At 36.4% G+C, this 57,671-nt stretch carries 48 protein-coding genes and 2 riboswitches (2 of these 50 cut by a window edge); of the genes, 18 read left to right on the top strand and 30 right to left on the bottom strand.

What is annotated here, in order from left to right:
- The 7 genes from ACFCT9_RS02665 to ACFCT9_RS02635 all read right to left on the bottom strand — a co-directional run.
- Positions 1 to 84: the beginning of a M20 metallopeptidase family protein gene (locus ACFCT9_RS02665; RefSeq protein WP_412520618.1), read on the bottom strand. The gene continues 1,080 nt to the left of window position 1, outside the view; 84 of the gene's 1,164 nt are visible here — the first part of the coding sequence; it begins with the start codon at positions 82 to 84; the stop codon falls past the left edge of the window.
- Positions 85 to 201: 117 nt separating this feature from the next.
- Positions 202 to 921 carry a 2,3,4,5-tetrahydropyridine-2,6-dicarboxylate N-acetyltransferase gene (dapD, locus tag ACFCT9_RS02660; RefSeq protein ID WP_412520617.1) on the bottom strand — a complete coding sequence of 240 codons (720 nt, stop codon included), beginning with the start codon at positions 919 to 921 and terminating at the stop codon, positions 202 to 204.
- A gap of 25 nt (positions 922 to 946) precedes the next feature.
- Positions 947 to 1,675, bottom strand: a complete 729-nt coding sequence (dapB, locus tag ACFCT9_RS02655) for a 4-hydroxy-tetrahydrodipicolinate reductase (RefSeq protein ID WP_412520615.1) — start codon at positions 1,673 to 1,675, stop codon at positions 947 to 949.
- Positions 1,675 to 2,559 carry a 4-hydroxy-tetrahydrodipicolinate synthase gene (gene dapA, locus ACFCT9_RS02650; RefSeq protein ID WP_412520613.1) on the bottom strand — a complete coding sequence of 295 codons (885 nt, stop codon included), beginning with the start codon at positions 2,557 to 2,559 and terminating at the stop codon, positions 1,675 to 1,677. The genes dapB and dapA overlap by 1 nt, the downstream gene beginning before the upstream one ends.
- 1 nt (position 2,560) lies before the next feature.
- On the bottom strand, positions 2,561 to 3,550 hold the full coding sequence (locus ACFCT9_RS02645; protein WP_412520611.1) for an aspartate-semialdehyde dehydrogenase: 990 nt from the start codon (positions 3,548 to 3,550) through the stop codon (positions 2,561 to 2,563).
- A gap of 76 nt (positions 3,551 to 3,626) precedes the next feature.
- Complete coding sequence (locus tag ACFCT9_RS02640; protein ID WP_412520609.1) at positions 3,627 to 4,829, bottom strand: aspartate kinase; 1,203 nt, start codon at positions 4,827 to 4,829, stop codon at positions 3,627 to 3,629.
- An 87-nt stretch (positions 4,830 to 4,916) separates the two neighbouring features.
- A riboswitch (Lysine riboswitch) is annotated at positions 4,917 to 5,093 on the bottom strand.
- 251 nt (positions 5,094 to 5,344) lie between these two features.
- Positions 5,345 to 6,946 (bottom strand): ABC-F family ATP-binding cassette domain-containing protein, encoded by a 1,602-nt coding sequence (locus tag ACFCT9_RS02635; RefSeq protein WP_412520607.1) that lies wholly within the window; start codon positions 6,944 to 6,946, stop codon positions 5,345 to 5,347.
- Between the two features lie 185 nt (positions 6,947 to 7,131).
- On the opposite strand from ACFCT9_RS02635, the gene cvfB reads away from it, so the two are divergent.
- From cvfB to phoU, 6 genes are all read left to right on the top strand, one after another.
- Positions 7,132 to 8,043, top strand: a complete 912-nt coding sequence (gene cvfB / locus ACFCT9_RS02630; RefSeq protein ID WP_412520605.1) for an RNA-binding virulence regulatory protein CvfB — start codon at positions 7,132 to 7,134, stop codon at positions 8,041 to 8,043.
- A 418-nt stretch (positions 8,044 to 8,461) separates the two neighbouring features.
- The gene (locus ACFCT9_RS02625; protein ID WP_412520603.1) at positions 8,462 to 9,406 is read left to right on the top strand and encodes a phosphate ABC transporter substrate-binding protein PstS family protein; all 945 of its coding nucleotides are present in this window, start codon (positions 8,462 to 8,464) and stop codon (positions 9,404 to 9,406) included.
- Between the two features lie 175 nt (positions 9,407 to 9,581).
- The gene (gene pstC, locus ACFCT9_RS02620) at positions 9,582 to 10,508 is read left to right on the top strand and encodes a phosphate ABC transporter permease subunit PstC (RefSeq protein ID WP_412520601.1); all 927 of its coding nucleotides are present in this window, start codon (positions 9,582 to 9,584) and stop codon (positions 10,506 to 10,508) included.
- Between the two features lies 1 nt (position 10,509).
- Positions 10,510 to 11,442 (top strand): phosphate ABC transporter permease PstA, encoded by a 933-nt coding sequence (gene pstA / locus ACFCT9_RS02615; RefSeq protein WP_412520600.1) that lies wholly within the window; start codon positions 10,510 to 10,512, stop codon positions 11,440 to 11,442.
- Positions 11,443 to 11,493: 51 nt separating this feature from the next.
- Positions 11,494 to 12,387 carry a phosphate ABC transporter ATP-binding protein PstB gene (pstB, locus tag ACFCT9_RS02610; protein WP_412520598.1) on the top strand — a complete coding sequence of 298 codons (894 nt, stop codon included), beginning with the start codon at positions 11,494 to 11,496 and terminating at the stop codon, positions 12,385 to 12,387.
- Complete coding sequence (gene phoU / locus ACFCT9_RS02605; protein ID WP_412520596.1) at positions 12,387 to 13,034, top strand: phosphate signaling complex protein PhoU; 648 nt, start codon at positions 12,387 to 12,389, stop codon at positions 13,032 to 13,034. Before pstB ends, phoU begins: the two co-directional genes overlap by 1 nt.
- 83 nt (positions 13,035 to 13,117) lie before the next feature.
- Here phoU and pepF read toward each other — a convergent pair whose 3' ends face one another.
- Positions 13,118 to 14,923 (bottom strand): oligoendopeptidase F, encoded by a 1,806-nt coding sequence (gene pepF / locus ACFCT9_RS02600; protein WP_412520594.1) that lies wholly within the window; start codon positions 14,921 to 14,923, stop codon positions 13,118 to 13,120.
- 172 nt (positions 14,924 to 15,095) lie between these two features.
- On the opposite strand from pepF, the gene ACFCT9_RS02595 reads away from it, so the two are divergent.
- The 8 genes from ACFCT9_RS02595 (at position 15,096) to ACFCT9_RS02560 (ending at position 22,791) form a co-directional block, all read left to right on the top strand.
- On the top strand, positions 15,096 to 15,443 hold the full coding sequence (locus tag ACFCT9_RS02595) for a hypothetical protein (protein WP_412520593.1): 348 nt from the start codon (positions 15,096 to 15,098) through the stop codon (positions 15,441 to 15,443).
- A gap of 201 nt (positions 15,444 to 15,644) precedes the next feature.
- Complete coding sequence (gene nikA / locus ACFCT9_RS02590; protein ID WP_412520591.1) at positions 15,645 to 17,126, top strand: nickel ABC transporter substrate-binding protein; 1,482 nt, start codon at positions 15,645 to 15,647, stop codon at positions 17,124 to 17,126.
- Complete coding sequence (gene nikB, locus ACFCT9_RS02585) at positions 17,126 to 18,109, top strand: nickel ABC transporter permease (RefSeq protein WP_412521607.1); 984 nt, start codon at positions 17,126 to 17,128, stop codon at positions 18,107 to 18,109. The genes nikA and nikB overlap by 1 nt, the downstream gene beginning before the upstream one ends.
- Positions 18,106 to 18,924 (top strand): nickel transporter permease, encoded by an 819-nt coding sequence (gene nikC / locus ACFCT9_RS02580; protein ID WP_412520589.1) that lies wholly within the window; start codon positions 18,106 to 18,108, stop codon positions 18,922 to 18,924. Before nikB ends, nikC begins: the two co-directional genes overlap by 4 nt.
- Positions 18,917 to 19,702, top strand: a complete 786-nt coding sequence (locus ACFCT9_RS02575; protein ID WP_412520587.1) for an ATP-binding cassette domain-containing protein — start codon at positions 18,917 to 18,919, stop codon at positions 19,700 to 19,702. Before nikC ends, ACFCT9_RS02575 begins: the two co-directional genes overlap by 8 nt.
- The gene (locus ACFCT9_RS02570) at positions 19,695 to 20,390 is read left to right on the top strand and encodes an ABC transporter ATP-binding protein (RefSeq protein WP_412520586.1); all 696 of its coding nucleotides are present in this window, start codon (positions 19,695 to 19,697) and stop codon (positions 20,388 to 20,390) included. The genes ACFCT9_RS02575 and ACFCT9_RS02570 overlap by 8 nt, the downstream gene beginning before the upstream one ends.
- A gap of 1,260 nt (positions 20,391 to 21,650) precedes the next feature.
- Positions 21,651 to 22,028: a hypothetical protein gene (locus tag ACFCT9_RS02565; RefSeq protein ID WP_412520584.1), complete on the top strand. Its 378-nt coding sequence runs from the start codon at positions 21,651 to 21,653 to the stop codon at positions 22,026 to 22,028.
- 241 nt (positions 22,029 to 22,269) lie between these two features.
- Positions 22,270 to 22,791 (top strand): HdeD family acid-resistance protein, encoded by a 522-nt coding sequence (locus ACFCT9_RS02560; protein WP_412520582.1) that lies wholly within the window; start codon positions 22,270 to 22,272, stop codon positions 22,789 to 22,791.
- An 86-nt stretch (positions 22,792 to 22,877) separates the two neighbouring features.
- Here the strand turns inward: ACFCT9_RS02560 and ACFCT9_RS02555 are convergent, their stop codons facing one another.
- The 10 genes from ACFCT9_RS02555 to ACFCT9_RS02510 all read right to left on the bottom strand — a co-directional run bounded on the left by ACFCT9_RS02555 (position 22,878) and on the right by ACFCT9_RS02510 (position 33,664).
- On the bottom strand, positions 22,878 to 24,137 hold the full coding sequence (locus tag ACFCT9_RS02555; protein ID WP_412520580.1) for an aminoacyltransferase: 1,260 nt from the start codon (positions 24,135 to 24,137) through the stop codon (positions 22,878 to 22,880).
- A 26-nt stretch (positions 24,138 to 24,163) separates the two neighbouring features.
- Complete coding sequence (locus tag ACFCT9_RS02550) at positions 24,164 to 25,420, bottom strand: aminoacyltransferase (protein WP_412520579.1); 1,257 nt, start codon at positions 25,418 to 25,420, stop codon at positions 24,164 to 24,166.
- Between the two features lie 312 nt (positions 25,421 to 25,732).
- Positions 25,733 to 26,479, bottom strand: coding sequence for a tryptophan synthase subunit alpha (gene trpA / locus ACFCT9_RS02545; protein ID WP_412520577.1), 747 nt, complete (start codon positions 26,477 to 26,479; stop codon positions 25,733 to 25,735).
- Positions 26,472 to 27,701, bottom strand: a complete 1,230-nt coding sequence (gene trpB, locus ACFCT9_RS02540; protein ID WP_412520576.1) for a tryptophan synthase subunit beta — start codon at positions 27,699 to 27,701, stop codon at positions 26,472 to 26,474. Before trpB ends, trpA begins: the two co-directional genes overlap by 8 nt.
- Entirely contained in the window at positions 27,698 to 28,324 is a 627-nt protein-coding gene (locus ACFCT9_RS02535; RefSeq protein ID WP_412520574.1) for a phosphoribosylanthranilate isomerase, read from the bottom strand. Before ACFCT9_RS02535 ends, trpB begins: the two co-directional genes overlap by 4 nt.
- 1 nt (position 28,325) lies before the next feature.
- Positions 28,326 to 29,105: an indole-3-glycerol phosphate synthase TrpC gene (trpC, locus tag ACFCT9_RS02530; RefSeq protein WP_412520572.1), complete on the bottom strand. Its 780-nt coding sequence runs from the start codon at positions 29,103 to 29,105 to the stop codon at positions 28,326 to 28,328.
- Positions 29,089 to 30,105 (bottom strand): anthranilate phosphoribosyltransferase, encoded by a 1,017-nt coding sequence (gene trpD, locus ACFCT9_RS02525; RefSeq protein WP_412520570.1) that lies wholly within the window; start codon positions 30,103 to 30,105, stop codon positions 29,089 to 29,091. The genes trpC and trpD overlap by 17 nt, the downstream gene beginning before the upstream one ends.
- A complete protein-coding gene (locus ACFCT9_RS02520) occupies positions 30,050 to 30,673 on the bottom strand; it encodes an anthranilate synthase component II (RefSeq protein ID WP_412520568.1) in 624 nt (207 codons plus the stop codon). Before ACFCT9_RS02520 ends, trpD begins: the two co-directional genes overlap by 56 nt.
- The gene (locus ACFCT9_RS02515) at positions 30,670 to 32,079 is read right to left on the bottom strand and encodes an anthranilate synthase component I (protein ID WP_412520567.1); all 1,410 of its coding nucleotides are present in this window, start codon (positions 32,077 to 32,079) and stop codon (positions 30,670 to 30,672) included. The genes ACFCT9_RS02520 and ACFCT9_RS02515 overlap by 4 nt, the downstream gene beginning before the upstream one ends.
- Positions 32,080 to 32,623: 544 nt before the next feature.
- Positions 32,624 to 33,664 (bottom strand): M42 family metallopeptidase, encoded by a 1,041-nt coding sequence (locus ACFCT9_RS02510; RefSeq protein WP_412520566.1) that lies wholly within the window; start codon positions 33,662 to 33,664, stop codon positions 32,624 to 32,626.
- 138 nt (positions 33,665 to 33,802) lie between these two features.
- Between ACFCT9_RS02510 and ACFCT9_RS02505 the strand changes: the two genes are divergently transcribed.
- Positions 33,803 to 34,897, top strand: a complete 1,095-nt coding sequence (locus ACFCT9_RS02505; protein ID WP_412520564.1) for a prephenate dehydrogenase — start codon at positions 33,803 to 33,805, stop codon at positions 34,895 to 34,897.
- Positions 34,898 to 34,947: 50 nt separating this feature from the next.
- Here ACFCT9_RS02505 and ACFCT9_RS02500 read toward each other — a convergent pair whose 3' ends face one another.
- Positions 34,948 to 36,210 carry a Y-family DNA polymerase gene (locus tag ACFCT9_RS02500; RefSeq protein WP_412520563.1) on the bottom strand — a complete coding sequence of 421 codons (1,263 nt, stop codon included), beginning with the start codon at positions 36,208 to 36,210 and terminating at the stop codon, positions 34,948 to 34,950.
- Between the two features lie 159 nt (positions 36,211 to 36,369).
- Here ACFCT9_RS02500 and ACFCT9_RS02495 point away from each other — a divergent pair, with 159 nt between their 5' ends.
- Positions 36,370 to 36,555, top strand: coding sequence for a 2-hydroxymuconate tautomerase (locus ACFCT9_RS02495; protein WP_412520562.1), 186 nt, complete (start codon positions 36,370 to 36,372; stop codon positions 36,553 to 36,555).
- Positions 36,556 to 36,870: 315 nt separating this feature from the next.
- Here ACFCT9_RS02495 and ACFCT9_RS02490 read toward each other — a convergent pair whose 3' ends face one another.
- Positions 36,871 to 37,875, bottom strand: coding sequence for an LCP family protein (locus ACFCT9_RS02490; protein WP_412520560.1), 1,005 nt, complete (start codon positions 37,873 to 37,875; stop codon positions 36,871 to 36,873).
- Positions 37,876 to 38,015: 140 nt separating this feature from the next.
- Between ACFCT9_RS02490 and msrA the strand changes: the two genes are divergently transcribed.
- A complete protein-coding gene (msrA, locus tag ACFCT9_RS02485) occupies positions 38,016 to 38,534 on the top strand; it encodes a peptide-methionine (S)-S-oxide reductase MsrA (RefSeq protein ID WP_412520559.1) in 519 nt (172 codons plus the stop codon).
- A gap of 104 nt (positions 38,535 to 38,638) precedes the next feature.
- Here msrA and ACFCT9_RS02480 read toward each other — a convergent pair whose 3' ends face one another.
- The 10 genes from ACFCT9_RS02480 to parE all read right to left on the bottom strand — a co-directional run bounded on the left by ACFCT9_RS02480 (position 38,639) and on the right by parE (position 56,880).
- Positions 38,639 to 39,538: a homoserine O-acetyltransferase/O-succinyltransferase family protein gene (locus tag ACFCT9_RS02480; protein ID WP_412520558.1), complete on the bottom strand. Its 900-nt coding sequence runs from the start codon at positions 39,536 to 39,538 to the stop codon at positions 38,639 to 38,641.
- Position 39,539: 1 nt separating this feature from the next.
- Positions 39,540 to 40,820 (bottom strand): O-acetylhomoserine aminocarboxypropyltransferase/cysteine synthase family protein, encoded by a 1,281-nt coding sequence (locus ACFCT9_RS02475; RefSeq protein WP_412520556.1) that lies wholly within the window; start codon positions 40,818 to 40,820, stop codon positions 39,540 to 39,542.
- Positions 40,821 to 40,880: 60 nt separating this feature from the next.
- A riboswitch (SAM riboswitch) is annotated at positions 40,881 to 40,978 on the bottom strand.
- Positions 40,979 to 41,185: 207 nt separating this feature from the next.
- Entirely contained in the window at positions 41,186 to 43,711 is a 2,526-nt protein-coding gene (mprF, locus tag ACFCT9_RS02470; RefSeq protein WP_412520555.1) for a bifunctional lysylphosphatidylglycerol flippase/synthetase MprF, read from the bottom strand.
- Between the two features lie 143 nt (positions 43,712 to 43,854).
- Complete coding sequence (locus ACFCT9_RS02465; RefSeq protein WP_412520554.1) at positions 43,855 to 45,081, bottom strand: AI-2E family transporter; 1,227 nt, start codon at positions 45,079 to 45,081, stop codon at positions 43,855 to 43,857.
- A gap of 161 nt (positions 45,082 to 45,242) precedes the next feature.
- Positions 45,243 to 47,321 carry a glucose-specific PTS transporter subunit IIBC gene (gene ptsG, locus ACFCT9_RS02460; protein WP_412520553.1) on the bottom strand — a complete coding sequence of 693 codons (2,079 nt, stop codon included), beginning with the start codon at positions 47,319 to 47,321 and terminating at the stop codon, positions 45,243 to 45,245.
- Positions 47,322 to 47,446: 125 nt separating this feature from the next.
- Positions 47,447 to 49,471, bottom strand: coding sequence for a glucose-specific PTS transporter subunit IIBC (ptsG, locus tag ACFCT9_RS02455; RefSeq protein WP_412520551.1), 2,025 nt, complete (start codon positions 49,469 to 49,471; stop codon positions 47,447 to 47,449).
- A 127-nt stretch (positions 49,472 to 49,598) separates the two neighbouring features.
- Positions 49,599 to 50,459, bottom strand: coding sequence for a glucose PTS transporter transcription antiterminator GlcT (gene glcT / locus ACFCT9_RS02450; protein ID WP_412520549.1), 861 nt, complete (start codon positions 50,457 to 50,459; stop codon positions 49,599 to 49,601).
- A 249-nt stretch (positions 50,460 to 50,708) separates the two neighbouring features.
- Entirely contained in the window at positions 50,709 to 52,172 is a 1,464-nt protein-coding gene (locus ACFCT9_RS02445) for an alanine/glycine:cation symporter family protein (protein WP_412520548.1), read from the bottom strand.
- A 287-nt stretch (positions 52,173 to 52,459) separates the two neighbouring features.
- Positions 52,460 to 54,883: a DNA topoisomerase IV subunit A gene (parC, locus tag ACFCT9_RS02440; protein WP_412520546.1), complete on the bottom strand. Its 2,424-nt coding sequence runs from the start codon at positions 54,881 to 54,883 to the stop codon at positions 52,460 to 52,462.
- Positions 54,880 to 56,880, bottom strand: a complete 2,001-nt coding sequence (gene parE, locus ACFCT9_RS02435) for a DNA topoisomerase IV subunit B (RefSeq protein WP_412520544.1) — start codon at positions 56,878 to 56,880, stop codon at positions 54,880 to 54,882. Before parE ends, parC begins: the two co-directional genes overlap by 4 nt.
- 290 nt (positions 56,881 to 57,170) lie before the next feature.
- Here parE and plsY point away from each other — a divergent pair, with 290 nt between their 5' ends.
- Positions 57,171 to 57,671 carry the 5' portion of a glycerol-3-phosphate 1-O-acyltransferase PlsY gene (plsY, locus tag ACFCT9_RS02430; RefSeq protein ID WP_412520543.1) on the top strand. It continues 108 nt past the right edge of the window, so the window shows 501 of its 609 coding nt (coding positions 1–501); its start codon is at positions 57,171 to 57,173; the stop codon falls past the right edge of the window.

Genomic DNA, 57,671 nt, shown 5'->3' with positions numbered 1-57,671 from the left:
TTCATATTCTTCTAAACTTAATTCTGGGTTTTGATGAAAGTGACGTCGATGTTCTGTTACAAATTCTAATTCAGTTTGTGTCATAATATCCTTCCTTTTTGCTTACTAAAATATGTATAAAAGGCGTATGTGAGGCTCTGCAAAACGCACACGATACGCCTTTTTCAATCTATTTAATAGTTGTTAACGTCTGTATTTTGATTAGTCATTTAATTTACGTAATGCAGCGACAATTTCGCGTTTTGAGTCTTCAACTTCAGAAGTTTGTTTGATGACTCTCGCTGGTGTACCTGCAACTACAGCACCGGCAGGAACATCTTGTGTTACAACTGCACCGGCAGCAACGATTGCACCTTCACCGACACGAACACCTTCAAGCACAACTGCATTCGCACCGATTAATACGTTGTCTTCAATCACAACAGGGGATGCACTTGGTGGTTCGATAACACCGGCTAATACTGCACCAGCACCTACATGTACGTTTTTACCTGTTGTTGCACGGCCGCCTAATGTTGCACCCATATCAATCATTGTACCTTCGCCGACTACCGCACCGATGTTGATTGTTGCGCCCATCATCACAACTGCACCATCTTCGATAATCGCTTGTTCACGAATGAATGAACCTGGTTCAATACGCGCATTAGTATGGCGTAAATCTTTTAATGGAATCGCAGAATTACGACGATCCATTTCAATTTCTACATCTTCAATGTAGTTTTGATATTCATCATAAAATTTATCCCAATCATCCGCTTCACAGAAAATCACTTTAGAATCTGATCCGCCGAATACTTTGAATGATTCAGGGAAAGTTACGTTTTTAAACGCACCATTAATATAAACTTTTAGTGGTGTTGATTTTTTCGCATCACTAATATATTGAATAATTTCCTCAGCTGTTAAATCTTTTGCCATTGTAAAAAACCTCTCCTTTGTTTAATTATTGATTTAAATTATCAAATGTATAATACCCATTTGGTTTGTTAACCAATCGCTCAGCAGCAGTAATAGCGCCATTCGCGAAGATATCTTTTGATTGCGCACGGTGTGTTAATTCAATCGTTTCATCTACACCTGCAAACAAGACTTCGTGTTCGCCGACAATCGTACCGCCGCGTACAGCACTAATACCGATATCTTCAGGTTTTCTTCTTTCAGTTGTTTGTGAGCGATCATAGACTGGATTCACTTCGTCCTTAATGTCTTTGATAACATCTAACAATTTAATTAATGTACCACTTGGCGCATCTACTTTTTTATTATGATGTGCTTCGATTAATTCAATATCATAACCTTGTAATAGCGGTACAGCGACTTCTAATAATTTTGTCATAACATGAATGCCATAACTCATATTTGCACTGAAGAAGACAGGCATGTCTGTACTCAATGATTGAAGTTTCTCTTGAATTTTTTCTTTTTCACCAGTTGTAGCAACGACAACTGGCAATGTGAAATCTTGATCGAGCAATGGTAATAATAAGTCAGGGTTAGAGAAATCAATCGCTACTTCAGCATCTTTTGCTTCACTAATTTGTGTGAAAGTAGGGTAGGGATAGTCATTTTCAGGATCTGGTACGATGACACCTACAATTTCATGACCTTTTTCTTCAGCTAAACGTGCAACACGTTTATTCATTGCGCCATATCCGATTAACAAAATTTTCATTAAAGTTCACCTGCTTTATATTTGGCATAAGTTGCTTCAAGTTGTTTTTGATCTGATGATTCTAATGTTACGAGTGGTAAACGGACTTCATAGTTACCGAACCCTTCAACTGCAGTTAACGCTTTAATTGGAATAGGGTTTACATCTACAGATAAAGCATTTAATAATCGACTGATAGGTTCGAAATCTTGATCGATAGATTCACCGCGTTTTGCTTTTTCATAAAGTGCTTGGAAATCACCAGGGATTACATTAGCAACAACTGAGATAACACCATGGCCGCCTTCAGCGTAGTAACGGACAACATTATCATCATTACCGCTGTATAACGCAAACTCAGACAAGTCTAAATGTTCTTTTAATGCACGGTGATGTTCAAAATCATTTGTCGCATCTTTCAATGCCACAATATATGGGTGTTTTGCTAGCTCTACCATTGTTTCTACATCAATTCTCATATTTGTTCTTGAAGGTACATCATATAGTACGACAGGTAGTTCAACGGCATCAGCCACTGTAGTGAAGTGGGCAATTAAGCCGCGTTGACTTGTTTTATTATAGTAAGGTGTGATCAACATCACTGCATCTGCGCCTAATTCTTTCGCACGTAATGATGCCTCTAATGATTTTTGTGTTGAGTTTGTACCTGTTCCAGCAATGATAGTCGCTCTGCCATCTACTTGTTTAACAACCGCTTCTAAAACGCGTTCTTTTTCCTCTTGGCTCAAAGTAGGGTTTTCAGCAGTTGTTCCATTAACAATAATCGCTTGAATATTGTTGTCTAATAAATAGTTGACGTGTTTCTCTAATGCTTGATAATCGACTTCATTATTTGTGAATGGGGTTGTAAGTGCTACCCCAACTCCTTCAAATAAATGACTCATATTAAGAAACTCCTTTCATTGATAAAACTTGTTCTAAAATTTGGACTGTATTCAATGCTGCACCTTTAAGTAAGTTATCTGAAGTTACCCAAATATGGAATGTATTATCTAATGAATCATCTTTACGAATACGACCGACAAAGACTTCATCTTTACCAGTAGAATTAACCGCTAATGGATATTCATTGTTTTCAGGATTATCAACCAAAACAACACGGTCATCATTTTCAAATAATTCTTGAATTTCTTTAACTGTTGCCGGTTTATCTAAAGTAACATCCATTTCAACACTGTGACTGTCTTGTACGGGTACACGTACACAAGTTGCTGTTACTTTTAAGTCTGGCAAGTTTAAGATTTTACGTGTTTCATCAATCATTTTTTGTTCTTCTTTTGTATAACCATTTTCTAAGAACACATCAATGTGAGGTAAGACGTTGTTATAGATTGGATGCGGATAAGTTTTAGGGGCTTCTCCTTTTTCTCCGTTTAATAAGTCTGCACGACCCGCATAACCTGAACCTGATACTGCTTGATATGTTGTATAAGCAACACGTTTTAAACCGTATTTATCTTGTAATGGTTTTAATGGGACTACAGATTGGATCGTTGAACAGTTAGGATTTGCGATAATACCTCTTGTAAATTTAGGTTCGTTAACTTCTGGAACGACTAAATCGATATCCTCATGCATTCTCCATTGACTTGAGTTGTCAATTACAATAGCACCTGCTTTTTCAAAAATAGGGGAGAAGTGTTCACTTGTAGCACCACCAGCACTCATTAATACATAATCAAAATGTTCGCTTGCAGCTTCTTCTGTTAATTCTTGAACTGTGTATGTTTTACCTTGAAACTCGATTTCTTTTCCTGCTGATCTTGCTGAAGAAAATAATACAAGCTCATCAAATGGAATATTCTTACGATCAACTGTTTCTAACATTTTACTTCCTACTAAACCTGTTGCACCTGCGATAGCTAATTTTGTCATATTCAATTCACTCCATATTATTATTTAAGAAAGTTGCTGCTTTCTTGAGTTTCTGATTCTTGCTGCTTTCAAACTTTTAAATATCAAATGTTTCGTAAAGTTCTTTGACTGCACGTTCACCGTTATCCTCATCTATGACATAAGAAATACTAATTTCAGATGTCGTAGTTTGATAGAACGGTATACCTGCATTAATTAAACTGATGAAAGCTTTTGATGCGACACCTGACATATCTCTCATACCTGAGCCGATGAGAGAAATCTTGGCGTAGGCATCATTTAAATTATAATCTAAAGCTTGATAATCTTCTGACAATTTATTAAAAATACCTTTGATCTGCGTCAAATCTGTATCTTTAATTGTAAATGAGAGTTGTAAGCCTTCAATATTGACAATTTGTGAAATCATATCAACATTGACTTGGCCTTCTTCAAGTAATGTAAATAAATCTGTTAAGAGTTGATTATCAGATAGGGGATAGCTGATTGTGACATGCATCATTTTGCGGTCTAACGCTACACCTGTAACTGCTTTTTTCTCTAATATTTCTGTTTGTGACATAATCCACGTTCCCTCCACATTTGATAAAGTTCTTCCTAAATACAATGGAATGTTATAGTTGTTCGCGAGTTCTACACTGCGTGTTTCCAATACGCCTGCTCCAAGTGCACTCATTTCCATCATTTCTTCATAAGAAACGACACTTAAACGTTTAGCATCTTTGTAGACACGAGGGTCAGTCGCATACACACCATCAACGTCTGTATAAATTTCACATGGTGTTTGGTTGGCTGCTGCTAAAGCAACGGCAGTCGTATCAGAACCGCCACGACCGAGCGTGGTCAATTCAAGTTCATCATTTATACCTTGGAACCCGGCTACAACAAGTACATCATGCGTTTCAAATGCTTTATCAAAAGTATCAGGATTAATTTCTGCAATCCTGCTTTTGAGATGATGTCCGACTGTTTTAATTCCGGCTTGATATCCTGTCATGGCTCTTGCTTGAACCCCAATATCATTGAGCACCATAGACAAGTAGGAAACGGTTTGCTGTTCACCAGTCGTTAGTAAGAGCGCAAGCTCTTGTTGTTTTGGTTCACTGGTCAGCGCAGCTACATTTTCCATTAATTGGTCAGTTGTTTTTCCCATTGCACTGACCACGACAATAAGTTGTTCGTCATTTTCTATTCTATTTTTCAGCATTTCAGCAATATTTCTAATTTTCGTAAAATCACTGACAGACGAACCGCCGAATTTTAAAACACTTCTTTTCATTTCTTAACATATCCTCCTCGATAGTAGGGGAGAATCACATATATAAAAAAAGCAAGTCCGGAATGCGAACTTGCTCGTAGATTTATATACAAGTGATGCACTCCATTATTTGATAATAATGACAGACCCTTAGCTCTTAACCTGAAAGTCCAACAATCATAACTCTGCATTTATGATTATTTCGGCATCTCACCCTTTCCTTACCAACTGCGACAGACAGTAGGCGTGGCAAGTACTGATGATTGATGCGCCTCATCAAAAAACTATTCAATTAATTAGTATGTATCACATTATACATAGTTACCATTGAGATGTAAACCAGAAATATATGATTTTTGGAAATTTACTGAAAAAAGCCTAAATTCCGAAATCATTTACTAATTAAGTGTAATTTATACATTGTTTTTTTCATCGTCTATTATCAATTTTTTAGCTATATACTCTATATAGACCAAGCAATGGGGGTTAAACATAAAAAAAGAGATTAGGAGTTAATTCCTAATCTCTGAAAGGATCTAGCTTAAAACGCCAGTTTCTTTTAGGTACTCTTCGTAACTGATTTCTTTAGAAAGGGCACCTTGCGGATTTAAGTCAATCACACGATTTGCGATGGTATTGATAAATTCAAAGTCATGTGATGTAAAGATGATTGAACCTTTAAATGATTTCAGACCATCATTGACTGCAGTGATACTTTCTAAGTCTAAGTGGTTAGTTGGTTCATCCATTAATAGAACGTTCGCACTTGAAAGCATCATCTTACTTAACATACAACGTACTTTCTCTCCACCTGATAGTACACTTGCTTTCTTCTTAACTTCTTCACCGCTGAATAACATACGGCCTAAGAAACCACGTAAGAAAGTTTCAGTTTGTTCATCTTCAGGTGCATATTGTCTTAACCAGTCGACTAACGTTAAGTTCACACCATCAAAGAATTCTGAGTTGTCTTTAGGGAAGTACGTACGTGATGTTGTTACACCCCATTTAACTGATCCTTCATCTGGTTCCATTTCACCTGCTAATATTTTAAGTAATGTTGTTTTCGCAATTTCACTATCCCCAACAAGTACTGCTTTATCATTAGGGAACATTGTGAATGAAATGTTGTCTAAAACTTTTTCACCATCAATTGTTTTTGATACGTTCTCTACGAATAATAAGTCATTACCGATTTCACGCTCTGGTGTGAATTTAACAAATGGATAGCGTCTTGATGATGGTTGAATATCATCTAACTCGATTTTTTCCAATTGTTTCTTACGACTTGTTGCTTGTTTAGATTTAGAAGCATTGGCAGAGAAGCGAGCAATGAAGTCTTGTAATTCTTTGATTTTTTCTTCTTTTTTCTTGTTTTGTTCTTGCGCCATTTTTTGAGCAAGTTGACTTGATTGATACCAGAAATCATAGTTTCCGACATATACTTTGATTTTACCGAAGTCTAAATCAGCGATATGTGTACATACATTATTTAAGAAGTGACGGTCATGGGAAACAACAATAACTGTATTCTCAAAGTTGATTAAGAAATCTTCTAACCAACTAATTGCTGGGATATCCAAACCGTTGGTAGGCTCATCGAGTAAAAGTACATCAGGTTCACCAAATAAACTTTGTGCTAATAATACTTTAACTTTTTGGTTGTTTTCTAATTCAGACATCTTTTTATCATGCAAATCAGCAGGGATGCCTAAGCCTGATAATAATGTTGCAGCATCTGCTTCAGCATTCCAACCATTCATTTCAGCAAATTCGCCTTCTAATTCAGCAGCACGAATACCATCTTCATCGCTGAAGTCAGGTTTCATATAAATTTCGTCTTTCTCTTTCATCACTTCAAATAAGCGTTCGTGTCCTTGAATCACAACATCTAAGACACGTTCATCCTCATAAGCGAAGTGATCTTGTTTTAAAATCGCAAGTCTTTCGTTTTTACCCATTGAAACATGGCCTGTTTGTGAATCTAATTCACCAGAAAGTATTTTTAAGAAAGTAGATTTACCTGCACCGTTTGCGCCAATCAAACCATAGCAATTACCTTCTGTAAATTTGATATTTACATCTTCAAACAATTTACGATCGCCAAATCGCAAACTTACATCAGTAACTTGTAACATGAATTTCCTCCATTAATTGATATTTCTAACGCATGAATTATACCACATGAAAGCACTTCTTTCGACATAATGCGGTTAAACTAATGTAAATCGCCTATATTATAGAAAGAATCAGTAGAAGTTCTGTCTTTGAAATTGTGAACCATGTTATAATATGCCTAATACAGAAAGTGGAAGGAGTTATTATGGCTTTAAAAGATAACGATATTATCGGTACAATTGAATTTCTCAAAGTAGCCGGTTTGAACGGTTCAACATACCAATTAGAAGGCCCAAATGGCGAAGAAGTGAAACTCAATCAATCAGAAGTTAATGAAGAAGATGACCTAGAAGTAGGGGAAGAATATAGTTTCTTCATTTATCCAAACCGATCTGGCGAATTATTTGCGACACAAAACATGCCAGATATCACAACAACCAAATATGACTATGTCAAAGTATTAAAAACAGACCGCGATGGTGCAAAAGTTGATGCAGGATTACCACGTGAAGTATTAATCCCATGGGAAGACCTCCCAAAAGTTAAATCCTTATGGCCGCAAAATGGTGACCAAGTGCTTGCAACATTAAGAATCGACAGCGAAAAACAAATGTTTGCACGTTTAGCTTCAGAAACGATTGTAAGTCAAATGTACACACCTGTACACGATGATTCACTTCAAAATCATATTATCGAAGCACGCGCATACCGTGTATTAAAGATAGGAAGTTTCTTGCTTGCTAAAGATGGATATAAAATCTTTGTACATGAAAGCGAAAGAAAGTCTGAACCTAGATTAGGTGAAGCTGTTAATGTAAGAATTATTGGCCATAACGATAAGGGCGAATTAAATGGATCTTTCTTACCATTAGCACATGAACGTTTAGATGATGACGGACAAGTGATTTTCGATCTACTTGTTGAATATGACGGTGAACTGCCGTTTTGGGATAAATCAAGCCCAGAAGCAATCAAAGAAGTATTCAATATGAGTAAAGGATCTTTTAAACGTGCTATTGGTCATCTTTATAAGAAGAAAATCATTGATATTAAAACAGGTAAAATCAGCTTAACCAAAAAAGGGGAAGCGATTGCTGAATCAGAAAACCAATCATAATATGAAATCTATTGAAACTAGGGTGGTATCCATCCTAGTTTTTTCTATCTTTTTGTAACCTTACTGTAAAATAAGACGTTAAAAGTACGTTTTTTACTTCTAAAATCAAAGCCTCGCAACTTATTTCTCATTTTTTCTAATTTTTTTACAGAAATTTTCTATCAATTTTCCATTGAGCAATTATGAAGGTAATATTAACGCAATATTAAAACCTTGATTTCATGCGGTTTACAGATTAATTGTAAACTTTGTAAAGATTGTAAATTTAATCTGATTTCTCGTTCACCGTATATTTACAATTCCTCTATTTGTAATTAACAATCCGTCTGTAATATAGGTGTTGAAAGTAATTACATACAGCTTGAGCAAACAAAAAAATCTTAACGCTCAAATGTTTATTTTAGGAGGATTTCTTATCATGAAAAAATGGCAAGTTTTAGGAACTACAGTAATTGGAGCTTCATTATTATTAGGCGCATGTGGTAACAGTGGCGGTGGAAATAGCGACAGCGGAGATAGCAAGGATAAAGACGTCAAAGGCGAAGTTAAAGGTGACGGTTCTTCAACTGTAGGACCAATTATTGAAATTTTAAATGAGAAATTTGCTCAAAAATATCCGAACGTTACGGTTTCATCTGGTACTTCTGGTACAGGTGGCGGTTTTGAAAAATTCATCAATAACGAAACTGACTTCTCAAACGCTTCTCGTCCAATCAAAGATGAAGAGAAAAAGAAATTGGAAGAAAAAGGCATCAAATATTCTGAATGGAAAATTGCTAAAGACGGCGTAACAATCGCAGTTAACAAAGACAACGATTTCGTTAAAGAATTAACAATTGATGAGTTGAAAAAAATCTACTCTGGCCAAGCTAAAACTTGGAAAGATGTTAACCCTAAATTCCCAGCTAAAGAAATCAAAGCATTCTCACCTGACCAATCACATGGTACTTATGATTTCTTCAGTGAAGAAGTTATGAACAAAGAAGATATCAAAGCTGAGAAAAACGCTGATACAAACGTTATCGTACAATCAGTTAAAAACAACAAAAACGGTGTAGGTTACTTCGGTTACAACTTCTACGAACAAAATAAAGATTCATTAAAAGAAGTTAAAATCAAAGGTAAAGACGGTAAAGCTGTAGAACCAACTAAAAAATCTATCCAAGATGGATCTTACGCATTAAGCCGTGACTTATTCGTATACACTAACGACAAAAAACTTAAAGACAACAAAGGTCTTAACACATTCATCAAATTTGTCTTAGAAGATCAAGGTAAATCAGCAGAAAAAGCTGGCTATGTAGCATTACCTGAAAAAGACTACAAAGACCAACTTAAAAAATTAGAAGACGCAACTAAATAATCACAGCAATACTCAAGTTAAACTTCCATTAGCAGCGAAACTTTCAACTTAGTTTCGCATCTCATAAGCACTTGTCCACCCGAGCTGTGTCTCGGGTGTGCTTGTTTTAAGACAATATGACACAATCAAATCGTTTAACACTTATTATTTTTCCAAGGGAAGGAAGAAGGGAATTATGAAATCTCAACACAATGTTAGAGAAATGATTGCTCATAACCAAAGAAACAAAAAAGGTATCAGTGATAAACTTGTTCCTATTGTTTTAGCGGTTATCGCAGTGATATCGATCCTAACAACACTCGGTATCTTATTTACTCTATTAACAGAAACTATTACATTCTTCACACGAGTATCAATTACAGAATTCTTGTTTACAAGAGAGTGGAATCCATTCTCTAGCACCCCGAAATATGGGATTTGGGCATTAATATTTGGTACGTTGAAAGTCACAATCATTGCAACACTCTTTGCAGTACCTATTGGTTTAGGCGCAGCGATTTACTTGAGTGAATATGCATCAGACAGAATGCGTAAAATTATCAAACCTGTGCTTGAAATTTTAGCAGGGATCCCAACAATTGTGTTTGGTTTCTTCGCTTTAACTTTCGTAACGCCAATGTTACGTAGTATCTTCCCAGAATTAGGAAGCTTCAACTCAATTTCACCAGGTTTAGTGGTAGGGGTTATGATTATCCCTTTAATCACTAGTTTAAGTGAGGATGCAATGGCATCTGTACCGAACAAAATTCGCGAAGGTGCATTAGGCCTCGGCGCAACTAAATTCGAAGTTGCAACAAAAGTTGTTTTACCAGCAGCCATTTCAGGGATTGTCGCTTCAATTGTTTTAGCAATCTCAAGAGCTATCGGTGAAACAATGATCGTATCTTTAGCGGCAGGTAGTACACCAGATTCATCATTTAATTTAACTGGCTCAATTCAAACAATGACAGGTTATATCGTACAAGTTGCAACAGGTGATGCTACATTCGGTTCTGATACGTACTACAGTATCTACGCTGTAGGGTTTACTCTTTTCATTTTCACACTTGTAATGAATTTAATCTCTCAATGGATTGCAAAACGTTTCAGAGAGGAGTATTAAGATGGCGACTACAACGACTACAAATCAAAACGGCGGCAGCAGAGCACTTGTTAACCAACAACAAGTTGAAAAGAAATTATCGTCTCGTTTAACTAAAAACAAAGTACTTAAATGGGCATTCTTTGCATGTACATTAATCGGTCTAATTGTTTTAGCAGCATTATTAATCGATACATTAGTAAAAGGGATTCCTTATTTAAAACCATCGTTCTTTACAAACTTCTCATCTTCTATGCCATCTATGGCAGGGATTAAAGGTGCTTTAGTCGGAACGTTATGGTTAATGATTACAATCATTCCTATCTCAATTATTTTGGGTGTAGGTACAGCGATCTATCTAGAAGAATACGCAAAAGATAATGCGTTCACTAGCTTCGTTAAAATCAGTATTTCAAACTTAGCAGGTGTACCTTCAGTCGTATTCGGTTTATTAGGTCTTACAATTTTCGTTCGTGGTATGGGCATTGAATCATTATCACTAGGTAAATCAATCATTGCAGCAGCCTTAACGATGTCGTTACTGATTCTTCCAGTTATCATCGTTTCAAGCCAAGAGGCAATTCGTGCAGTACCTAAATCAGTACGAGAAGCAAGTTATGGCTTAGGCGGCAACAAATGGCAAACAATCTACAAAATTGTTTTACCAGCAGCATTACCTGGTATCTTAACAGGATTTATCTTATCTTTATCACGTGCATTAGGTGAAACAGCACCATTAATCTTAATCGGTATTCCAACAATCTTATTACGCTTGCCAACTAACATTTTCGATATGTTCCAAGCAATGCCGATTCAAATTTACAACTGGGCAAAAATGCCACAGGAAGCATTCCAACACGTCGCTTCAGCAGGTATCATCGTATTACTTGTATTGTTACTAGCGATGAACGGATTAGCAATTTTCTTAAGAAACAAATTCAGTAAAAAATACTAATTGATAAATTGAAGCTCACGAATAATATTTGATCAAAGGAGTTTTGACAGAATGGAAAAAGTTCAAGACAGAAAACAAGGACAAGACAAGGCGAAGTTAAATGAAGAGTTACAACACCACGCGTCAGAACGTACTATTAAAGTAGAATCACAAACACATGAATCGTCTAAAATTGAAACAGCTGCAAACAAAGAAATTGTTTACTCAACTCAAAATTTAGACTTATGGTACGGCGAAAACCACGCATTAAAAAATATCAACCTTGATATTTTAGAAAACAATGTAACAGCGATTATCGGACCATCTGGTTGCGGTAAATCAACGTACATCAAAACATTAAACAGAATGGTAGAACTTGTACCAAGTGTTAAAACTGCAGGTAAAATCCTTTACCGCGGCAATGACATTTTCAGCAACAAACAATCTGTTGAAAAATTACGTACAAATGTAGGAATGGTTTTCCAACAACCAAACCCATTCCCTAAATCAATTTATGACAACATCACTTACGGTCCAAAAATTCACGGTATCAAAGACAAAAAAGTCTTAGATGAAATCGTTGAAAAATCATTACGTGGCGCAGCAATCTGGGATGAATTAAAAGACAGATTAAACCAAAACGCATATGGTTTATCAGGTGGACAACAACAACGTGTATGTATCGCTAGATGTTTAGCAATCGAACCTGATGTTATCCTAATGGATGAACCAACATCAGCACTTGACCCAATCTCAACATTAAAAGTTGAAGAATTAGTTCAAGAATTGAAACAAAAATATTCTATCATCATGGTAACGCATAACATGCAACAGGCAGCACGTATTTCAGACAAAACAGCATTCTTCTTAAATGGTTACGTAAACGAGTACGATGATACTGATAAGCTCTTCTCTAATCCTTCTGACAAACAAACAGAAGATTACATCTCAGGACGTTTCGGTTAATGACTGTTATTCGTCAACATTACGAAGAGCAGCTTAAAGACTTAATCAGCGATTTACGTACGCTGGGTATCAAAGTCTATTACAGTATCGACAAAGCCGTTCAATCTTTAAACAAAGAGGATCGTAACTTTGCTCGTCAAATCATTAAAGGTGATTTGGATATTAACCAATTAGAAGATGAAATCAATGAAAAAGTTGTAATGTTAATTACAAAACAACAACCTATCGCTACAGATTTACGTATGATGATTGCCGCATTAAAAATCGCTTCTGAGTTTGAACGCATTGGTGATAATGCTGCAAGTATTGCTAAAATACGTAAACGCGTGAAAATCACAGACCATTACATTTTAACGCGTTTAAAAACAATGGGTGATTTAGGATTACTCATGCTGAAAGATTTAGATACAGCATTTAAAAACAAGGATGTTACTTTAATCCTTGAAATTATCGAAAGAGATAAAGATATTGATGACTTATATAAAGACATCGTGAATACAACTTATTTAATCGATAATGATCCATTTGTGGCAGGGCAAGCCCACTTAGCCGCAAGACACTTAGAAAGAATGGGCGACCATATCGCTAATATCGCTGAAAATATTTACTACTATATTACAGGCGAAACTTACGAATCAATGATTTAGAAATATGAAAGAATAAGGGAGCGTACTCAATGTGAGCACGCTCCCTTATTTTGTTATTCAACAGAAAGTAGATTAAGTATTTATTACTGATTGATTTCTTCAGTTAATGTTTCTAATTCATCTACAAGACTGCTGATGTAACTGATAGTTTCTCGAAGTGGGGCATCTGTTGTTATATCAATGCCAGCTGTTTTTGCTAACGCTACAGGTGATAAACTGCCGCCTGCTTTTAGTGTATTCAACCAATCTTCTACTGCAGGTTGACCTTCATTTTTAATACGTTGAGACATCACTGTACCAATAGTTAAGCCAGCTGAATACGTATAAGAATAAAGTCCCATATAATAGTGCGGTTGACGCATCCAAGTTAACTCAGCACCTTCAGAAATTTCAACGGCATCACCAAAGAAGTCTTGATAAACTTTGCGTGTAATTTCATTTAGCGTAGACGCAGTTAATGTTTCTCCTGCATCTACTAAGCGATAAACTTCTCTTTGATAAGTTGCTTCTAATAAATGCGTTACCATATTGTGATAGTATGTTCTTGAAATAATAGAACCGATTACCCAACGTTTGAATTTAGGGTCGTCGCTACTTTCAAAGAGGTAATTAGACATTAACATTTCATTAGTTGTAGATGGTGCTTCAACAAAGTACATTGATGCTTCTGATTCTAAGAAGTTTTGATGACTTTGCGCAAGGTTGAAATGACCTGCATGACCTAATTCATGTGCTAAAACAAAGGCTTCGTTCATTTTTCCTGTCCATGAGATAAAGACATAACTATGAGAAGCATAAGGGCTTGCACAATAAGCGCCTGTTTCTTTGCCTTTATTTTGTGCAAAGTCAATCCAACGATCTTCATAGGCTGTTTGAACCATTTTTAAATAGTCGTCACCTAAAATACCTAAAGCATTATAAATATAGTTTTTAGAGTCTTCAATAGAAATTTCTGGATCATATGAAGGGTCAATTGATACTTTTAAATCTTCAAACTTCATATGGTCTAAACCATGTACTTTTTGGAGTAATTTCGCATAACGTTGCATCACAGGTGCTAATTCACTCATAATGACATCAATTTGACGATCATACATTTCTCTAGTGACTTCTTGTTCTTCTAATAAGTAATCAATCACTGAATCATAGCCTCTTAAATCCGCTTCAATTTTCTCTTGTTGCACATGTGTATTATAAATCGCAGCTGTTGTATGTTGATATTGGCGTAATGCATCACTAAAATGTTTAAAGCTTTTACGTCTAAAGTCTGTATCTGGACTATCTTCATATTCATTTTCAAAAGTAGGGTAGTCTAATGGGTACGTTTTGCCATTGACTTCGAATGGTTCAAAATGAATATCCAGCATTTTCGTAATACCATACATATCATAAGCTGCACTGAAAGTTGGTGATAATGCAGCCAATGTTTTTTCAACTTCAAATGACAGTTGATGCGGCTTACGATGTTTAAGTCGTTTTAAATAGTGCGGATAAGGTGTTTGAGCAATTAACTCATCAATTTGTGCATCCGATAATGCAAGAATTTCTGACTCAACAAAAGCAAGTTGACTCGCAATTTTTCCGTATGAAGTACTTAGTTTTGAACTCACTTTTTGGCGTTTAGAGTCTGTTGTATCTACACTATAATACATTTCTGCATAGTTACCTAAACGATCAATTTGAACTAATAAATCTGCAAATTGCGGTAACGCTGCTTTCACTTGTTCCACAGAATCTAAGTGACTTTCATACGTTTGATTGAACGTTTGTGCATCACTTAGCACTTGTTCTAATGTTTCATAGAACGCTTCATCATTTTTAAATAAATCCGATAAGTCCCATTTTTCTTGCTCAGGAATATCTTTTCTTAACGGTAATCCTTGACTCATATAGAATTCCTCCTGCAATCTTATTAATTATTCTTATGAGTAAATTATACATCAAGCTTTATGTGAAAGCATCTTGCACAAGTTATGATTTGTTTCATGTTTCATTCGTTTTCCTGTACAATAGATATAAAGCAAACGATTAATTTCTCATAGAAATGAGAGGAGTAAGTATATGACGATTTTTGATATGCCGAATTATTTATGGATTACGATTGTAGCAGTACTCATCGTAACTGCCTTTTTCGGACTCGCATTAAGCAAGTGGGTAGCACCTGCCGTATTAACATTTGTAGTACTTGGCGTACTGGCATTCTTCCTTCCCAACTTTTACGATATTAAGTATCAACCTTTATTAGGATATGCCGCATTTATGGCTATTATCAGTTTGATTGAAAGTTTCTTAGTATGGTATTTCACAAGAGATTTCAGACGACGTCGTTTAGAGAAACGTCTTCAAAAAGAACTGCATGAACAAGAAGGCAGACGTTCTCGTATTCACGGATTCCGTCGAAATAAATAAGTATTTTATGTTAAACAAGGCTGTTAAACCAAGCAGGCTTGTTTTATTTTTTCTGCATTCTAATCCAACGCACTCTTCTTTTAAAATAGAAATTTACGTATTATAATTAAACAATAATCCTGATAGATAGAAAGGAAGTGAACAACATCTCAAAAAGATGACGTATTACTCTACATAACACAACTTATCTGAGATGTTTTTATGAAACGATTACTTACATCACTTGCTGCAGGTGCAGTCTTACTTGCGGGTTGCAGTAATAATGGAGGTTCCTCATCAGCAGATGACCAATTAAAAATTGAGCTTCCTTTAAAAACAACAACACTCGCACCGTATGATACAGATGTTCCTGTTACCATTGGTGCTGCTGAAACATTATTTAAAACTACTTCAAAAGGTGAGATTAAACCACATCTTGTGAAATCTTACGATCAACCATCAGATGATACTTTAACTTTCACTTTAAAAGATGGCATTAAATTCCAAAACGGTCATAAATTAACAGGAAAAGCTGTTAAAGAAAGTTTAGAACAAGGCTTGAAAAAAAGTGATCTGTTAAAAGCAACACTACCTATTGAATCTATTAACGCTGAAGGTCAGAAAGTCACGATTAAAACCAAAGGGGCTTATCCAGAATTAATTTCTGAACTTGCGAGTCCATTTACCGCAATTTACGATACCACATCAAAATCTGATATCAAACAAACACCGGTAGGTACAGGGCCGTATGAGATTAAAGATTTCAAACGCACACAACAAATCAGTTTGAGTCAAAATAAAGATTATTGGCATGGTAAGCCACAATTAAAATCAATGAAAGTAACTTTTAATGAAGATGGCAGTTCACGTACAGACCATGTGTTATCTGGCAGAACGGATGTTACAACAAATGTACCTGTCGATAAAATCAACAGTGTGAAGAAATCAGAAAAAGCCAAGTTAGAAAATACTTCAGGTTTCAGAACTTCTTTATTACTTTATAATCACACTAGTCCTAAAATGACGAAAGAAGTACGTCAGGCCTTAGACGCTGTCATTAATCGCCAACAAATCAGTGATAAAGTAGCAGATCATTATGCACAACCGGCCAATGGTCCATTTAATACAAAATTAGACTTTATTAAAGATAAAGCCATCCCAAAACAAGATATCTCTAAAGCTAAAGCACTTATGGAAAAAGCCGGCTATTCTGAGAAACATCCATTAAAACTGAATGTATCTTCATACTCAGGCAGACCAGAATTAACGAAAATCTTACAAGTCATCCAATCTGATGCAAAACAGGCGCATATTCAAATTAAAATTCAAAATGTAGATGATATTGAAGGCTTCTTGAAGAATAAAAAAGATTGGGATGCGTCTATGTATAGTTTTGGTACCATTCCTAGAGGAGACACTGGTTACTTCTTCAACATGGCATATAAAAAAGATGGTGCAGTCAATAAAGGCGCATATCATAATCCAAAAGTTGAACAATTAATTGAAACACTGAACCATACCGTGGATAAAAATGAACGCCATCAATTAACAAATGAAATATTAGAAGCATCAAAAGAAGATGTTCCAAATAGTTATATTCTTTATAACGATCAAATCAATGCGATGAATAAAAAGGTTGAGAATGTACAAACGACACCAGAAGGTATTTACCTGATTGACGAAAAGGTAGATAAACAGAAATGATAATTAAACAGTTACTCTCTAGAATAGGACAAATGATCTTAGTATTATTTGTCCTTTCTACTATTACATTTATCTTAATGAAACTTTCGCCTGGAGATCCGGTTAATAAATTGTTGCATTTGGATGTCGCAAATGTATCCCATGACCAGATTGAGCAGACCAGAAATCAATTAGGATTAAATCAACCCGTCATTGTACAGTGGTGGGAATGGTTTACACATATTCTGCGCTTAGATTTCGGAACAAGTCTTCAAACACAAGAACCCGTACTGCATGAATTGTTATTCTTTACACCGCCAACACTCATTATCGCAATGGGTACATTATTGATTACCTTAATTCTATCTTTAACACTTGGTACGTTGGCAGCTGTTTATTATCACACATGGATTGATCGTACGATTCGTGTTCTGACTTCAGCATTTGTCTCCATTCCTTCATTCTTTTTAGGGATGGTGCTGATTTATGTCTTAGCACAAACATTAAATCTACTGCCGGCTGCAGGTATTGATACACCAGCTGGTTATATCTTGCCAGTTATTGCTTTAAGTATCGGATTAAGTGCATATCATATTCGTTTAATGCGTTCGACTTTAATTGATTTATATCGAATCAGAGAAGTTAAAGCTTCACGCGCACGTGGTATGTCAGAAAGCTATATTCTATTCAAAGACATCTTTAAACCCGCATTGATACCTGTTATTTCTATTATTGGTATGTCCATTGGTGGTTTAATTGGCAGTACCGTAGTCATTGAGAATTTATTTGATATACCAGGCATTGGTTATTTCTTAGTTGAAAGCATTAGCTCAAGAGATTATCCCGTCGTTCAAGGGGCTGTCTTAATGATAGGTGTCTTTGTGGTAATTGGGAATGCGATTGCTGATATCATTATCTTATTCTTAGATCCGACACAACGATATAAACACTTGAAATCCAAATCGTTAGGGTCGCGCAGAAGAGAAGGGCGAGTGAAACAATGATGAAACTGACCAAACAAAATAGCATCTTCTATGTTTTCATTATCTACCTGCTTTTACTCGTACTTCTGCAGTTTACAGTAACCAATAACCAAGCTTTAACGGTGCATTTAAATGATGCCTTACAAAATCCAAGCATGAAACATTGGCTTGGGACAGATGATTATGGCAGAGACTTATTTGCGCGCTTAATTATCGGGGCGCGTTACACCTTAGCGATTACATTATTAACCATTGTCTTAATCGTCATCATCGGCGTACCGCTTGGCTTAATCGCAGGTTATCGCAAAGGTATTGTAGATACAGTAATTATGAGAATTATTGATGTTGGCTTAGGTATTCCTGATTTTGTATTGATGATCGCATTTGCGAGTTTCTTTAAACCAAGCATTTGGAATTTAGTGATTGCGATAACTATCATCAATTGGATGACCTATACCAGAGTTACACGCACCATTGTTAATACTGAAATGAATAAGAACTACATTAAACTTGCGCGCTATTTCCACGTACCAGGTTACGTGATTATCTTTAAACATTTATTACCGCAAGTCCTACCTTCAATTATCGTCTTGATGATTGTGGATATCGGTAAAATTATCCTTTATATTTCATCACTTTCATTCCTAGGCTTAGGTGCACAGCCGCCTTCTCCAGAATGGGGTGCTATGTTAGCAGCAGGCAGAGACTTCTTTACGGAACATCCAATTATGTTATTGGCACCTGCGACATTGATTTCTATAACGATATTACTCTTTAATTTAGCAGGAGATGCTTTAAGAGATCGCCTTACAGAAAGAAGGGATATTCATGACTAACATATTGATGCAAGTGAATGATTTGAATATCACCGATAATCATCAACAATCTTTAATACATGATTTAAATCTCGCCATCATTGAAGGTAAAGTAAATGTCTTAATAGGAGAAAGTGGTTCTGGCAAAAGTTTGACTGCTAGTACGCTGATTGGCCAAACCCCAAGAACATTAAATGTTATGTATGACGCCCTTTATTTTGAAAATAAAGCCATCCATGATATTAGACCTTTATTAGGAAAACGTATTGGTTATATCTCTCAAGATTATGCGCATAGTTTCAATAATCATACACGTTTAGGTAAACAATTAAACGCAATCTATCGTTCACATTATCCTGTGTCTAAACAAGAAGCGTTTCACCATATTGAACGTGCATTGGAATGGGTCAATTTAGACAGTAAAGAAATCCTGTCAAAATATCGTTTCATGTTGTCAGGCGGGCAATTAGAACGACTTTATATCGCAAGCGTCTTGATGTTGGAGCCTGACTTGATTATTGCGGATGAACCTGTCGCATCACTCGATGTACTCAATGGCCAACGGATTATGAAGCTGATTAAGCACTTAGCTGAACAACATAATACCACTTTACTCTTAATCACACATAACTTAACACATGTGATTCAATATGCAGATGAAATCAATGTCATCAAAGATGGAACGATTATTGAAAATGGCCCTGTATCACAGTTTAAAGCAGGCAATGGCTCTGACTATACAAAACACTTGTTAAACGCAAGAAGCCGCTTAATACGAAAGGAAGATACGCATGATTAAAATGAAACATCTAAGTTTTGCATATGATAAAGAAGCTATCCTTAAAAATATCAATCTCACAATACAAAAGGGCGAATTAGTAGGGATTATCGGGGAATCAGGCTCTGGTAAAACAACCTTAATGAATCTTTTGCTCGGTGATTTAACTCCAAGCCAAGGCACTATTGATATTAATACACCACGTATCTTGCCGATTTTCCAACAAGCAACACAAAGTTTTAATCCTAAATTGACGCTTGAAACGTCATTGAAAGAACCTTTAAAGTACTATGCGAATGCCGAACAGTCATTCAATCAAATAGTCCTTCCTTTAATGACACAATTAGACTTAGATCAACAACTCTTGACCCACTATCCAGATCAAGTCAGTGGGGGACAATTACAGCGTTTTAACGTGCTTAGAACCGTCATGTTGCAACCAGATGTATTAATTTGTGATGAAATTACTTCCAGCTTAGATGTAGTTGCCGAACAAAAACTGATTGAAAAGTTAAAAACAATTCATCAACAACAACGTACAACGATGATCATTATTTCTCATGATATTGCCATGTTAAACCAAATTGTGGAACGTATGATTGTGATTCAAAATGGTCAAATTGTAGATGACTTCAAAACTAATCAGTTATTTGATGAAGCACGTCATCCATATACGAAGGAATTAATAGATGCATATCATGAAAACTAAATCACACATAGTGTATCCAGGTGTAATAGGCATCTGGATACTTTTTATGTAATATCTTAGATTATGTAAACTAAAAGTGCGTCTCACAAATCAACACATTCACCAAATCCTTAAACCAACTTTCTACATATACTTAATGACATGATCTGCGTTATAGCCAAAAATCACTAAAATCAAATACATAAAAACGGCTGTTTTGGTTTATAATTTGAACAAGTTCAGACTAAATAGAACGAATCCAAAAATAATTGAGGTAACCCTAAACAAAGCTAACAAGTATCAGTAACAAAAACACATCAACGCATATAATAGAGTATAGGTAAAACCACTTCTCCTGCTCAATACATAACTTCCTATAATATATATTATGTAAACTAAAAGAACGAAAAGAATATTCCTATATAGCTACCTCGCTTTTATGCTGTATTTTACTTCTATAATGATTAATTGACTTAAGTTATTGTCTGCAGTCATTAACGATCAATTCTTTAAACCAATTGTTGTTAAACTGACTTAACTTAATGCTCGTGAAACTTCGGCTCAATTCATATTATCAAATCCTAAGTTCAAATCTCATATCAGCATAATCAGAAAATCAGTTTTATCATGACTAATAGTTTTGTAACGTCATTAGTATTTATCCGTCATATCTGATTCTCATTGCAACTCAGAGCGTTTCTCAGCATCTTATTTTATGATAATTATCTGATTTATGTTCATACGATTTATCTTTACCAGTATTTGAATCAATCCAGTTTAAACATCATTAATCGTATCATTTCGAATAATGTTACTTAACATCATCTGTATAGATAGTCCGTAATGATAATTCTCAATGCAATACAGACCGTCTCTCAGCACTTGTATATTCCAATAATAGTACTTAAAAGATTTAAAACAATAATTACTGAACTTACTCAATCAATCCTTATATGCAATGAACTTAAATACACTTTTTACATTTAGTTTACATAACATAAATACACTAAATTTTTCCGCTTAATCTTATAAGTCTATTGAACCATCTAAATATCACGTTTTTAATTCTTTTAAGTTGATTTACATCCACTGATAACTCTCTTCAAACCACTTCGCAGTCTGTCTATCTAGCAGTTTGACACCCCTCAAATTTTTCTGATCCTTTATTCTCCTATATTCTTTACAATTCTATAAAAACGAAATACAATACTCTTATATACAGACTAAAATCCACTTTTAAATTAAAACCATGCCCCTACAACAGCGAAAGGATGAACAATCATGAATTCACAACACGCCCTCATTCCACTTCCTCAAAATTATTCTGAACTTTTCACTATTTTTGTGACACGTAATGAATTTCTCCAATTTGAAAAACGTATAGACACTCAATTTTTAAATGTAAATGAAAAAATTGACACACTCGACAAAAAAATTGATGAAAGATTTGATACGCTCGATAAAAAAATTGATGAAAGATTCGACACGCTCGATAAAAAGTTTAGCGATAAATTCGATACATTTGACACGAGAGTCACTAGACTTGAATCTAAATTTGATGAATTCCAAAAAACTTCAAATACTCAGTTCAAATGGTTAATCACAACTATGCTTAGCATGATTTTAGTCGTTCTAGGTGTATTGTCATACTTCATATAATAGCTGCTAGAAAGTTCTGATTAGTTAAGCATGCAATAAATCATCTTCTCTTGTTTAACAATAATCCTTTCTTCAAATATGAGTACTATCTTTTTCGCATAGTTTAAATGTACCTTTATTATACAATTATCTATTTTTGTTGATTATCATCTTATTCCTATAGTTTTTGATTTTTTTAGCATGTATTTATTCGTATAATGGGTATATATAAATAACATGTTTTTGAAAGAGGTGTTGATTATTGTCTACTAATCATATTAGATGGTCTAGTCTAGTCATCGGTTTATTATTCGCAATAATCGGTATTTTAAGTGTGAGCTTCCCTGTTGAAAATTTAACAGTCATTACTTGGCTCTTTGGAATTTTCTTCATTATTAATGGGATTGGCGAACTATTCTTCAGACGTTTAACAAAAGCATTTGTTGGTATTTCCAGCGGATGGTTGATGTTGACTGGTATACTTGATATTATTTTCGGTATTTTGCTTATTGTCTTTACTGATGCTGGACAAGCCGCAATTGTTTACATGCTTGCATTCTGGTTTATTTTCGCATCAATTTTAGGTATCTTTACCGTTACACCTGTAGAACGTACGAATAAGGCATATCACTTTTTCTCAATACTTGTGAATATTATTGGTATCATTGCAGGCATTATCTTATTGTTTAATCCATTAATTGGTGCTTTTTTAATCGCCTTCTTTGTCGGCGTTACATTCCTATTAATCGGTTTAAACTATATCTTTGATGCGTTTGCACATTAATTAAAACAGCAAAAAACGTGCTTTCTTCTCTACTTTGAAGAAAGCACGTAATATTTAAGATAGGTTGCGTTTTAAAACGTGACCTATTATTTTTTTACTTTTTGACGGATATTATTCAATGTATTGAAAATCCAGTATTTCACTTTTTGAATCGGCTTATAGAAGTCCCCGATTAATTCTTCAATTTGTACGTTGAATCCGCGTTTGAAGCGGTAAACACCATAGTCTTCACTATCTTCAGTGAAATCACCTGATAAACCATAGAAATTATAACGATCATAACCATGTTCAAAGCAATAGTTAATCATAAACCAATGCATCATATATGGTCCCATATATTGGTTATATTTCTCTGAAGAACCACCTGAAAAATAGTTAACTTCATACGCATTTGCGAAATAAACACCTGACGCCAAGTCTAAAATTGAACCGTCTGTTTGGCGTAATTCGCTCGCTTTCAATAGTTCTTTTTGATCATGCTCAATTTGTTTGTCGAGTTCTGATATTTTCTTCAATTGTTTATCAGATTTGTTTTCTTTCGCCATCATTTGGTCACGGCGACCTTCTTTATCATTTAATGACTCTTGAAGTGACGTGATGTACTCGTCTAAATCGATATATGCTAATGGAATTAATACTTTATCATCATAGTGTTCAATAAAGTTTTCGAAGTATTCGTCTGTTTTTGAGACGAAACCAGCACGTTCTTCAGTTTCACGGTATAATTTGAAGAATTTATCTAATTCATCTTTACCTAAGAAACGTACTTTCACACCATAATTGATTGCCTTGTTGATGTTACGTTTACGTTGGCTGTCGAATTGTTTTTTTAGAGAAGCTGGTGTTTCATCTTTAAGATCTAATACACCCATCCAACGTACTTGACTTGATGTGTCATATTGTGTCGTAAAGCCATGATGATGATAGCCATGTGATTTGAATAAGTTTACAAGTGCATCATTTTGTTCACGGCTTGGGAAAGGATTTACGTCTTTATCATAAAGTTGATAAATCCAATAGGGATCTAATTTAACATATAAACAATTATGCTGACGCAAATACTTCTCTAACTCACGTAAATAAAATTCTACAAGACCTAAATCGCTATAGTCCATCACAGGACCACGGTTTGAATAATAAACATAACTGCCCATTGTAGGAATTTTAGAGAATAAACTTGCTGCAATCACACGGTTGTCGATGTCTTTAATCCCTAATAATACAACTTCAAAACCGTCTGCTTCTCTTGTGCCGATATTTTCTTTCGTTTGAAAATAATGGCTTTCAAGCGATGGATTCTGCACAAAATTGTCATATTCTTTTACTGTCAACTCTGTAAATTTCATTTCTTTATTTCCCTTCTACCTTATGTTTATCTATCTTTGATTTTCTTAAGCGTCGTATACAGTTTATACATCGGCTTGTTAATCGGTGCAATAAAGTCTCCAACATATTCAATTACATCTGCATTAAATCCTTTTTTGAACTTCACAACGCCCGCATCTTCGGCATCGTCTGTAAAGTGGCCGCTAATGCCATAGAAGTTATAACGATCAATGCCATGATTAATCGCATAGTTAATCATTTCCCATTGTACCGCATAGCTTCCTGCAAAGTGACGAAATTCATTAGCTGTTCCACCTGCATAATAAACTACTTCAAATGGATTAATAATAAAGAAACCTGCTGAAATTGGTAATTCATTACCATGTTTTTGTTGTAAATCACGTGCTTCAGCTACTTTTTGATGATGTGCTTCTAATTGTTGTTCAAGGTTTTCTTTTTTACGTGAAGCTTTTTGATTTTCAGGATTTTTATTTAAGTCTTTTTCAGCTTTGTTGATTTCTTTTTCTAAATTTTTCTGTTCAGCATTCAATTCATTGATATACTCTTCGAAATCAATGTAAGCCATCGGTACTAAGACACGATCTTTATAATGCTTTAATCTATGGTAATAGAAATCATCTTCACGATCATCAAAGTCTTTCGCTTCTGCAGTATCTTCCATGAATTTACGGAAAATGTGCATTTCATCTTCACCTAAGAAGCGGACTTTTACACCGTTACGTTTAACTTTTTTCGTATTACGCTTACGTAAGCTGTCCATCCCTTTTAATACATCTTGGGGTGTTTTATCTTTTAAATCTAATACGGAATGGAAACGGATTTGAATAATCGGATCAAAGCCTGTTGTAAAGCCTTGATGGCTATAGCCAAGCTGTTCCATTTTGTCAAATAGCCAATCATGTCCGGCATTACCCGTAATGTCTCCATCATGGTTGCGATATTGATAGGGTAAATAAGGATCGACTCTTAAATATAATGCATTGTATTGTTTAACATATTTCTTTAACTCTCTAAAGAAGTAATGAACTAATTCTTTATTATCATAATCAATGACCGGTCCACGGTTTGAATAGAAATATTTAAAGAATTTCATTACTGGTACAGCTGTAAGTAAACATACTGCAATGACATTGTCATCATTGTCTTTTACGCCGACAAGATGTGTTTCTGTACCTTCTGCAACTTTCAATTCATAGTTACCTACCATTTGTGTGAAATGGCTATATGGCATTTTATCTGTAAATGCTCCAAATTCAGCTGTAGTTAAATTGGTAAACTTCATAATTTCAATAACTCCTAATTCATATTCTCTATCTTTTAATTTCTCATTGGTATCAAATTTCAATCTTTATTATTATACAATACCCAAAAGGAAAACTAAAATTGAAACCTTTCATTTCTGTTGTATTGTTATGTATGTTAAGCAAGAATCCAACTTCTTACAACTATTCTGGTTCGCCTTTCATCAGTACAACGTGTAATAACTCTACTTATCTATCATAACACGCACACGTACCTAACCGTTATTAAAACAATCAGATACAATGCAAAAATCAGAGCCTGTGATAGGCTCTGATTTGTAAACGTTTTATGGTTATACAGTTGTTTTATTTGTATCTAATGCTTCACGGATGCTTTGTAAATAGCTTCTTGTTGTGGCTTCTTCATCATTTGCGAAACGTTTAACAATTTCACTGCCGATGACTGCACCATCCGCAAAACGTGTCACTTCTGCGACTTGTTCTGGTGTTCTAATACCAAATCCAGCTACAACAGGTACATCAGCTTTTTCTTGAATCAATGCGATTTTTTGTTGTAATTCTGGGTGGAATGCACCATTATCACCCGTTGTCGCATTCATTGTTACGGTATAGATGAAGCCTTCTGCATGTGCTGCGATTTGTTCAATTCGTTCATTTGAAGCAGTCATAGCGATTAATGAAATAATATTGACTTTACGGTCTTTGAAACGTGCTTTTAATTGTTCCGCAAGTTCAAATGGTAAATCTGGAATAATTAAACCATAGACCCCTGCCTCTTCACAATCTTGAAGGAAAGCAGCTTCTCCATAATGTAAGATGACGTTATAGTAAGTCATCAATACATATTTAGAACCTTTTAAATCATCTTTGTGCGCTTTTAATTCATCTAAAATTACACGTGCACTCATGCCTTCTTTAATGGCTTGGTTGCCTGCTTCCATAATAGTCGGACCATCTGCAACGGGATCAGAGAATGGAAGGCCGATTTCTACAATATCTGCCCCTTCTTCTTGTAAGACTTTCAAGTTTTCAATAAAGTGCTTGTTACCCATGATATAAGGAATAAATAGTTTACTCATGACCTTCACCTCGTTCTTGTGTATATTTACGAATCGTATCCATATCTTTATCTCCACGGCCTGATACAGTCACCACAATAATTTCATCTTTGCCCATTGTCGGTGCTAACTTTTCTACATAACTTAATGCATGGGCGCTTTCAATCGCAGGAATAATACCTTCTGCTTTTGTAAATCTGATTAATGCTTCCATTGCTTCTTCATCAGATGCGCTTGGATACTCAGCACGACCAATATCATGATAATAACTGTGTTCAGGTCCAATACCTGGATAATCTAGGCCAGCTGAAATTGAGTGTGCTAATCCGATTTGACCATTGTCATCTTGTAAGAGATACATTTTTGTACCATGTAAGACGCCGACTGAGCCTTTACCGATTGCTAAGGCGTGTTTATCTGTGTCTTCACCTTCACCTGCAGCTTCAACACCATATAATTTCACATCTTTATCTTGTACAAATGGATAGAATATACCAATAGAGTTAGAACCGCCGCCGACACAAGCCACTACAGCATCAGGTAAACGACCTTCTTTTTCTAAAATTTGTGCTTTGATTTCATTGCCGATGACACTTTGGAAATCACGTACCATTGTTGGGAACGGATCAGGTCCTAATGCTGAACCTAATAAATAGTGTGTATCGTCAACGTGGCTGACCCAATATTGCAGCGCCTTGTTCACCGCATCGGACAATGTACCTTGACCCTCTGTGACCGAAACCACTTTTGCACCTAATAGTTCCATTCTGAATACGTTAAGCGCTTGACGTTGGATATCTTCTTCTCCCATGAAGACAACCAGTTCCATATCGAAGAGCGCTGCCACAGTTGCACTGGCCACACCATGTTGTCCTGCACCTGTTTCTGCCACTAATTTACGTTTGCCCATACGTTTGGCTAATAGGGCTTGACCTAACGCATTGTTAATTTTATGTGCACCGGTATGGTTTAAATCTTCACGTTTTAAATAAATTTTTGCGCCGCCGAGTTCTTCTGTATAGGATTTCGCATAAGTTAAAGGTGTTTCACGACCGACATAATCTTTTAAATAGTAGTCTAATTCCTTTTGAAATTCTGGATCATTCTTTGCTTCCTCATAAGCTTGTCTTAACTCTTGAATCGCAGGCATTAATGTTTCAGGAACATAACGTCCTCCGTAATTGCCAAAGAATCCAAGTTCATCTACTTCAGTTTGAATAGGTTGTGTCGTTTTATTCGTCATATTTCTCTCTCCTTAATATAATTCGAAATTTGTTTCATCATTTGCGGATCTTTTCGTCCTTGTACTTCAATGCCACTTGCGATGTCGAATCCAGTTGTTTGAATATCAAGTTGTTCAAATTGTTGAATCTTCTCTAAATCCATGCCGCCTGCGACTAAATACGGAACATCCGTAAGTTGTTTAAGTAATTGCCAATCAAATGATTGTCCTGTTCCTCCGTAATGAATTGACGGCGTATCGATAATGAATAAATCCACTTCATCTTGATACTGCTCAATGGCTTCTACTAAGTTCTCATCGGCAGGAAGTGCTTTATAGCGTTGGATATTAGGATAGTTAATGCTGCACCATCGTAGTAGTGCAACATCTTCATGTCCGTGAAATTGAATCGTGTCAATTTGTGTGCGTTCTATAAGTCTAGAAATAATTTCTTGTGTCGGATTTACGACAACTGCTACTTTATGAATAGTATCTGGCACAAGTTGTGTTAAGTGTGCAATTTCCTCGATACTTTGGTGACGCTTGCTTTTTGGATAATGTATAAATCCAATCGCATCTATAGGATTCTCTATGGCTTTTGTGACATCGTCTTCTGATTGAAATCCGCAATATTTTATAAACATGTTACTGTTCCTTCTCTAACTGCAAGCTAGGCAAGAATTGAGATAGTTCATCACATTTCATCAATGATTCACCAACCAAAATACCATCTATGCCTGACCCGACGATTTTTTCAACATCTTCTTTTGTATGAATCCCGCTTTCTGAGATGTAATAATAACCGTCTTTTTTGTTTTCTAGGATTTCATTCGTGTGTTCGACATCAGTCACAAAGCGTGTTAAGTCGCGATTATTTACGCCGATAATATCTGGTGCCAACTGATAAGCTCTCGCTAATTCTTGTTTACTGTGGACTTCCACTAATACATCTAAATCTAATGTTTTCGCATATTGATATAGTTCATGCATTTGCTGATCATCTAAGATGTTTACAATCAGTAAAATGATAGAGGCACCAGCACGATATGCGACATCGATTTGTATTGGTTCAATGATAAAATCCTTACATAACACCGGTAACGTTGTTTGTTGCGTCAGTTTATTTAAACGCTCGTAACTACCGCCGAAGTATTGTTCATCAGTTAAAATTGAAATGGCCTGTGCGCCATAAGTTTCGTAATCTTTCACTTGTTGTGTCAAATCACGATCTGGCAGCTTCTTAACTGATGGACTTTTAGATTTGATTTCGGCAATAACTGACAAATGACTTCGTTCTTTTAAACGTGTACTGAATTTCTTTTTATCTTTAACATTCGTGACTGGAAGTGTACGTAGTAAGCGATCATAATACCCTTCTTCTAATAGCGATTTCTTATACGCTACGATGTCATCCAATATAGTCATAAACTTGCCCTCCTGTTTTTTTATATTGAGCAAATGCTTTACCGTCATCGATTAATTGTTGTGCGAGTATGACACCTTCTTGAATCGAATCTGCTTTTTCTGCGACGTATAATGCGATACCAGCATTTAAAGCGACGACATCACGTTTACTTGATTGATCTTTACCCGTTAAAATATTTAAGGTGATTTCTAAGTTTTCTGCAGGTGTGCCGCCTTTTAAAGTGTCATTGCTTGCTGGTGTTAATCCGACATCTTCAGCATTTAAATGATACGAAGTAATGCCTGTTTCTTGGTTCACTTCATAGATGAGGTTTTCACCAGATAAAGTTGCTTCATCCATACCGTTTGCTCCATGTAAGACAATGGCACGTTTACGACCTAAATCATAAAGTGTTTCAGCCATAGGTTTCACAAACTCTGGATTATAGACACCTACAACTTGATACTCTAATTTGAATGGATGGATCATTGGCCCTAAGATATTAAAGATGGTTGGACCTGCCAGCATTTTACGAATCGGTTGAATGTATTTCATAACTGGATACGTATCAGTCGCATTTAAGAATGCTAAGCCTGTTTCTTGCATTCTTGTTTCAACATCCGCCACTTGTGAACTGGCAATCCCCATTTTATTGAGTAAGTCACTGCTGCCTGAAGCAGAAGTGATGCTGCGGTTGCCGTGTTTAAGCACATTGACACCTGCTGCTGCGACGACGAAAGAAGCGGTTGTTGAAATATTGAAACTGTTAGATTTATCGCCGCCTGTTCCGCATACACACATTGCACCTGGATAAACCGGTTGGACGGGATACATCGTTTGAATCATAGCTGCCACTAAATAAGTGACTTCTGTTTGATTTAATGGGCGAGCAGTATAATCTCGTAGCAATTCCGCTTTTGTGTCATTGTCGATATCTGGGTTGATCAGTGTTTGGATAAATTCATTAATGTCCTGTTGTGTTAAGTTCGATTGTTCTTGAATTTTTTGAATGAGTGTCATGGCTGCTAGCCCCTTTCTCAACATATTTAATAAAGTTATGAATAATCTCAGTTCCGTGTTCTGTCGCAAATGATTCTGGATGATACTGAATACCATAGTGCGGTTTAGCTTTGTGTTCGAATGATTGAATACAATCTGTTGTTTCTCCTGTAATAACTAAGGAATCAGGAAAGGTTTCTGGGTCGCTGATTAATGAATGGTAACGCATGATTTTAAAAGTTTCAGGTAATCCTTCATATAGTACGGTTGGTTTTAATTGATGCATTGTATCAATCTTGCCGTGTAAGACACTTGCGCCTTGTATAACCTGTCCTTTGTAGTAACACGTCAATGCTTGTGCACCTAAACAAATACCAAGTATCGGTAAATCTTCAAAGTGCTTTATAATGCGATTTAAATCGTCTGTATCTTCTGGATGACCTGGTCCAGGTGAAATAATCACCGCATCAGGATGCAAGTCGAATATGGTTGGATCGTCTGGATATTTCACCACAACTTCTGTGTAACCTGCCACAATATTCACTAAGTTATAAGTAAATGAGTCATAATTATCTACGATTAGAATCATGGTGTAACCTCCAGTAAGCTTTTCGCTTTAAGTTTCGTTTCTTCTAATTCTTTTTCTGGTATGGAATCATAAACCACACCGCATCCTGCTTCCACATCTACATAAGTTTCATCAATTAACATTGTTCGAATGGCTAACGCAAAATCTAAATCATGATTACAGTTAATGTAGCCAACACCGCCGCTGTACACACCACGTTTATAAGGATGTGCTTCATAGATACGTTCGATAGCTCTTAATTTCGGTGCACCTGACACTGTGCCTGTTGGTAATAGACTTGCGATGATATCCATCGGCGACATTTTCTCATTAAGTTGACCAGTAACCTCACTGACGATATGCATCACATGTTCATATTTTTCGATTTCCATTAAGCGTTCAATCTTAGATGTTCCTGTCTTGCTGACACGGTGAATATCATTTCTGCCTAAGTCGACTAACATACGATGTTCACTCAATTCTTTCTCATCACTGAGCAGTTGATGCGCATTGGCGTCATCTTCTTCTGGCGTTTGTCCACGTTTGATCGTACCTGCAATCGGGTTTGTGACTACCACATCGCCTTTCACTTTTACAAAACTTTCAGGTGAACTGCCCACAATAATGGGTTCATCAATATTTAAGTAATACATATATGGGCTTGGATTTTGACGTTTTAACTTTCGATACAATTGATAAGATAATGCGTGTAATTTATCACCAAATTCATGTTTATAGCGATAGATTCTTGAAGGAACGACTTGGAACATGTCGCCTTCAGTAATCAACTGTTTAAATCTCGAAATATTTTGAATAAATTGATTATCCGGAATATTCGGAATTATATCCTTTTGACTTGGCACAAAAGATGTATCTGGCTGATATAATTTAATATGTTGTAATGCATCGGTTTGTTGTTGTACTCTTTTTTCAATTGCTTCATGTGCGTCATTTGAGAATAAGTTTGTAGCAATCACATACAAGTATTCTTTATAGTGATCAAAGACATATACATTCTCAATCATATATAAATGAACATCAGTTTGATTGGGCTTGTCAGCAACCGCTCTTTTCTTTAAGACTGGGAATTCATGTCTGACTAAATCAAAGCTGCATGAACCGATAAATCCTGAAATAAACGGTAATTCTTTTAATAAAGGGTCATCTATGTCTGCGTAATATTTTTGAACGTAATCTTTAAGCTTTTGATAAGGTTGATTTGTTTCTGTCATTGTTTCTTTAGGTGTTTTAATCGTCAATGTATCTTCTGTTAAAATCACTTCACCGTAAATATCAAAGGCAACGACTGAATAACGACCTTTCGTTTTATTTTGACTGGCACTTTCTAAAATAATTTTTCGCTCTGCCAATTGTGCCAATGCTTCAGGGGTAATATCGGCATTTAATCTCTTGTATACTACATCCATTGTGTTATTTCTCCTCCCATAATAAAAAGCGTCCTTGTTTGTTGTAACAAGGACGCTTTTGGCGCGGTACCACCTTTATTAGCCACCAATTCGATGACTCACTCTCACTTGATTGAATTGTCAGCTTCCAACAAAACCCAATTCATTAGGCAGCGAGGTTAGTTTTCATCAACCACTAACTTTCTGAATTTACTCTATCTGCTTAACTACTTCATCTTGTCTCTTCACTGTATTTCTCTTTTTCTTTTTAAACTCAATATAAAAACACCACAATAACGCTATTCCGATAAGGACGCGTTACCGTGGTGCCACCTTAGTTCAACATTTTCATGTTCTTATTGATTATTTAAATTGTTAACCTTGCACATTAAAAGCCCAATTCACATTATATGCTGTACTGATTTGCATCAACCATCAGTTTTCTGTGTGCTACATGACATATAAGCTACGTTTACTTCTAACGTCGTTTGCAATGTACCTTGAATAATACACGCTCTTTTTTAAGATGTCAACACATAAATTCAAAAATTCTAACTATTTAGAATTAATCTTCAACCATCTCTGAATACAAATAAACTTCAAGCAAGCGTTGTGTGGCTTTGATCGAATCCAGATGTGTACGCTCTAACGCATGTGAAGATTCAATACCCGCACCAAATAAACCATGCTTAATATCTGCACCTGATCGTAATGCTGCTGAGGCATCTGAACCATAATAAGGATAAATATCTACTTTATATGGAATGTTATTTTCTTTCGCTAATTGTGTTAAATGTTGTCTCAGTTTTTTATGATATGGTCCTGATGCATCTTTGGCGCAAATAGATACCGTGTACTCATCTGAAGTTTGGCCATCTCCTAGTGCGCCCATATCAAATGCGATGTATTCATTTACTTTTCCTGGAATAGAAGCATTGGCTCCATAGCCGATTTCTTCATTGTTTGAAATAAAGAAATGTGTCGTATATGGCAATGTTTTTTCATTTTTACTATAATCCTCTAAGAAATGCATTATCATCGCAACACTTGCTTTATCATCTAAATGACGAGATTTAATAAAGTCATTTTCTGTAATGATGGTTCTAGGATCTAAACTTACGAAGTCCCCTACTTCAATCCCTAATTGACGTGTATCTTCTTCGTTATGTGTCACCGCATCAATTCTAATTTCCATATGGTCCTTATCACGCGGAATGGCATGATTATCTTTATAAACATGAACGGATGTTTCATGCAGGCAAATCGTACCTGTATAATTTTTACCTGAGTCTGTATGAATCGTGCAATATTCTCCTTCAATTGCGTTAAAGGCATAACCACCGATTAGTTCTATACCTAAACGCCCATCTTCTTTAATTTCTTTTACCATCGCACCTAAAGTGTCCACATGTGCAGTAATACAACGATGATCCACGTCATTATCACCTTTTACAGTAATCATGAGTGCACCCTTATTCGTCACATATGTCGCATACCCTAAATCCTCCGCAAAAGACTGTACATAGTCTATCGCCTGATATGCATCACCCGATGGACTTGGAATTTCAGTTAATGTCTTAATTGTTTCAAAAATATTTTTCGCCATAAAAGACCCCTCCTTACCTTTATTGTACCGATTAATTTCAAAATAGAAAATAAAAATAGATAAGCAAAAGGTCTTGCACCAACTGAAAATATACACTATAATATCGCTATTCTGAAAATTTCGACAGAGGTGAGTCTTTTGACTAAAAACATACTATTTGTTGGTTTAGGTTTAATCGGAGGCAGTTTAGCTACCAATTTCAAATACTTTCATAATGATGTCACTATCATTGCCTATGATTCTAACCCGAGTCAACTTGATAAAGCCCTATCCATTGGAATCATTGATGAAAAAGCAGCAAACTACGAAGCAGCAGTAGCCGAAGCGGATATTATTATTTACGCGACGCCTGTCCAACAAACCGTTCAATATCTAAAGACTCTTACCCATCTAACTACTAAACCAGGATTGATTATCACAGATACTGGAAGCACAAAAGGAACGATTCAAGCCTTTGAAAAACAATTACTAGCTCAGAATATACACTTGATCGGAGGACATCCTATGGCTGGCAGTCATAAATCAGGCATCTTGAACGCTAAAAAGAACCTATTCGAAAATGCTTACTATATGTTGGTGCATTCAGAAAAAGATAATGATGCAGCGACAGAAGAAATCAAACAGTTACTACAAGCCACACGCGCAAAAGTTATCGCAACTTCACCAGAAGAACATGATTTCGTCACGAGCATTGTCAGTCATATTCCTCACATTGCTGCAGCATCTTTAGTGAATTTAAGTTTAAATCATGATAAAGATTCGCCATTGATCAAACAATTAGCGGCTGGGGGTTTCCGAGATATTACACGAATTGCCAGCAGCAGTCCTGAAATGTGGAGCGACATCATGCATGAAAACAAGGAGTACATCCTATCCGGTATCGAAGAATGGCAAATACAGCTTTCCCTACTTGCTTCACAAATTAAAAATGATGATTCTGAAGGTATTTATCAGTTTTTTGAACAAGCACGTGAATACCGCAATCAATTACCGGCGAAAAATCCTGGCGCTGTGTCTAGTTCTTATGAACTGTATGTCGACATCCCTGACGAACCTGGTATGATCAGCAAAGTAACCTCCATTCTAAGTTTACATAATATTTCTATAAGTAACATTAATATTGTGGAAGTCCGAGAAGATATTTATGGTGCCTTACGCATTAGCTTTAAAACACCTGAAGATCGCGAACTCGGTATTCAAGCTCTAGATGAATTCGACACATACAGCCTTTAATGTATTAAGAAAGTTCCCATAAAGCGTAATAAGCTTTGTAGGGAACTTTTTTACATTTTATGACCTGCCATCAAACCTAAACGTCCATATTTCGTTCCGGCATCTGTATAAGAGATTGCTTTTGACACAATACCTTTACCATATTTGTTTTGTAGCTGATCAATCGCTTTGGCCAGTGCTTCACTCCGCTTCCGCTCATACTCATCCACAAACAAATTTAATTGCTGCACACCTTCAGGTACAAATTGTGTCAATGAAACACTGAGTGTACGATAAAGCAGCGTTTTCTCACATAATTGATCCGCCCACTTTTCGATACCTTTCCAAATCTCTTTTTCTAAATTTGTCGGTTCATCTAAAGTAAACTGTTTATGCACTCCGCCGCCATCTTTATAACCAAAAGAAAAGTGAATCGTACGTGCACGCATTTTACGCAATCTGACTCGCATTGCCACATCTTCAATTAACTCCTGCATCACCACTTTCGCATCTTCATACTTGTAATCACGCATCAATATCTGACTCTTACAAATAGATGGGTTCGTAATTTTATGTTTTTCTCGTATTTTACTTTGATCAATCCCATGCGCATGCAGATGCAAATCAATACCTTTAATCCCAAAATCTCGCTTTAAATATTGATAAGGATAATGCGCTAAATCACCAATTGTAAATATCCCGCGTTTATTTAATTTCTTTTCTGTACGTGTATTAATCCCCCAGAACTTATGCAATGGCTGAATGTTCCATAACTTCTCCGGAACATTTTGATAGCGCCATTCTGCAATCCGGTTGTCGTTATGCTTAGCTTCAATATCCATCGCCAATTTACTCAACAACATATTCGAACCGATACCGATCGTACAATAGATTTGTGTCTGTTCGTAAATCTCTTTCATCAACTTAATACAAAATGACTGAACCGTACTGCTGAAACGATGATAACTGTCTGTGACGTCCATAAAGAATTCATCGATACTATATTGATGTAAATCTTCAGGCGGTACATACTGCAACGCAATTTTAGAAATCATAACGGACACATCCAAATACTTGCGCATACTTGGATTAATAATATATATATCATTACAGTGCGGAATTTCAAATAATCTTGAGCCTGTAGTGATACCAATGGCTTTTAACGGCGGTGTTGCTGCTAATACAACCGAGCCTTGCCGTTTTGTATCAGCGACCACCGCAAGCTTGGTCTTCAAAGGATCTAACCCTTTTGAGATACACGATACACTCGCAAAGAAACTCTTTTGGTCAATACATAAAATGTCTCTATCCTCTAATAAATGGTAATCATACATTGTAACACCCCCGCAACTGATACTTTTAGTATATACGAACATTTGTTCTTATTCAACATTAAAGCGAACAAATGTTCTGTTTTAAATATAATTATATTGCTCATCTCTTTAATCAGTTAATGGTATAATAGACTTACAACTATCAAGGGAGGCGTTCTCATGCCAATAGTAAACATTAAATTAATCGAAGGTCGTACAGACGAACAATTAAAAGCATTAGTTAAAGAAGTAACAGATGCAGTTGAAAAAACAACAAATGCTGATCGTAATGCAATCAGTGTTGTTTTAGAAGAAATGAAACCAACACATTATGGTGTCGGCGGCGTTAGAAAATCAGACCAATAATTAAAAAAGGTGAGCAGCAGGTTAACTACATTGACCGCTTCTCACCTTCTTTTTATTTACCTCACCTTATCTTCACTTTCCTTTTCTATCACTTATCTCCCTTCACCGCTTCTTCTCACTTCCAACTTTACACCTTCAATCCATTGACACGCATTCCTGTACATACACACCGTAGTTGCACCCAAATACTGCATACACAATCCCACTCCCTATAACCAACAAAAAAGACAGTCGTCTTTTACGACGACTGCCCTTCATTTCAACTCTTGCACCACTTTACCAAAATCCTGTACGCAGTTGAAAATTGTTTAATTGTTAATTTTGCGCTTCTTTTTTCTTATTACTGTTATCTTTTAAAAACTCTTGAATTGCTTTTTTATTCGCAGGTTTATCTACTTCTAATGCACTGCCGCTTTCAGGTGTTTGAATATCTCGGTATGTGCCTTTCATCGGAACCGTTAAAGTTTTAACATCTTTATCACCGCGGATACCGAAGTTCATGCCCGTTTGAATCAAGGCAGAGTCAGGAATATCTGTACTTAAATAACCACGTAAGATTCCGGCTACTTTAGGCAGTTTGAAAATTGCACCTGGTTTTGTCATTTCTTGTTTTAATGCTTGAATCACTTGTTGTTGTCTTCTAACACGTCCGAAATCCCCTTCAGGGTCATGACGGAAACGTGCATAACCTAATAACTCTTTACCATTTAAATTGTGATGGCCTTTTTTCAGTGATACACCGATCAACTCTGACATATCTTTCTCTACATCAATCGGCACACCATTTGGCGCTAACTCATCAACCATTTTCTCAAAGCCTTCGAAATCTACGACCGCATAATACTCAGGGTTAATACCATAGTTTTCTACCAACGCTTTTCTCAGCAATTCAGCTCCGCCTAATGAATAAGCCGCATTAATTTTGTAATCTCTATAACCTGGAATTTTGGCATAAGTATCACGCATCACAGAGACGACTTTCATCTTCTTATGGATATAGTCATATTGCGCAACCATAATAGAGTCTGTTCTTGATTTGCCGCCATCTGATTTATCAGCCCCTAATAGTAAGATAGAGATCTTACCGTCGTTTTTAACGGGTCCGTTAAACTTTTCTACTTTCATATCCGGATTATGTTTTTTCGCATAATTAATACCGCTTCTATACCCAGAAACCGCATATACAATTAAAATAATAAATAGGATTAAGATACCTAAAATCACAAACGGCAGTTTCCGCATGCGTTTCTTAGTACGCTTTTGGCGCGGTTGTTCGTCACTACTTCGTTTATAATTGTCATTATTCGTTTCATTTGTCATTTTAACCAACCTTATACTTCAAAATTAACAGCCTATGTAATATAATTAATACATACTAAAGTTATATAATTTTCTTTTAAAAATCAAGTATTTTCTAAGCAAATGGTACTAAGGTCCCATAAAAAGAAAGGATAGATTGAATGCATATCAATACAGCTTATTTTGCCGGGGGATGCTTTTGGTGCATGACAAAGCCGTTTGATTCCTTTGATGGTGTTGAAAAAGTGACATCCGGCTACATGGGAGGCACTGTGGACAACCCTACGTATGAAGCAGTTAAAACAGGTCAAACCGGTCATTTAGAAACCGTTAAAATAGAGTATGACGTTGCCTTAATTTCATACAATAAATTACTTGAGATTTTCTTTTCAGTGATTGACCCGACTGATACTGAAGGTCAATATCAAGACCGCGGTACACAATACCGTACAGCTATATTTTATACTAATGAAGACCAACAAGAAACCGCAAACCAATATATTGCGTCATTAAAATCAACCATCAACAGAGATAAAGCCATTGCGACGAAGGTTTTACCTGTTTCACAATTTTATGAAGCTGAAGCTTATCATCAAGATTTCTATAAAAAGAATCCAAAACGTTATCAAGAAGAACAAGCCCAACGTGAAGCCATTAAACAACAAAGAAAAGATGTATAAGCGATAAAAACTTAATCATAACTATAAATGCGCAAGTTCATCCATTACAGGAAAACTTGCGCATTTTTATTTGTTTTATTTTTTCTATGCTTTTGTATTTTCTATCAATGAAGTGAATCTTCAGTTTGGTCTCGTTCTGACCAACGCGATTCATACATCATATCCGACCAGTTTTGGAATAATTGCTGTGCATAAGAAATCCAATGTGCTGGCAATAAATCCAGTGAATCCCCTCTGAAGTAATTCTTAGGTTTAACAGCAGTAGCTTCAGATTTATCACGATCACGTTTAAATTCATTGCGCAACGTATCATGCTCATACTCAAAATGACCGCCGATAAATAAATCTGTTTGCTTACGATTAGAAATAAAATCAATGCCTGTATAAGGACTATACGTAATCACATCTAAATCCGCTTCTTCCATCACTTCTCCTGGATCCATATACGAACCTCTGGATTGTGGAATGATGTATTCCGGTATTTCAAATAACGCAGGATGTGCTTGTAAAATATGATAGCGATAAATTCCAGTGAGTTTCTCTTTAAACATCCGCTTATGAATACCATAACGATAATTCAAAGCGAATTGCGCACCCCAGCAAATAAATAAGCGTTGTTTCACATGCGTATTCGACCAATCATGAATCTCTCTTAATTCCTCAATGTAATCTACCTCAGAAAAATCAAGATGCTCGACAGGTGCCCCTGTCATAATCATGCCGTCATAATGACGATGTTTGATTGCTTCAAACGTTTTATAATACTGTTTAGCATGACGAAAAGATTCTGACTGAGATTTGTGAGTAACCGGATAGATAAAGTCAACATTAATCGCGTGGCTTGTCAAACCAAGCAGTCTCAACAACTGTCTTTCAGCATCTTGTTTCACCGGCATCAAATTAACAATCAATAAATTCAAACCTTCAGGTATACGCTTCTCTTTAAAATCGATTTGTGCTGCTTGTAGTTCAGGCACAATCGGAACGCTATCAATATACAACATCTTAAATCGCGTCTAATCCTTTTTCTAAATCTGCGATAATATCATCAATATGTTCAAGGCCGATAGACACACGGATGGTTTCAGGTGTAATACCTGCTTTCAATTGATCTTCTTCATTCAATTGTGCGTGTGTAGTAGAAGCCGGATGAATCACTAATGATTTCGCATCGCCGACATTCGCAAGTAAAGAGAAGAGTTCTAAAGATTCAATAAATTTAATGCCTGCTTCATAGCCGCCTTTCACACCGAAAGTGAAAATAGAGCTTGCACCTTTTGGTAAATATTTTTGTTTTAAATCATAGTATTCGCTTGATGGTAAGCCTGCATATTTAACCCATGCGACTTTATCATGGTTTTCTAAGAATTTCGCAACTTTTTCTGCGTTTTCAACATGACGTTCAACACGTAATGATAATGTTTCTAAACCTTGTAGTAATAAGAAAGCATTAAATGGAGAAAGTGCTGCACCTGTATCACGTAATAATGTTGTTCTGACTTTAAATGCTAAGGCAGCGGGTCCGAACGCTTCAGTGAAGACTAAATCATGATAAGATGCATCAGGTTCTGTTAAACCTGGGAATTTATCATTTTGTGTCCAATCGAAGTTACCGCCATCCACAATCACGCCACCCATAGATGTACCATGACCGCCGATAAATTTCGTTGCTGAATGGACAACAATGTTCGCACCATGTTTAATAGGTTGGATTAAGTATGGAGAAGCAAATGTGTTATCAACAATAAGTGGGATGCCTGCTGCATGTGCAATCTCTGCTAATGTTTCGATATCTTCTACGTTACCTTCTGGGTTACCGATTGTTTCGATATAAATGGCTTTCGTATTAGCTTTAATCGCCTTTTTAACTTCATCAAAGTTTTTACTGTCAACAATGGATACATCGATACCGAATTTAGGTAAGGTATGCGCAAATAATGTATGTGTGCCCCCGTATAGCGTAGAGCTTGCGACAACATGGTCTCCTGCATCTGCGACAGTTTGGATCGCATAAGTAATCGCAGCCATACCTGAAGCCACCGCAACCCCAGCTACACCGCCTTCAAGTTCTGCAACACGTGTTTCAAATACTGCGACAGTCGGGTTAGTTAAACGTGAATAGATGTTCCCTAATTCTTTTAAACCAAATAAGTTCGCCGCATGCTTAGTATCATCAAATGTATAAGAAGTCGTTTGGTAAATCGGTACTGCTCTCGAATGCGATGCTTCATCTACCTCTTGTCCTGCGTGCAATTGTAACGTTTCAAATTTAAAATCATTTGTCATGTTCATTTCCTCCTTAAATGTAAAAAGCGAGCCTACCTGAAAAAGATAGACTCGCGAATCGGCTTATCTTTCAGGTCTTCACCTGCTGGAATTAGCACCTAACTTAAATAGGTTGCCTGGTATCGTAGGGCCAGTCCCTCCACCATTCTTGATAAGTTTTTTTATTAATTTAATCAGAGTATAGACTGAAATTCAGACAATGTCAATAGACTTTTTTTAGTTTTCTGAATTTTAAGGTAAAATAAAAAACTTAGATAACAAAGTTTACATTCAGCACACAAGACAACAAAAAAGACCGAGACCTTATTCGTCTCGATCTAGCTTACAAATACTATTAAAGTATATCTAAAATGAAGTTGATGCAATTAGTGTTTAGAACGAATCACCAGTAGCACTTTCATCATACTTTGCCATAAAGAACTATGTCTTGAGTATACCAAATAACGCGGTTCCCACTCTGGTTTGAATTTATCTTTATAACGTCTTAAGCCGCTGAAGCGGTATAGTGTATTAAAGTTATCAAAGATTTTACCTGCAACACGTTCATTCCAGTAGGAATAGTCATTTTGACCCACATTAGATAAAGTAGCCATACCCATATTGAAAGCTTTGTAGCCTTTATCTTGGCTCCATAGCAACATATGCAAGTAAAGCGCATCCATTAATGGTAAATCCACATCTGGCAACCAGCGAATTAAATCGACAGAAATAGAGTCATTATAATACGTCGGCATTAAACTGCAGAATGCGATGACACGTCCATCTTCCTCTTTTAAAATACCAATCGGTGCTTTCGATAAATAATCATGTGTAAAACGGCCAACTGAAAAATGCATTTCATTTTTACCGTCTAACCATTGATCACTAATCGCTTCTAATTCGGTTAGAAAATCTTCTGTATATGGCGGTTCTATAATTTCAAAGTAAACATTTTGTTCTTCAAGTTTATTTAGCGTTGCTCTGAAACCTCTGCGTTTCTTACCAGAAGTTGTGAACGTTGTTAAATCAATCACCGCTTCTTCCCCTAGCTTAAAGAACTGGTTGCCGAAATCATGATACAGCGGCATATGACGATTTGTCGCTTGGTAGAAAATAATTTCATAACCGAGATGTCTTGCATAGTGATAAAGTGATTCAAATAAATCATTGAAACGTTTAGGATTTCCAATCGGATCACCTAACACCACAATACAATTCCCTTTAAAGCGATACATCACAAACGCTTCTTTTGATTCATCCATATAAACCGTTTTATCACCGCTATGCAGCAAGTGGCTTAAATAGTTCCCGCCATATTGTTCGATAATTGCTTCACACTGTTCAATATCATTCTCTGGCGTATCTTTACGATAAGCATTTTCAAATAACCACACGATAAATGTCACGATAATAATAACCGCAAGGATAGTGAACCATAAATAATAACGCAACATGGAGTTATCGACTTCGATTTTGAAAGCATCTACCGCATCTAATACAAAGACAATCATATAATGATTGAGTGTCAACATAATCACACTGATAATCAACATAGACACGAGATGACGTAAACGAATCGGACGTTTTAATACCGATGCCTTCATGAATGCATAGATTAATAAACAGAACAATACAATCAACCATGTGATTAATAAAAATGATGTGTTGGTATAGACAGTAATCGCAAAGATCAATACCGTAGAAACCATCGCAAATAAAATGGCACGACGGCTTTGTTTAAAGATCCCGCGTACATTTAACATCAAAATTAAACAAGCACTCGTATGAATCGTCACCACAATATAATAAAATATGTGATTTGGATCATACAGTCCATCATAAATAATGCTGACATTATTTAAAAGAAAGACTAAACTCGTAAACATAACGAGCAGTGCTAAAGACAGTGATGGAATTTTAGATGTAATTGATTTCTGATATGAAAATAAAAATGATGTTACTTCTTTAGCTGGTGTATAGTATTTAGATTGTTCAATATAACGTTTCGCAGATGTACCAAACTCAAACATCGATAAGATTAACGCAATCAGTACAGGGATGATGTAATATGCGAAACGATATAACATCAACGCTAAAACTATCTTTTCTTCTGGTAAATTTAAATGTTTCAATCCGACTAAAATGACCACATCAAATGCACCAAATCCACCAGGAATAAAACTGATTAAACCTGCAATGGCCGCAATAATAAAGATGCCGACAAATGATGTAAAGGACACTTGCAAGTCTACAATACGTAATGCATAATACAGCACAAAACTTGCGGCAAGCCATTCAACCCCTGATACAATCGTTAAATAGACACCCGTAAAACGACGAGAAGGTTCTACTGGTTTTTTGATTGTGATAAAGATAAAGAACGGCAAGAAACATGCGACAACATATAACAACACATGTACCACTGGGTAATCATTGAGTAAGTGCTGCGCATTAAAGACATGTGTCACGACTAAAATTGACAGCATGCTTAAACCGGTCAACATAGATAAAAGAACTAATGAAATATAATGCAATAACATTTTAGTATCTTTAACATATGGTTTATAGACCGATAAACGTGCACCTGCACCGATAAAGCCTCCGAATCCAATAATTGAATTCAGCGCATTAATAATATAACTGACACGCAGAACTTTAAATAAAGACATTTTTAATTTTAAAGTCCGCACCATCGTCACATCATACAAACTCAGTAAGAGTATAGATAATCCCCCAGCCACTAACAGACTAGTTAATTCTACACGATTTAATTTTTCAAACAGTACGAATAATTTTTTAAAATTGATAGTTGAGAGTTCTTTATATAAAGTCGTCACAACTAAGATAAAAAGAACCGTCGCAAACACAATTTTCGCACCAGTGACTAAGCGACTTTTTAATTGTTTTGACATTTTCTCCCTCTATTCCTGAACCATCTCAAGCGATTCATGAAATGATATATATTATATAAAAAATGTTACCACATCACAGCAAGATAGAATACCTAAAAAATAAACATGACACCTAACAAAAGTGTCATGCTTTAAACGATACATTATTTCAATTGATTATTCGGATTATCTGCCCATTCATCATCAGCCACTTCATAAGGGCCTGAATCTTGACCATAGTATCGATTATAACGGCGTTTAAACATGCCGAATAAGTGCGTAACTATCACTTTAATCACCGCATAACCCGGAATTGCGAGAATGACACCGACAATACCGAGTAAATTACCTGCACATAATAATACAAAGATAATCGTCAATGGATGAATCTTCAATGTTTTACCCATGACATTCGGTGAGATAAAGTGTCCTTCAATAAATTGTACCGCTGTCCATACGACAATCAATTTCACCAACATAATCGGCGATGTAATCAACGCCATAATAATAGCAGGTGAAATTGCGATCGTTGGTCCTAAATAAGGCACCACACTTGTGACAGCAGCAATACTTGCTAAAACTAAGCTGTAGTCTAATCCGATAATCGTATAACCGATAAACAGCAAGATACCGATACAAAATGATACAATGATTTGTCCTTGAATATATGAACCTACTTGTAAACTCATACTTTCAAGCACTTCATGAAAATCTTGACGGTATTTCGGTGGCATCACTTTTGTCATACCTGATTTAATGCGATGACCATCTTTTAAGAAGAAGAACAGCACAAATGGTGTTGTGACGATTACGACACCAATATTAACCACCATTTCAGCGATTGACATAATCTTCGTTCCGAAACCATCAAAGAAGTCTGAAACCATTGTCGGTACTTTCTTAGCAATTTTATCTAACTGATCTTGTATTTGTGTATAGAAATCAGACATCCCCGCCAAATGCGACCAGCTGGTTACTTGATCGACGAGTCCATTAAATTTTTCAACATAATGCGGGAAGTTATGCGCAAATGATTTGATTTGCACACTGATAACTGGAATCAGTAAATTGACAACTAACGCAATGACTGCTGCTGCGAAACAAAACAGAATAATAATTCCCCATAGTCTTGGGATATTATATCGTTCCATAAATTGAATCACCGGATTCAATAAATAAAATAGGATCAATCCTAAAATAACCGGTGCAGCAATTGTATTAAAAATAATTACAAAAGGATGAAATATGTACGAAACCTTTTCAAATATAAAAAGAGTCAATCCAATCATAATCAACATCAGAAGACCGAACATTAAGTTCTTGCCTCCGATAAATTGCATAAACCGCGTTTCACTCAGCGAAAAACGCTTCGGCTTATCATTATTTTCCATGTACTTCACCATTCCTTGCTATTGATTAATCATATTTTATCGCTATTTGGTAAAAAAGGGAACTTTTAATTGCACATTCCCACCAATGCTACTCTTTACCCCTCTATACAAACTAAAAAACTGATGCCTAAAATTTTAGACACCAGTTCCATAAATATCTACTATGATTTAACTACAGCAACTTTATCACCATGTGTCACGTGACCTTCATGAACCAACTCAACTTCTGGTTGATTTTGATTTGTGACGATAATCGGTGTAATCGTACTGTCTGCATGTTCAGCGATATAATCTACATCTACTTTCATTAACGGTTGACCCAGTATAATTTTATCTCCCGCTTCAACTAGAATATCAAAACCTTGACCTTCTAATTTAACTGTTTCTATACCGAAATGAATTAATAACTCTACACCGTCTTTAGATTCTAAACCAATCGCATGTTTCGTTGGGAAGACCATTTTCACCGTACCATCAAATGGCGCATAAACCTCTCCTTTTGATGGTTTAATCGCAAAACCGTCACCCATCATTTTGCCTGAGAAGACTTGATCAGGCACCTCTGATAATTGAACGACTTCACCACTAATCGGCGCATAAATGACTGCCCCGCCTTCAGCCACAACTTCTGCTGTTTCCGTGTCACCATCTTCAGTCACAGTTGTTTCAGCTGGAGAAGAAATCTTGCCATCCATAATCTGTTGCATATCGTGTTTGATTTGGTCTGACTTCGGTCCGAAAATCGCTTGCATGTTATTACCGACTTCAAGGACACCTGAAGCCCCTAAATCTTTTAATTCTTGAACATCCACTTGTGCCTTGTCATTGACTTCAACACGTAAACGTGTAATACATGCATCTAAATGTTTGATGTTCGTTTTACCGCCCATCGCATCTAATACTTTAAATGGTAATTCACTCACAGATACATTCGTTTGTGTAATTTCTTGGTCTTCACGACCTGGTGTTTTCAAGTTCATCTTCTTGATTAAGAATGTGAATAAGAAGTAGTACACCACTGCATAACAAATACCGACTGGAATCACTAATAATGCATTTGAACGATCCCATGATAACAAGCCATATAAGATATAATCGATGAAACCACCTGAGAAGGTCATACCGATTTTAACGCCAAGCAAATGCATAATTAAGAATGAAGAACCTGCTAAAAGTACGTGTGCAACATATAGAATTGGTGCAACAAATAAGAATGAGAACTCTAAAGGCTCTGTAATCCCTGTTAAAAACGCAGTTAAACCTGCTGATAACATTAAACCAGCAACCACTTTCTTACGTTCTGGTTTCGCTTGTCGATAAATCGCAAACGCCGCTGCTGGTAAACCAAACATCATAAATGGATATTTACCTGTTGTAAATGCCCCTGCTGTGAATGGTACACCATCTTGGTATTGTGCCATCCATATACGTTGGTCACCACGGATTAAGTTGCCCGCTTCATTCGTATAATGTCCAAATTCAAACCAAAATGGTGCATAGAAAATATGATGCAAACCAAATGGAATCAATGAGCGTTCAATAATCCCAAAGATAAATGTTGTTAACGCTAAGTTCTTACCTAATAAGAAATTAGATAAGTTGTTGAGACCATCTTGAACTGGCGGCCATACAAAGCTTAAAACAATCCCAGTTACAATAGCGACGATTGATGTGATAATCGGTACAAATCGCTTCCCTGCAAAGAATCCTAAAAATTGCGGCAGTTGAATATTGTAGAAGCGGTTATAACACATCGCTGCTAAAGCTCCGATAATGATACCGCCGAACACACCTGTTTGCAGTGTAGGAATCCCTAAGATTAATGCATGTGCTGGATCTTTTGCTGATTGACCTAACGTCTTTGCCCCTTCTGCATAAGAATAAATATCATCAATAGTGATACCTACTACTTTGCCCATTGTTGCATTCATAATTAAGTAGCCAACTAGTGCTGCAATCCCCGCAACACCATCGCCCCCTGCTAAACCAAGGGCTGTCCCCATCGCAAAGAGCAGCGGTAAGTTATCAAAGATAACTTGACCAGAGACTTCCATAATTTGACTGATCATTTGGATAAAATGATTTTCCATCCATGGTGCAAATTGTAAAATTTGTTCGTTGTGCATCGCATTACCAAAAGCGAGTAATATCCCTGCCGCCGGTAAAATTGCTACTGGCAGCATTAACGCTTTACCAATACGTTGTAATTGTCCAAAAAATAATTTAAATAACTGTGCCATTTTAGACCTCCTTGATGTAAAAAAGCACGCACTAGAAACGACCTCGTCAGTGTCTCTAGCGCGTGCTGGATATGCTTAACGCACGAATTAAAGTAATATAAGGTGTTAAATCTGTGTTGTAATTTCTATTTGATTAAGACTGCTGTATCACCATGATTCACTTGACCATGCTGTAATACTTCTAATGTGCGACCATTTAAATTAGTTACGACGATTGGTGTAATTGTACTTTCTGCATGCGCTTTAATGTAATCTAAATCAACTTTCATTAAAGGTTGGCCTAAAACAAAATGATCATTTTCTTTAACTAAGATGTCGAAACCTTGACCTTCAAGTTTAACTGTTTCTAAACCGAAGTGGATTAATAATTCCACACCTTCTTCTGATTCAATACCAATCGCATGTTTCGTTGGGAAGACCATTTTCACTGTACCGTCGAATGGTGCATAAACATCTCCATTATCAGGTTTGATTGCGATACCATCGCCCATCATTTTTTCAGAGAATACTTTATCTGGCACTTCTGTAATATCGACTAATTCACCTGTAATCGGTGCATAAATAACTGCATCGCCTGTTTGTGCAACTTTCGTTGTTGCGTCACCTTCTTCGATAACTGTTGTTTCTTCAGGAGATGTAATCTTACCGTCCATAATTTGTTGCATATTATGTTTGATTTGGTCAGATTTCGGACCGAAAATCGCTTGCATGTTGTTACCGACTTCAAGAACACCTGAAGCACCTAAATCTTTTAAGCCTTGTACATCTACTTTAGCTTTATCATTAACTTCAACACGTAAACGTGTGATACATGCATCTAAGTGTTTAATATTAGATTCACCGCCCATTGCGTCTAACACTTTGAATGGTAATTCATTCGTTGATACTGTAGATGTCTGCATTTCTTTGTCTTCACGACCTGGTGTTTTGTAGTTCATTTTTTGGATGACGAAGCGGAAGATTACATAGTAGATCGCTGCGTAAACTAAACCAACAGGGATAACTAACCACCATTGTGTCTTATTCGGTAAGATACCAAGTAAGAAGAAGTCGATGAATCCGCCAGAGAATGTGTATCCTAAATGCACATCCAATAAGTAAAGAATTAAGAATGATAAACCATCTAAGACTGCATGAATAAAGAATAATAATGGTGCTACGAATAAGAATGAGAATTCTAATGGCTCAGTGATACCTGTTAAGAATGATGTCAAAGCACCAGATAACATTAAACCAGCGACCACTTTTTTATTTTCTTTTTTCGCTGTTTGATAAATCGCAAGTGCTGCTGCTGGTAACCCGAACATCATTACAGGGAATTCACCTTGCATGAACTTACCAGCTGTTAAAGGCACGTTATCACGAATTTGTTCGATGAAGATACGTTGGTCACCATGAATAATTTGACCTGCTAAGTTTTTGTAAGAACCGAATTCAAACCAGAACGGCGCATGGAAGATATGATGTAAACCGAATGGAATCAATAAACGTTTAATGAAACCAAATAGGAATACCGCAAGGCCTGTGTTTGAAGCTAATAAGCCTTCACTGAATGCATTTAAGCCGCCTTGGATAAATGGCCAAATAATCGCCATTGGGAACGCTAAAATGAATGACAATGTAGCCATCATAATCGGCACGAAACGTTTCCCTGCAAAGAATCCTAAATAACTTGGTAACGAGATATTATAGAACTTGTTATAACACCAGGCGGCTAAAGCACCAATAATGATACCGCCGAACACACCTGTTTGTAATGTTGGAATCCCTAATACTGTCGCAAAACCTTTCGCAGCATCTGCTGCTTTTTCAGGGGTTACATCTAAGAACATCCCCATTGTTTTGTTTAAGACGATAAAACCGACAAATGCTGCGATCGCTGCAACACCATCACCGCCAGCTAATCCTATTGCGACCCCTAATGCGAAGATAATCGCCAAGTTATCAAAGATGATCCCGCCGGCACCTTCCATCATTTTCGCAACGTTTTGAACACCTTCTACTTTAATAAAAGGCAGTAAACTTTGAAGCGCATCGCCTTGGAAGGCGTTCCCTAATGCCAAAAGTAAACCCGCTGCCGGTAAAATCGCAACAGGAAGCATTAAGGCTTTACCAATACGTTGCAATTGACCGAAAAACTTTTTCCACATAAAAGTTTCCTCCTAAATTTATAAAGTTGTAAACATCACCGAGCGACATAGCAGCAAAGAAAAAAGGCATGAGTAATAAAAGCTGGAGGTACGACCAACTTTCATGACTCATGCCTAATCGAATTAGTTACACGTTATGATTTTGATTTTTATTCGCAAAATGATAAATATGCAACGTCAGATACGAGAGCTCCGCTTCATAAACTGGAACTTCAAGATGCTGCTGCATCATTTTAATGATTTTAACAGCTATATTATAGCACACAGGATAATGCGCTTTCAACATGTTTCCGAAATCTTCATTCACTTGAATCGTTTCACCTTTTTGCAGGCGTCTGATCAAGAATTGAATGTGGCGGATAAAGCGTTGATACACAATAGAACTTGTATCAATTGTATAACCTAAATCATGTTCCATGATGTGCACACTCTTATTGATAATCTCATTCGTCAATCTAACTTCACTTAACGTTAAATCATCTTTGCTGCTTGCGATATGTAAAGCAATAAAGCCGATTTCATCATCTGGAAAATCAATGTCTAACAAACCATTCAAATGTTCTATCACTTGCACCGCGATTTGGTACGATTCGGGATATAATTGTTTCGTTTCAATTAAGAAAGGATTTTTAATAAATTGTTGTTGTTTAATACGTTTATACGCGAACAAGATATGATCAGTTAAAGCTACGACTAAATCATTATTATCAACTGTGCGATCAGCTTTGGTAATGATATCAATCGCTTCAATGATTGATTGTAAGACATCATCATCTGCCATCTCTACTAACGCTTTATAATGTTCTTGTTCTGATTTATGTTCTAATTTATAAACCTTATCAATCATCGCTTTATCAGATAACTGCATCCCTTTTTTCTTGCTGAACCCGATACCTTTTCCGATAAGCACGACTTCGTGTTGTTGTGTGTCGTCTTTACAGATGATGACGTTATTATTTAATACTTTCTCTATCACGTAGCTGCTCATGAAGATCACCTTTTCTCCTCAATACTCTATCCTATTCATTATAGCCCATTTCTTTATGCATCGTGCTGAATTAGAGATAATTTTACCATATCCCTGTATGTACTTGGGCTGATTTTAATAATTTCATGTTTTTCTCCCTAAGAAATACAATAATTTGTCATTTTTTCTACTATTAAAAAATCCCCTTATCTCAAACATGAGTATGTGAGATAAGGGGATTAAAATTTAATCATTTTTAATGACGCTAGATTATTTTTTACGTGTTAATTGTTTCGCTGGATCGCCCCAACATTCAATACCGAATAAATTAATTTCTAAATTCTCTGGTTTGAAGATTGGTTTCTTACCAGCTTTTCTTTGCTCATGATAATCTTTCATGACCGCGAGTGCTATGTTCGATAAGGCGATAATGGAAATAATATTAACGATTGCCATTAAGCCCATGAATACGTCCGCAGTACTCCATACTGTTTCTGTTTTCACTACTGCACCAAAGAAGACCAACACTACAACTAAACATCTGAAAATAAATAAGATTGTTTTATTGTATGATAAGAATTCAATGTTAGATTGACCATAATAATAGTTGCCGATGACAGATGAGAAAGCGAAAAGTGTAATCGCGATAGATAAGAAAATACCGCCTACGCTTCCTAAGTGTTCGTTCAATGCTGATTGTGTCACCGCAACCCCTTGAGGTGCACCTTCACCAAATTGTAAACCACTATATAATAAAATCACGATAGCTGTTGCTGTACAAACTAAGATTGTGTCAAAGAATACACCTAATGATTGAAGTAAACCTTGTTTCACTGGGTGTGGCACAGCTGCTGTGGCTGCGGCGTTCGGCGCAGAACCCATACCAGCTTCGTTTGAGAATAAACCACGTTTAATCCCTTGCAACACTGCAGCACCTACTGCACCGCCTGTTGCTTGTTCAATCCCAAATGCACTCTTGAAGATAGTTAAAATCATCGGAATGATTTGGTCATAGTTCATCACTAAGATGACTAACACAACACCGATATAAATAATTGCCATAATCGGTACGATATAAGAAGACAATGTTGCGATACTTCTCACACCGCCGAAAATGATAATACCTGTCAGTACTGCTAAAACACTACCTGTGATTACAGGACTGATGTGATATTGTGTTTTCAATGATTCTGCAATGGTATTCGCTTGAACTGTATTAAAGACAAAGGCGAATGTCACTGTGATTAAGACCGCAAATAGGACACCTAACCATCTTTGATTCAAACCTTTTGTCATATAGTAGGCAGGGCCGCCACGGAAACCGCCTTCTTTATCAGGAACTTTATAGACTTGTGCTAACACAGCTTCTACAAATGCGCTGGCTGCACCGATAGATGCGATAATCCACATCCAAAAGACAGCCCCTGGACCACCTAAGACAATCGCAGTCGCAACACCCGCAATGTTCCCCGTACCAACACGAGAACCAGCACTGATTGCGAAAGCTTCAAAAGGTGAAATCCCTTTTTCGCCATTATCTAGCGTTTCTGGCTTTTCAAATAATGCTCTGATCATTTCTCTAAATGACGTAAACTGGATAAACCTGGAACTGATTGTAAAGAAGAGACCTGCTGTTAACAATAAACCGATTAAGTATTGCGACCAAATCAAGTCATTGCCGACTTCAACAAAAGTCTTAAACCAACCAGGTACTAAACTATCAAAATCTTTCACATTTATTACCTCATATTCTGTTAAATATTTATGTATATCTGATACATAACAAATGGAATATATCATCGAACTTTGACAATATATGCCGATTAAATAAAAAAATACCCAAGAAGCAGAATTATCAAAAATATACTGCCCTGGTTATTTCATTTGATTTACTCTTTATTTTATCATCTTAACAATTATCTGACTATATTTTTTTGCAAAACCTAACGCAACATAAAGAAAAGCTGTTCATAAGAAAAGCGCCACCGCTTCTTCTTTGAACAGCTTCAAGATTATAAATTTTATGCTTCAGGTTCACTCATATCAGATACAGTTAATGCTTCAACATCACCGAATGTATCTACATCAACCACAAATGAACCATTGGTATATTGTTCTGTGAGATGTACATCTCCGCCTGTACCTGTAAAGGTATCTTTTTTAGAATACAACGTATATTGTGCAGCTGGATTTACTATCACATCTGCCCCTACAATACGATGCGGTTTACTTTTGAGTTCTTTCAACAATTTGATACCGCGTTGTGCACGCTTAGCTTCTGTTAATACATTGTAACCGATACGTTTGACTGCACCTCTTTGTGTCGCCATTAATATCGTATCATCTGGCTGTATAAGTTGCGTCATCACGACATAATCATCATCTTTAAGATTAATAGATTTCACACCTGCAGCACGTAAACCTGTACTTGATAACTCATCTGTCGCATAACTCAATGACATACCTGTATGTGTCACCACAGTGAGTAACTGCGGAGCTTCAATACGCATCACATTGATCACAATGTCATCATCTTTTAACTTCATCGCAATCAACGGTTTGTTGAAACGTGTTGTCTTAAACAGACTTAACTCACTTTTCTTAATCATACCGTTTTTCGTTGCCATGATGTAATCAGCTTGTTGTTTAAAGTCCCGTTCAGTAAAGACATCAATGACGCGTTCATCATTTTCTATCGGCACAAGTTGCGAAATATGCTGACCAAGATCTTTCCACTTGATATCAGACAATTTGTGCACCGGCAAGTAGAGATAACGTCCTTTGTCCGTAAAGACTAACGCAATATGTTGTGTATTGGTTTCTACATAACGTAATAAGCTGTCGCCATCTTTTAATCCGACTTCTTCTACTTTATTCGCATTAAAGCTGCGGACTGAAGTCCGTTTAATGTAGCCATCTTTAGATAAGCTTAAAATTGTTTCTTCGCTTGGCACAATAACTTCTTTAGAAATTTTAATTTCAGAAATCTCAGCTTCAATACGAGATAAACGTTCTGTTTTGAAACGTTTACGAATCTCTTTCAATTCATCTTTAATGACGTTTAATAACGCATCATGATTATCTAAGATATGACGTAAGCCTTTAATTTTTTCTTCTAATTCACTATGTTCTTCTTCAAGCGCCACAATATCTGTATTCGTTAAACGATATAATTGTAATGTCACAATGGCTTCTGCTTGTTCTTCTGTGAAATCAAATTCTGCGACTAAATTATCTTTCGCATCACGTTTATTTTTAGATCCGCGGATAATCGCAATGACTTCATCTAAGACAGATAAAGCTTTCATTAAACCTTCAACAATGTGCATACGTTTTTCTGCATTGAATAAATCAAAACGCGTACGTTTTGTGACCACTTCAATTTGGTGATTTAAGTAACTGTCGATAATTTGACGGATGCCCATTTGTTTTGGACGTCCATCGCTGATTGCGACCATATTGAAGTTATAAGAGATTTGTAAATCTGTGTTTTTGTATAAGAAGTTTAAAATCGCTTCACTATTCACATCTTTTTTCAATTCAATCGCAATTCGTAATCCCGTACGGTCTGTTTCATCACGTACCTCTACGATGCCATCTACTTTTTTATCTGCACGCAGTTCATCAATCTTTTTCACAAGCGCACTCTTATTTACTTCGTATGGAATCTCAGATACAACCAATTCTTGTCTGCCGTTGCGTAACGTTTCAGTTTCTACCATAGAACGCACCACAATACGGCCTTTACCTGTTTCATACGCCTTTTTAATGCCGTCCACACCTTGGATAATACCGCCAGTTGGGAAGTCAGGACCTTTGATAGACTTCATTAACTGATTCACCGTAATATCTGGGTTATCAATGTATTTCAATGTCGCATTAATCACTTCACCTAAATTGTGCGGTGGAATATCTGTCGCATACCCAGCAGAAATCCCTGTTGAACCATTGACTAATAAGTTTGGAAAACGTGCAGGCAATACCATCGGTTCAGTTGTTGTATCATCATAGTTCGGCACAAATGCGACTGTTTCTTTATTGATATCTCGCAGCAATTCTTCGGAAAGCTGACTCAGCTTTGCCTCTGTATAACGCATCGCAGCTGGCGGGTCATTATCAATACTCCCGTTATTCCCGTGCATTTCAATTAAGACATGACGCAATTTCCAATCTTGGCTGAGTCGCACCATCGCATCATAGACAGAAGAGTCGCCATGCGGGTGGAATTGTCCAATAACATCCCCGACTGTTTTGGCACTTTTACGGAAATTTTTATCAAATGTATTACCGCTTGAATACATCGCATATAAAATACGGCGTTGTACCGGTTTTAAGCCATCTCTGACATCTGGGAGGGCACGTTCTTGGATGATGTATTTACTATAGCGGCCGAAGCGGTCGCCTATGACATCTTCTAACGAAAGGTCTTGGATGATTTCGCTCAATTTACTTCCTCCTCATCGTATGCATCTTGATCTAAAATTTCAATTTCATCATTTTCTAAAATACTTTGATCTTCTTGCATACCAAATTCTACATGACGTTCTATCCAATCACGACGTGGCGCAACTTTGTCACCCATTAACGTCGTAACACGTTTTGATGAACGAACTTCATCTTCCACATTAACACGAATCAACGTACGCGTTTCCGGATTCATGGTAGTTTCCCATAATTGATCAGGGTTCATTTCACCTAAACCTTTATAACGTTGTAAGCTGAAACCTTTGCCTAATTGTTTTTGAAGTTTTTCCAGTTCATCATCAGTCCATGCATATTCTACTTTTTTCGCTTTACCTTTGCCTTTTTCTAATTTATAAAGCGGTGGCAATGCTATAAACACGCGACCTGCTTGTACAAGCGGCTTCATGTATTTAAAGAAGAACGTTAATAATAATACTTGGATATGCGCACCATCTGTATCGGCATCGGTCATAATGATGACACGATTGTAGTTGCTGTCTTCTAATTTAAATTCAGTTCCTACACCTGCACCGATTGTATGAATGATTGTGTTTATTTCTTCATTTTTGAAAATATCTTCTAAACGCGCTTTTTCAGTATTAATGACTTTACCGCGTAACGGCAATATCGCTTGATATTTACGGTCACGTCCAAGTTTCGCTGAACCGCCTGCAGAGTCACCCTCTACTAAATACAGTTCTTTCTTCTCTGTATTTTTACTTTGTGCAGGTGTTAACTTTCCTGATAATAACGTGTCTTTACGTTTATTCTTTTTACCAGAACGTGCATCTTCACGTGCTTTACGTGCAGCCTCTCTTGCTTGTTGTGCTTTCACTGCTTTTTTAACAAGAGATTTAGACAATTGCCCTTTCTCTTCTAAATAGAAAGGAAATTTTTCTGAGACAACGTTATCCACTGCACTTCTTGCTTCTGCCGTACCAAGTTTAGATTTTGTTTGACCTTCGAATTGCAATAACTCTTCAGGAATACGTACAGAAATAATTGCTGTTAAGCCTTCTCGAATATCATTACCATCTAAGTTCTTATCTTTTGCTTTCAACTCACCGATACGGCGTGCATAATCATTGAACACACGTGTCATCGCAGTTTTAAAACCGACTTCATGTGTGCCGCCGTCTTTAGTACGTACGTTATTGACAAAGCTTAAGATACTTTCAGAATATTGATCATTATATTGGAAAGCGATATCGACTTCGATACCATTGGCTTCTCCTGCAAACGTCGCAACATCATGCAAGACTTCTTTGCCTTCATTGACATAAGATACAAATGCTTTAATTCCCTCTTCATAATGATATATTTCTTCTCTCTCTTTACCAGAACGTAAGTCTGTTAGAGTGATTTTTAGATTTTTTAACAGGAAGGCTGATTCTTGTAGGCGTTCACTCAATGTATCAAAATTGAAAGTTGTAGCTGATTTAAAGATTTCAGGGTCTGGTTTGAACGTCACTTTCGTTCCTTTTTTACGTGTCTTACCCTTTTTCTCTAAACCCGTCGCAGGCAATCCGCCTTGATTGAAACGCTGTTCGTAAATAAAGCCATCTCTATAAATTTCAACGACGAGCCATTCACTTAATGCGTTCACAACAGAAGCACCTACACCATGTAAACCGCCTGATGTTTTGTAGCCGCCTTGACCGAATTTTCCTCCGGCATGCAAGACTGTAAAGATAACTTCTACTGTTGGTTTGCCAGATTTATGAATCCCTGTCGGCATCCCACGTCCATTATCTTCGATTGTGATACTATCATCTTTATTGATAGTTACTTTAATTTCATTACCATAACCGTTCAATACCTCATCGACTGAGTTATCTACGATTTCATATACTAAGTGGTGTAAACCACGTTTATCGGTTGACCCAATATACATTCCTGGTCTTTTACGGACTGCTTCTAATCCTTCTAGTACTTGAATTGAATCGTCCGAATAGTTTTGTCGTTTATTTGTTGCCAATCGATTCTTCGCCTCCTACAAACGTACGTTCGTTTATAAAACATTACAATAAACATTCTTACTTAAATCAAGCCAAAATGCAAGCCAGAAATTGATTTGAATGTGATAACATTTTACAACGTAACGAAAAAAGATTTCTTTCAATAAAATATTTTGTTACTATGAAAATCGAGCGTAGTCACTTAAACTATAAATAGTGAGAAAGTGTCGTATATTCATAGAACAGTCCACTTCAACATGGTGGATGTGGTAAAATAACGTTATCGTCAATAAAGGAAGTGTCAAAGTCAATGATGATTGTACTCATGCTGCTGCTTGCCTATTTAGTAGGCTCGTTCCCAAGCGGTATTATAATTGGAAAGTTATTTTTTAATAAAGATATAAGACAATTTGGAAGCGGAAATACCGGTGCCACAAACAGTTTTCGTGTTTTAGGCAGACCTGCCGGATTTGCGGTTACCTTCTTAGATATATTTAAAGGTTTTATTGTAGTTTTCTTTCCGCTATGGTTCCCGATTCAGATTACAGGGCCTGTCAGTGAATTCTTTACACACGGCATGATTGTCGGTGTCTTTGCGATTGTTGGTCATGTATTTCCTGTCTTTCTTAAATTCAAAGGCGGAAAAGCTGTCGCAACCAGTGCAGGTGTGGTATTAGGTGTTGCTCCGATTTTACTATTAATCTTAGCAGCCATCTTCTTTATCACGTTAAAACTAACTAAATACGTATCATTATCTAGTATTGTCGCAGCCATCTGCTGCGTGATTGGATCATTTATTATCCAAGATTAT

It is taken from the genome of Staphylococcus simulans, from assembly GCF_047037175.1.
Lineage (GTDB): Bacteria > Bacillota > Bacilli > Staphylococcales > Staphylococcaceae > Staphylococcus > Staphylococcus simulans_C.
This window is presented reverse-complemented; position numbering and strand designations above follow the sequence as displayed.

Excerpts from the sequence above, each read along its gene's own strand:
- ACFCT9_RS02565 (WP_412520584.1), top strand. The coding sequence starts at position 21,651 with ATGAATTCACAACACGCCCTCATTCCACTTCCTCAAAATTATTCTGAA.
- pstC (WP_412520601.1), top strand. The coding sequence starts at position 9,582 with ATGAAATCTCAACACAATGTTAGAGAAATGATTGCTCATAACCAAAGA.
- ACFCT9_RS02475 (WP_412520556.1), bottom strand. The coding sequence starts at position 40,820 with ATGACAAATGATTTTAAATTTGAAACGTTACAATTGCACGCAGGACAA.
- ptsG (WP_412520551.1), bottom strand. The coding sequence starts at position 49,471 with ATGTGGAAAAAGTTTTTCGGTCAATTGCAACGTATTGGTAAAGCCTTA.
- nikA (WP_412520591.1), top strand. The coding sequence starts at position 15,645 with ATGAAACGATTACTTACATCACTTGCTGCAGGTGCAGTCTTACTTGCG.
- ACFCT9_RS02550 (WP_412520579.1), bottom strand. The coding sequence starts at position 25,420 with ATGAAGTTTACCAATTTAACTACAGCTGAATTTGGAGCATTTACAGAT.
- cvfB (WP_412520605.1), top strand. The coding sequence starts at position 7,132 with ATGGCTTTAAAAGATAACGATATTATCGGTACAATTGAATTTCTCAAA.
- mprF (WP_412520555.1), bottom strand. The coding sequence starts at position 43,711 with ATGTCAAAACAATTAAAAAGTCGCTTAGTCACTGGTGCGAAAATTGTG.
- ACFCT9_RS02635 (WP_412520607.1), bottom strand. The coding sequence starts at position 6,946 with ATGTTACAAGTTACTGATGTAAGTTTGCGATTTGGCGATCGTAAATTG.
- ACFCT9_RS02575 (WP_412520587.1), top strand. The coding sequence starts at position 18,917 with ATGACTAACATATTGATGCAAGTGAATGATTTGAATATCACCGATAAT.
- dapD (WP_412520617.1), bottom strand. The coding sequence starts at position 921 with ATGGCAAAAGATTTAACAGCTGAGGAAATTATTCAATATATTAGTGAT.
- ACFCT9_RS02625 (WP_412520603.1), top strand. The coding sequence starts at position 8,462 with ATGAAAAAATGGCAAGTTTTAGGAACTACAGTAATTGGAGCTTCATTA.
- ACFCT9_RS02555 (WP_412520580.1), bottom strand. The coding sequence starts at position 24,137 with ATGAAATTTACAGAGTTGACAGTAAAAGAATATGACAATTTTGTGCAG.
- pstB (WP_412520598.1), top strand. The coding sequence starts at position 11,494 with ATGGAAAAAGTTCAAGACAGAAAACAAGGACAAGACAAGGCGAAGTTA.
- ACFCT9_RS02490 (WP_412520560.1), bottom strand. The coding sequence starts at position 37,875 with ATGACAAATGAAACGAATAATGACAATTATAAACGAAGTAGTGACGAA.
- ACFCT9_RS02510 (WP_412520566.1), bottom strand. The coding sequence starts at position 33,664 with ATGGCGAAAAATATTTTTGAAACAATTAAGACATTAACTGAAATTCCA.
- ACFCT9_RS02640 (WP_412520609.1), bottom strand. The coding sequence starts at position 4,829 with ATGAAAAGAAGTGTTTTAAAATTCGGCGGTTCGTCTGTCAGTGATTTT.
- ACFCT9_RS02500 (WP_412520563.1), bottom strand. The coding sequence starts at position 36,210 with ATGTATGATTACCATTTATTAGAGGATAGAGACATTTTATGTATTGAC.
- pstA (WP_412520600.1), top strand. The coding sequence starts at position 10,510 with ATGGCGACTACAACGACTACAAATCAAAACGGCGGCAGCAGAGCACTT.
- trpD (WP_412520570.1), bottom strand. The coding sequence starts at position 30,105 with ATGACACTCATTCAAAAAATTCAAGAACAATCGAACTTAACACAACAG.
- trpB (WP_412520576.1), bottom strand. The coding sequence starts at position 27,701 with ATGACGAATAAAACGACACAACCTATTCAAACTGAAGTAGATGAACTT.
- msrA (WP_412520559.1), top strand. The coding sequence starts at position 38,016 with ATGCATATCAATACAGCTTATTTTGCCGGGGGATGCTTTTGGTGCATG.
- ptsG (WP_412520553.1), bottom strand. The coding sequence starts at position 47,321 with ATGGCACAGTTATTTAAATTATTTTTTGGACAATTACAACGTATTGGT.
- ACFCT9_RS02645 (WP_412520611.1), bottom strand. The coding sequence starts at position 3,550 with ATGACAAAATTAGCTATCGCAGGTGCAACAGGTTTAGTAGGAAGTAAA.
- phoU (WP_412520596.1), top strand. The coding sequence starts at position 12,387 with ATGACTGTTATTCGTCAACATTACGAAGAGCAGCTTAAAGACTTAATC.
- dapB (WP_412520615.1), bottom strand. The coding sequence starts at position 1,675 with ATGAAAATTTTGTTAATCGGATATGGCGCAATGAATAAACGTGTTGCA.
- trpA (WP_412520577.1), bottom strand. The coding sequence starts at position 26,479 with ATGAGTAAACTATTTATTCCTTATATCATGGGTAACAAGCACTTTATT.
- ACFCT9_RS02520 (WP_412520568.1), bottom strand. The coding sequence starts at position 30,673 with ATGATTCTAATCGTAGATAATTATGACTCATTTACTTATAACTTAGTG.
- pepF (WP_412520594.1), bottom strand. The coding sequence starts at position 14,923 with ATGAGTCAAGGATTACCGTTAAGAAAAGATATTCCTGAGCAAGAAAAA.
- ACFCT9_RS02595 (WP_412520593.1), top strand. The coding sequence starts at position 15,096 with ATGACGATTTTTGATATGCCGAATTATTTATGGATTACGATTGTAGCA.
- trpC (WP_412520572.1), bottom strand. The coding sequence starts at position 29,105 with ATGACTATATTGGATGACATCGTAGCGTATAAGAAATCGCTATTAGAA.
- ACFCT9_RS02495 (WP_412520562.1), top strand. The coding sequence starts at position 36,370 with ATGCCAATAGTAAACATTAAATTAATCGAAGGTCGTACAGACGAACAA.
- nikC (WP_412520589.1), top strand. The coding sequence starts at position 18,106 with ATGATGAAACTGACCAAACAAAATAGCATCTTCTATGTTTTCATTATC.
- ACFCT9_RS02465 (WP_412520554.1), bottom strand. The coding sequence starts at position 45,081 with ATGGAAAATAATGATAAGCCGAAGCGTTTTTCGCTGAGTGAAACGCGG.
- ACFCT9_RS02480 (WP_412520558.1), bottom strand. The coding sequence starts at position 39,538 with ATGTTGTATATTGATAGCGTTCCGATTGTGCCTGAACTACAAGCAGCA.
- ACFCT9_RS02515 (WP_412520567.1), bottom strand. The coding sequence starts at position 32,079 with ATGGATGTAGTATACAAGAGATTAAATGCCGATATTACCCCTGAAGCA.
- glcT (WP_412520549.1), bottom strand. The coding sequence starts at position 50,459 with ATGAGCAGCTACGTGATAGAGAAAGTATTAAATAATAACGTCATCATC.
- ACFCT9_RS02535 (WP_412520574.1), bottom strand. The coding sequence starts at position 28,324 with ATGTTTATAAAATATTGCGGATTTCAATCAGAAGACGATGTCACAAAA.
- dapA (WP_412520613.1), bottom strand. The coding sequence starts at position 2,559 with ATGAGTCATTTATTTGAAGGAGTTGGGGTAGCACTTACAACCCCATTC.
- ACFCT9_RS02570 (WP_412520586.1), top strand. The coding sequence starts at position 19,695 with ATGATTAAAATGAAACATCTAAGTTTTGCATATGATAAAGAAGCTATC.